General features: G+C 66.4%; 55 protein-coding genes (2 of these 55 running past the window's edge). 41 read left to right on the top strand and 14 right to left on the bottom strand.

Annotated elements, in window-relative coordinates:
* The 14 genes from ACQ4MJ_RS12585 to ACQ4MJ_RS12520 form a co-directional block, all read left to right on the top strand.
* Positions 1–111, top strand: the end of a protein-coding gene (locus tag ACQ4MJ_RS12585; RefSeq protein WP_431152456.1) for a tripartite tricarboxylate transporter permease. Its footprint begins 1395 nt before the window's first position; the window shows 111 of its 1506 coding nt (coding positions 1396–1506); its start codon lies beyond the left edge, outside the window; its stop codon occupies positions 109–111.
* A gap of 226 nt (positions 112–337) precedes the next feature.
* Positions 338–1018, top strand: a complete 681-nt coding sequence (locus tag ACQ4MJ_RS12580; protein WP_218299293.1) for a DUF2325 domain-containing protein — start codon at positions 338–340, stop codon at positions 1016–1018.
* A 129-nt stretch (positions 1019–1147) separates the two neighbouring features.
* Positions 1148–2656, top strand: coding sequence for a sigma-54 interaction domain-containing protein (locus ACQ4MJ_RS12575; protein WP_055400429.1), 1509 nt, complete (start codon positions 1148–1150; stop codon positions 2654–2656).
* A gap of 151 nt (positions 2657–2807) precedes the next feature.
* A complete protein-coding gene (locus ACQ4MJ_RS12570) occupies positions 2808–4001 on the top strand; it encodes a substrate-binding domain-containing protein (protein WP_121419552.1) in 1194 nt (397 codons plus the stop codon).
* Positions 4002–4176: 175 nt separating this feature from the next.
* A complete protein-coding gene (locus ACQ4MJ_RS12565; protein ID WP_431152457.1) occupies positions 4177–5652 on the top strand; it encodes an extracellular catalytic domain type 2 short-chain-length polyhydroxyalkanoate depolymerase in 1476 nt (491 codons plus the stop codon).
* 91 nt (positions 5653–5743) lie between these two features.
* The gene (locus ACQ4MJ_RS12560) at positions 5744–6517 is read left to right on the top strand and encodes an ABC transporter ATP-binding protein (RefSeq protein WP_306555886.1); all 774 of its coding nucleotides are present in this window, start codon (positions 5744–5746) and stop codon (positions 6515–6517) included.
* Positions 6514–7257 (top strand): ABC transporter ATP-binding protein, encoded by a 744-nt coding sequence (locus ACQ4MJ_RS12555; protein ID WP_142144819.1) that lies wholly within the window; start codon positions 6514–6516, stop codon positions 7255–7257. The genes ACQ4MJ_RS12560 and ACQ4MJ_RS12555 overlap by 4 nt, the downstream gene beginning before the upstream one ends.
* Positions 7254–7376 carry a hypothetical protein gene (locus ACQ4MJ_RS12550; RefSeq protein ID WP_431152458.1) on the top strand — a complete coding sequence of 41 codons (123 nt, stop codon included), beginning with the start codon at positions 7254–7256 and terminating at the stop codon, positions 7374–7376. Before ACQ4MJ_RS12555 ends, ACQ4MJ_RS12550 begins: the two co-directional genes overlap by 4 nt.
* Positions 7373–8362, top strand: a complete 990-nt coding sequence (locus ACQ4MJ_RS12545) for a branched-chain amino acid ABC transporter permease (protein ID WP_055400436.1) — start codon at positions 7373–7375, stop codon at positions 8360–8362. Before ACQ4MJ_RS12550 ends, ACQ4MJ_RS12545 begins: the two co-directional genes overlap by 4 nt.
* Before the next feature lie 12 nt (positions 8363–8374).
* On the top strand, positions 8375–9448 hold the full coding sequence (locus ACQ4MJ_RS12540; RefSeq protein ID WP_121419556.1) for a branched-chain amino acid ABC transporter permease: 1074 nt from the start codon (positions 8375–8377) through the stop codon (positions 9446–9448).
* A gap of 92 nt (positions 9449–9540) precedes the next feature.
* Positions 9541–11697 carry a D-(-)-3-hydroxybutyrate oligomer hydrolase gene (locus ACQ4MJ_RS12535; protein WP_431152459.1) on the top strand — a complete coding sequence of 719 codons (2157 nt, stop codon included), beginning with the start codon at positions 9541–9543 and terminating at the stop codon, positions 11695–11697.
* A gap of 112 nt (positions 11698–11809) precedes the next feature.
* Entirely contained in the window at positions 11810–12967 is a 1158-nt protein-coding gene (locus tag ACQ4MJ_RS12530; RefSeq protein ID WP_218299297.1) for an ABC transporter substrate-binding protein, read from the top strand.
* A 43-nt stretch (positions 12968–13010) separates the two neighbouring features.
* Complete coding sequence (locus tag ACQ4MJ_RS12525; RefSeq protein ID WP_121419559.1) at positions 13011–13877, top strand: alpha/beta fold hydrolase; 867 nt, start codon at positions 13011–13013, stop codon at positions 13875–13877.
* 80 nt (positions 13878–13957) lie between these two features.
* Positions 13958–14425, top strand: a complete 468-nt coding sequence (locus ACQ4MJ_RS12520; RefSeq protein ID WP_094287412.1) for a DM13 domain-containing protein — start codon at positions 13958–13960, stop codon at positions 14423–14425.
* A 24-nt stretch (positions 14426–14449) separates the two neighbouring features.
* On the opposite strand, the gene ACQ4MJ_RS12515 is transcribed toward ACQ4MJ_RS12520, so the two are convergent.
* Positions 14450–14692, bottom strand: coding sequence for a glutaredoxin domain-containing protein (locus ACQ4MJ_RS12515; RefSeq protein WP_055400446.1), 243 nt, complete (start codon positions 14690–14692; stop codon positions 14450–14452).
* Positions 14693–14803: 111 nt separating this feature from the next.
* Here ACQ4MJ_RS12515 and ACQ4MJ_RS12510 point away from each other — a divergent pair, with 111 nt between their 5' ends.
* The 7 genes from ACQ4MJ_RS12510 (at position 14804) to ACQ4MJ_RS12480 (ending at position 21451) form a co-directional block, all read left to right on the top strand.
* The gene (locus ACQ4MJ_RS12510) at positions 14804–15370 is read left to right on the top strand and encodes a lipocalin family protein (RefSeq protein WP_431152460.1); all 567 of its coding nucleotides are present in this window, start codon (positions 14804–14806) and stop codon (positions 15368–15370) included.
* On the top strand, positions 15367–16380 hold the full coding sequence (locus ACQ4MJ_RS12505; RefSeq protein ID WP_431152461.1) for an NAD(P)/FAD-dependent oxidoreductase: 1014 nt from the start codon (positions 15367–15369) through the stop codon (positions 16378–16380). Before ACQ4MJ_RS12510 ends, ACQ4MJ_RS12505 begins: the two co-directional genes overlap by 4 nt.
* An 18-nt stretch (positions 16381–16398) precedes the next feature.
* Positions 16399–16572, top strand: a complete 174-nt coding sequence (locus tag ACQ4MJ_RS12500) for a DUF2256 domain-containing protein (protein WP_409834525.1) — start codon at positions 16399–16401, stop codon at positions 16570–16572.
* On the top strand, positions 16569–17885 hold the full coding sequence (locus ACQ4MJ_RS12495) for a DASH family cryptochrome (RefSeq protein ID WP_431152462.1): 1317 nt from the start codon (positions 16569–16571) through the stop codon (positions 17883–17885). The genes ACQ4MJ_RS12500 and ACQ4MJ_RS12495 overlap by 4 nt, the downstream gene beginning before the upstream one ends.
* The gene (locus tag ACQ4MJ_RS12490; protein ID WP_431152463.1) at positions 17882–19444 is read left to right on the top strand and encodes a cryptochrome/photolyase family protein; all 1563 of its coding nucleotides are present in this window, start codon (positions 17882–17884) and stop codon (positions 19442–19444) included. Before ACQ4MJ_RS12495 ends, ACQ4MJ_RS12490 begins: the two co-directional genes overlap by 4 nt.
* 46 nt (positions 19445–19490) lie before the next feature.
* Entirely contained in the window at positions 19491–20228 is a 738-nt protein-coding gene (locus ACQ4MJ_RS12485; RefSeq protein ID WP_228894496.1) for an SDR family NAD(P)-dependent oxidoreductase, read from the top strand.
* Positions 20229–20422: 194 nt separating this feature from the next.
* Positions 20423–21451: a phosphotransferase enzyme family protein gene (locus ACQ4MJ_RS12480; RefSeq protein ID WP_431152464.1), complete on the top strand. Its 1029-nt coding sequence runs from the start codon at positions 20423–20425 to the stop codon at positions 21449–21451.
* Between the two features lie 28 nt (positions 21452–21479).
* On the opposite strand, the gene map is transcribed toward ACQ4MJ_RS12480, so the two are convergent.
* The 4 genes from map to ACQ4MJ_RS12460 all read right to left on the bottom strand — a co-directional run bounded on the left by map (position 21480) and on the right by ACQ4MJ_RS12460 (position 24377).
* The gene (map, locus tag ACQ4MJ_RS12475; RefSeq protein WP_431152465.1) at positions 21480–22277 is read right to left on the bottom strand and encodes a type I methionyl aminopeptidase; all 798 of its coding nucleotides are present in this window, start codon (positions 22275–22277) and stop codon (positions 21480–21482) included.
* Entirely contained in the window at positions 22277–22531 is a 255-nt protein-coding gene (locus tag ACQ4MJ_RS12470) for a ParD-like family protein (RefSeq protein WP_121506978.1), read from the bottom strand. Before ACQ4MJ_RS12470 ends, map begins: the two co-directional genes overlap by 1 nt.
* Positions 22532–22662: 131 nt before the next feature.
* On the bottom strand, positions 22663–23547 hold the full coding sequence (locus ACQ4MJ_RS12465) for an alpha/beta fold hydrolase (RefSeq protein WP_431152466.1): 885 nt from the start codon (positions 23545–23547) through the stop codon (positions 22663–22665).
* A gap of 29 nt (positions 23548–23576) precedes the next feature.
* On the bottom strand, positions 23577–24377 hold the full coding sequence (locus ACQ4MJ_RS12460; protein WP_431152467.1) for an SDR family NAD(P)-dependent oxidoreductase: 801 nt from the start codon (positions 24375–24377) through the stop codon (positions 23577–23579).
* A gap of 107 nt (positions 24378–24484) precedes the next feature.
* Here ACQ4MJ_RS12460 and ACQ4MJ_RS12455 point away from each other — a divergent pair, with 107 nt between their 5' ends.
* Positions 24485–25432, top strand: a complete 948-nt coding sequence (locus ACQ4MJ_RS12455; protein WP_431152468.1) for a GlxA family transcriptional regulator — start codon at positions 24485–24487, stop codon at positions 25430–25432.
* A gap of 136 nt (positions 25433–25568) precedes the next feature.
* Here the strand turns inward: ACQ4MJ_RS12455 and ACQ4MJ_RS12450 are convergent, their stop codons facing one another.
* Positions 25569–27503, bottom strand: a complete 1935-nt coding sequence (locus ACQ4MJ_RS12450; RefSeq protein WP_431152469.1) for a sigma 54-interacting transcriptional regulator — start codon at positions 27501–27503, stop codon at positions 25569–25571.
* A 280-nt stretch (positions 27504–27783) separates the two neighbouring features.
* Between ACQ4MJ_RS12450 and ACQ4MJ_RS12445 the strand changes: the two genes are divergently transcribed.
* The 9 genes from ACQ4MJ_RS12445 to ACQ4MJ_RS12405 all read left to right on the top strand — a co-directional run bounded on the left by ACQ4MJ_RS12445 (position 27784) and on the right by ACQ4MJ_RS12405 (position 37016).
* Positions 27784–29259, top strand: coding sequence for a benzaldehyde dehydrogenase (locus ACQ4MJ_RS12445; RefSeq protein ID WP_431152470.1), 1476 nt, complete (start codon positions 27784–27786; stop codon positions 29257–29259).
* A 75-nt stretch (positions 29260–29334) separates the two neighbouring features.
* Positions 29335–30102, top strand: a complete 768-nt coding sequence (locus ACQ4MJ_RS12440) for a coniferyl-alcohol dehydrogenase (protein ID WP_431152471.1) — start codon at positions 29335–29337, stop codon at positions 30100–30102.
* Positions 30103–30117: 15 nt separating this feature from the next.
* A complete protein-coding gene (locus ACQ4MJ_RS12435) occupies positions 30118–31041 on the top strand; it encodes an alpha/beta hydrolase (RefSeq protein ID WP_431152472.1) in 924 nt (307 codons plus the stop codon).
* 155 nt (positions 31042–31196) lie between these two features.
* The gene (locus ACQ4MJ_RS12430) at positions 31197–32117 is read left to right on the top strand and encodes a SphA family protein (RefSeq protein ID WP_431152473.1); all 921 of its coding nucleotides are present in this window, start codon (positions 31197–31199) and stop codon (positions 32115–32117) included.
* A gap of 31 nt (positions 32118–32148) precedes the next feature.
* Complete coding sequence (locus ACQ4MJ_RS12425; RefSeq protein WP_431152474.1) at positions 32149–33492, top strand: ABC transporter substrate-binding protein; 1344 nt, start codon at positions 32149–32151, stop codon at positions 33490–33492.
* 5 nt (positions 33493–33497) lie between these two features.
* Positions 33498–34274, top strand: a complete 777-nt coding sequence (locus ACQ4MJ_RS12420) for an ABC transporter ATP-binding protein (RefSeq protein ID WP_233573362.1) — start codon at positions 33498–33500, stop codon at positions 34272–34274.
* The gene (locus ACQ4MJ_RS12415) at positions 34271–35032 is read left to right on the top strand and encodes an ABC transporter ATP-binding protein (protein WP_431152475.1); all 762 of its coding nucleotides are present in this window, start codon (positions 34271–34273) and stop codon (positions 35030–35032) included. The genes ACQ4MJ_RS12420 and ACQ4MJ_RS12415 overlap by 4 nt, the downstream gene beginning before the upstream one ends.
* A complete protein-coding gene (locus tag ACQ4MJ_RS12410; protein WP_431152476.1) occupies positions 35029–35928 on the top strand; it encodes a branched-chain amino acid ABC transporter permease in 900 nt (299 codons plus the stop codon). The genes ACQ4MJ_RS12415 and ACQ4MJ_RS12410 overlap by 4 nt, the downstream gene beginning before the upstream one ends.
* The gene (locus tag ACQ4MJ_RS12405; RefSeq protein WP_431152477.1) at positions 35925–37016 is read left to right on the top strand and encodes a branched-chain amino acid ABC transporter permease; all 1092 of its coding nucleotides are present in this window, start codon (positions 35925–35927) and stop codon (positions 37014–37016) included. The genes ACQ4MJ_RS12410 and ACQ4MJ_RS12405 overlap by 4 nt, the downstream gene beginning before the upstream one ends.
* Positions 37017–37044: 28 nt before the next feature.
* Here ACQ4MJ_RS12405 and ACQ4MJ_RS12400 read toward each other — a convergent pair whose 3' ends face one another.
* Entirely contained in the window at positions 37045–37926 is an 882-nt protein-coding gene (locus tag ACQ4MJ_RS12400) for a LysR family transcriptional regulator (RefSeq protein WP_431152478.1), read from the bottom strand.
* 121 nt (positions 37927–38047) lie between these two features.
* Between ACQ4MJ_RS12400 and ACQ4MJ_RS12395 the strand changes: the two genes are divergently transcribed.
* From ACQ4MJ_RS12395 to ACQ4MJ_RS12375, 5 genes are all read left to right on the top strand, one after another.
* Entirely contained in the window at positions 38048–38743 is a 696-nt protein-coding gene (locus tag ACQ4MJ_RS12395; protein ID WP_055393594.1) for a class I SAM-dependent methyltransferase, read from the top strand.
* Between the two features lie 120 nt (positions 38744–38863).
* Positions 38864–39313 (top strand): hypothetical protein, encoded by a 450-nt coding sequence (locus tag ACQ4MJ_RS12390; RefSeq protein ID WP_228894509.1) that lies wholly within the window; start codon positions 38864–38866, stop codon positions 39311–39313.
* Between the two features lie 44 nt (positions 39314–39357).
* A complete protein-coding gene (locus tag ACQ4MJ_RS12385) occupies positions 39358–39774 on the top strand; it encodes a DUF2141 domain-containing protein (RefSeq protein WP_431152479.1) in 417 nt (138 codons plus the stop codon).
* A gap of 25 nt (positions 39775–39799) precedes the next feature.
* The gene (locus ACQ4MJ_RS12380; RefSeq protein WP_431153073.1) at positions 39800–41320 is read left to right on the top strand and encodes a carotenoid oxygenase family protein; all 1521 of its coding nucleotides are present in this window, start codon (positions 39800–39802) and stop codon (positions 41318–41320) included.
* A 94-nt stretch (positions 41321–41414) separates the two neighbouring features.
* Complete coding sequence (locus tag ACQ4MJ_RS12375; RefSeq protein WP_431152480.1) at positions 41415–42290, top strand: alpha/beta fold hydrolase; 876 nt, start codon at positions 41415–41417, stop codon at positions 42288–42290.
* Positions 42291–42421: 131 nt separating this feature from the next.
* Here ACQ4MJ_RS12375 and ACQ4MJ_RS12370 read toward each other — a convergent pair whose 3' ends face one another.
* Positions 42422–42811 (bottom strand): nuclear transport factor 2 family protein, encoded by a 390-nt coding sequence (locus ACQ4MJ_RS12370; RefSeq protein ID WP_431152481.1) that lies wholly within the window; start codon positions 42809–42811, stop codon positions 42422–42424.
* 144 nt (positions 42812–42955) lie between these two features.
* Here ACQ4MJ_RS12370 and ACQ4MJ_RS12365 point away from each other — a divergent pair, with 144 nt between their 5' ends.
* A complete protein-coding gene (locus ACQ4MJ_RS12365; protein WP_431152482.1) occupies positions 42956–43936 on the top strand; it encodes an AraC family transcriptional regulator in 981 nt (326 codons plus the stop codon).
* 78 nt (positions 43937–44014) lie between these two features.
* Here ACQ4MJ_RS12365 and ACQ4MJ_RS12360 read toward each other — a convergent pair whose 3' ends face one another.
* A complete protein-coding gene (locus ACQ4MJ_RS12360) occupies positions 44015–44437 on the bottom strand; it encodes a DUF1810 domain-containing protein (RefSeq protein ID WP_176885452.1) in 423 nt (140 codons plus the stop codon).
* Between the two features lie 139 nt (positions 44438–44576).
* Between ACQ4MJ_RS12360 and ACQ4MJ_RS12355 the strand changes: the two genes are divergently transcribed.
* Complete coding sequence (locus tag ACQ4MJ_RS12355) at positions 44577–45458, top strand: lysophospholipase (RefSeq protein ID WP_431152483.1); 882 nt, start codon at positions 44577–44579, stop codon at positions 45456–45458.
* Between the two features lie 47 nt (positions 45459–45505).
* Here the strand turns inward: ACQ4MJ_RS12355 and ACQ4MJ_RS12350 are convergent, their stop codons facing one another.
* Positions 45506–47200, bottom strand: coding sequence for a hypothetical protein (locus tag ACQ4MJ_RS12350; protein WP_431152484.1), 1695 nt, complete (start codon positions 47198–47200; stop codon positions 45506–45508).
* Between the two features lie 172 nt (positions 47201–47372).
* Here ACQ4MJ_RS12350 and ACQ4MJ_RS12345 point away from each other — a divergent pair, with 172 nt between their 5' ends.
* A complete protein-coding gene (locus ACQ4MJ_RS12345) occupies positions 47373–47840 on the top strand; it encodes a serine aminopeptidase domain-containing protein (protein WP_431173709.1) in 468 nt (155 codons plus the stop codon).
* Between the two features lie 196 nt (positions 47841–48036).
* Here the strand turns inward: ACQ4MJ_RS12345 and ACQ4MJ_RS12340 are convergent, their stop codons facing one another.
* The 4 genes from ACQ4MJ_RS12340 to hemH form a co-directional block, all read right to left on the bottom strand.
* Positions 48037–48588: a hypothetical protein gene (locus tag ACQ4MJ_RS12340; RefSeq protein ID WP_431152485.1), complete on the bottom strand. Its 552-nt coding sequence runs from the start codon at positions 48586–48588 to the stop codon at positions 48037–48039.
* A 317-nt stretch (positions 48589–48905) separates the two neighbouring features.
* Entirely contained in the window at positions 48906–49577 is a 672-nt protein-coding gene (locus tag ACQ4MJ_RS12335; RefSeq protein ID WP_431152486.1) for a hypothetical protein, read from the bottom strand.
* A gap of 206 nt (positions 49578–49783) precedes the next feature.
* A complete protein-coding gene (locus ACQ4MJ_RS12330) occupies positions 49784–52276 on the bottom strand; it encodes a Lon protease family protein (RefSeq protein ID WP_431152487.1) in 2493 nt (830 codons plus the stop codon).
* Between the two features lie 122 nt (positions 52277–52398).
* Positions 52399–53514 (bottom strand): ferrochelatase, encoded by a 1116-nt coding sequence (hemH, locus tag ACQ4MJ_RS12325; protein WP_121419588.1) that lies wholly within the window; start codon positions 53512–53514, stop codon positions 52399–52401.
* A gap of 59 nt (positions 53515–53573) precedes the next feature.
* On the opposite strand from hemH, the gene ACQ4MJ_RS12320 reads away from it, so the two are divergent.
* A complete protein-coding gene (locus tag ACQ4MJ_RS12320) occupies positions 53574–54317 on the top strand; it encodes an HAD-IA family hydrolase (RefSeq protein WP_431152488.1) in 744 nt (247 codons plus the stop codon).
* Between the two features lie 110 nt (positions 54318–54427).
* Positions 54428–54557 carry the 5' end (the start) of a DUF2189 domain-containing protein gene (locus ACQ4MJ_RS12315; RefSeq protein WP_431152489.1) on the top strand. Its footprint extends 725 nt past the window's final position, so the window shows 130 of its 855 coding nt (coding positions 1–130); it begins with the start codon at positions 54428–54430; its stop codon lies beyond the right edge, outside the window.

Raw genomic sequence — 54557 nt, 5'->3', positions numbered from 1 at the left:
GTGGAGCGTCCAGGCTCGCTGACCCTGATCGTCATCGTGCTGGCCGTGCTGATCGTGCCGCGCCTGCTGCGGCGCTGGGCGGCGCGCAAGCTGGCATTGGTGCAGACCTGACCGGCGCGCAGCGCGCGCCCTTCACCCCAAAAAAAACCGCGCTGCAATGGCGCGGTTTTTTGTTTCTTGGGGCACCCGTTGGCACGAATGTTTTTTCAGCATCTGCGCAAGTCAGACACCGGGGGCTGGACGCCCCCGGTGCCCTCCCCACCAAGGTGACTTGCGTGCTCACAAGCCGTGGATCGTACCATAAAATGCGAATAGTTCTTATTTGCAAAGGTGGCGCATGCATTCACTTCCGCAGGAGTTTCTGGCACTTTGCCGCCACTTGGGCGATGTGCAAAAGCGCTGCAGTGCCACGGTGGCAGCCCAGGCGGCGCAGATCGAGGCCCTCCAGGCCCAGGTGCTGCGGCTGCGTGCCGAGGTGATCGTGCGGGACACGCGCCTGGCTATGGCGCAGGATGCGCTGGCGCAGTGGAAAGCGGCCCACCCCAGCCTGCCGCGCCGCAAGGCGATGGCCCGCCACATCAGCATGCTGGCCGAGCGCATTGCCAGTCTGTCGCGCGAATGCCTGCGCTGGCGGCTGGCGGCCGAGGCGCCCGCCCAGCCCGTGCAGCCCGAACGTAGTCTGGACGTGGCAGGCCATCCTTCTGCGGCCAAGGGCAAAGGCTGCGCCGAGCCCGATGCCGCGCCGGACGGCACCCTGGACGCCAATCTGGCCGCTGCCGACCTGGTGATCTGCCAGACGGGCTGCATCAGCCATGACGAGTACTGGCGCGTGCAGGACCACTGCCGCCGCACGGGCAAGCCCTGCATCCTGGTGGACCAACCCCTGGCAGTGCGCGAGGCTGAGGCGCTGGCCGCCGTTCAGCCCATGGTGGTACTGCGCATGACGCGCGCGCAGCGCCCGGTGGGCAATGCACAGGCGACCGACGGGTACGTGGTTCTGGATAAAAATAGCCTCTAGCGCTTGATGATATTGTGCTCATAGCTATAAAAATAGTAGCATCTGGATTTGCAGGTAAATGCGCGGCAGCTGCGCGGTGACAGCGGCGTGACTGTTCTTCGGCCCACCCCGCCGCGCTACCATCCGCAGATGCCTTTGCTCACCGATGACGCCCCCGCACTGCCGCTGGATGCCCAGGGCATCCTGGAACTGGCAGCACGCTCCATGTTTCAGCTGTTCTCCAGCGTCAGCCAGGGCATGTTCCTGGTGGACCGCAGCGGGCGCATCGTGTGGGTGAACGAGGGCTACCAGCGTTTTCTGCCCGACCTTGGGTTCTCTTCGGTGGACCAGTTTGTCGGCCGCACGGTGGAGGAGGTCATCCCCAACACCCAGATGCGCCGCGTGCTGGAGACCGGCCAGCCCGTGCTGATCGACCTGCTCACCAACAAGGCTGGCACCTTCGTGGTCAGCCGCATCCCGCTGCGCGACGATGCGGACCGCGTGATCGGCGCCATCGGCATCGTGCTGTTCGACCACCCCGAGACCACGCTGCAGCCGCTGATCAGCAAGTTTGCCCTGCTGCAGCGCGACCTGGACGATGCACGGCGCGAGCTGGCCAGCCAGCGGCGGCGCAGCCTGACGGTGGCGGGTGACGGCGAGCGGCGGTCCAAATACACCTTTGCCAGCTTCATCGGGTCGAGTCCCGCAGCGGCTGAGGTCAAGCGCCAGGCACGCCGTGCAGCGCAGTCCACCAGCCCGGTGCTGCTGCTGGGCGAGACAGGCACCGGCAAAGAGCTGCTGGCCCACGCCATCCACGCTGCATCCAGCCGTGCAAGCGGCCCGTTTGTCAGCGTCAACATCGCTGCCGTGCCCGACACGCTGCTGGAGGCCGAGTTCTTTGGCGTGGCGCCCGGCGCCTACACCGGCGCGTCGGCTAAGGGGCGCGATGGCAAGTTCAAGCTGGCCGATGGCGGCACGCTGTTCCTCGACGAAATCGGCGATATGCCCCAAAGCCTGCAGGCCAAGCTGCTGCGCGCGCTACAGGAAGGGGAGATCGAGCCGCTGGGCAGCAACAAGCTCGTGCCCTTCAACGTACGCATCCTGGCCGCCACCTCGCGCGATCTGGCTGGCCTGGTGCGTGAAGGCAAGTTCCGCGAAGACCTGTTTTACCGCCTGCACGTGCTGCCGGTGCGCGTGCCACCACTGCGTGCGCGGCGCAGTGACATTCCGGCACTGGTCGAGGCTCTGGGCGATGACCTGGCGCTGCGCAACGGCACGCCACCGCCTGAGCTGATGCCCGAGGCCATGGCCTTGCTCGCTGGCCAGCCCTGGCGCGGCAACATCCGCGAGCTGCGCAACGTGCTGGAGCAGGCCGTGATGCGCAGCGAGGGCCAGTCCATCGACGCGGCGCAGCTCGAACGCATCCTGCGCGAAGCGGGCGTGGAGCCCGCCGCGCCGGTGCAGGACACCACCGCCGTGGTGGTCGAGGCCGAGGACGAGTCGCGCTACCTGCGGCCCCTGGCCGAGCAGGTGGCCGAACTGGAGCAGCGGGCCATCCATGCCGCCATGAAGGCCCATGGCGGCAACAAGCTGGCCACGGCGCGGCAGCTCGGTATCTCACGCGCCACGCTCTATGGACGTCTGGAAAACCCTGAATAACTTTCAGGCAATTGCCTGAAAGTTAGACATTTATTGTGTATTAAATTCAGGCATTGTCTCCAGTGTGTGAGGAAAAGTTTCTTTGAAATCAAGCACTTGGCTGCTGGCACAGACTGTGCAATAAAGAAGCATCACAACAGGAGACATCGCCATGCACCGTCGCACTCTGGTCGCCCTCGCTTCCGCAGCCGTTACCGCCGCCACACTTTCCGCCCCCGCATTCGCACAGACCGGCGAAATCCGCATTGCCCACGTGTACAGCAAGACCGGCCCTCTGGAGGCCTATGGCAAGCAGACCCAGACCGGCCTGATGATGGGACTGAACTACGCCACCGGCGGCAGCATGACGGTCAATGGCAAGAAGCTGGTCGTGATCGAGAAAGACGACCAGGGCAAGCCCGACCTGGGCAAGAGCCTGCTGGCCACCGCGTACTCTGACGACAAGGCTGACATCGCCGTCGGCCCCACCGCATCGGGCGTGGCCCTGGCCATGCTGCCGGTGGCCGAGGAATACAAAAAGATCCTGCTGGTCGAGCCCGCCGTGGCCGACTCGATCACCGGCGACAAGTGGAACAAGTACATCTTCCGCACGGGCCGCAACAGCAGCCAGGATGCCATCTCCAACGCCGTGGCGGTGGACAAGGAAGGCGTGACGATTGCCACCCTCGCTCAAGACAACGCGTTTGGCCGCGATGGCGTGAAAGCCTTCAAGGACTCGGTCAAGAAGGCCAAGCTTGCCCACGAGGAATACCTGCCCGCTGCCACCACCGACTTCACCGCCGGTGCCCAGCGCCTGATCGACAAGCTCAAGGACCAGCCCGGCCGCAAGATCATCTGGGTGGTCTGGGCCGGTGCAGGCAACCCCTTCAAGATCGCCGACATGGACTTGAAGCGCTATGGCATCGAGATCTCTACGGGCGGCAACATCCTGCCCGCCATGGCCGCATACAAGAACTTCCCCGGCATGGAAGGCGCCACGTACTACTACTTCGGCATCCCCAAGAACCCCGTGAACGAAGCCCTGGTGGCTGCGCACTACAAGGAGTTCAAGACTCCGCCAGACTTCTTCACCGCCGGTGGTTTCAGCTCGGCCATGGCGCTCGTCACGGCGCTCAAGGCCACGGGTGGCGACACCAACACCAACAAGCTCATCAAGACCATGGAGGGCATGAGCTTTGACACCCCCAAGGGCAAGATGACTTTCCGCAAGGAAGACCACCAGGCCATGCAGAGCATGTACCACTTCAAGATCAAGGTGGACCCGGCCTTTGCCTGGGGCGTGCCCGAACTGGTGCGCGAGATCAAGCCTGAAGAAATGAACGTGCCGATTCGCAACAAGCGATAGGCCGTCTTTTCGATGCGTTAGCGAGGCCCGACGGGTAGGACAACCATCCTGCTTCGTCGGGGTTCATCCCGCAGGGGCGGCCGCCCCTCTTTTTCCAGTGAATTGATGCATGAACTCCCGGGTTGACACGGGGGCTGGGTCAGACTTTCTCAAAATTATTTGGAGACAAGACAACATGGCTTTCAATTTCATCCGGGCGGCTGCAGCAGGTGCTGCCATCGCGCTGTGCGCTGCTGGTGGTGCCTACGCGGCGGTCAACCTCCCCGCACTCAAGATCGACAAGACGCAGACCACGGTTTCCGGCCTGTCCTCGGGCGGCTTCATGGCCGTGCAGCTGCATGTGGCGTACTCGGCCACGTTTGCCAAGGGCGTGGGGGTGGTGGCGGGCGGGCCGTTCTATTGCGCCGAGGGCTCAGTCGTCAATGCCACGGGGCGCTGCATGGCCAGCCCCACGGGTATTCCCACCAGCACGCTGGTGAACACCACCAACACCTGGGCCGGCCAGGGCGTGATCGACCCCGTGGCCAACCTGCAGAACTCCAAGGTCTACCTGTTCTCGGGCACGCTCGACAGCGTGGTCAAGACGGGGGTGATGGATGCACTGCGCACCTACTACAACAGCTTCGTGCCAGCGGCCAACGTGGTCTACAAGAAGGACATCGCATCAGAGCACGCGATGGTGACGGACGACTATGGCAACGGCTGCTCCACCAAGGGTGCTCCCTACATCAGCGACTGCAACTTCGACCTGGCAGGCGCCATGCTGCAGCACCTGTACGGCACGCTGAACGCACGCAACAACGCCACGCTGCCCAACGGCAATTTCATCGAGTTCAACCAGAGCGAATTCATCTCCAACCACGGCATGGCCACCACGGGCTGGGCCTATGTGCCCCAGGCCTGCCAGGCGGGTGGCACGGCCACCTGCAAGCTGCATGTGGTGCTGCATGGCTGCAAGCAGAACGTGAACGACGTGCAGCAGCAGTACGTGCGCAACACGGGCTACAACCGCTGGGCCGACAGTAACAACATCGTGATGCTGTACCCGCAGACCAGCCTGGCCGCCACCAACAGCTGCTGGGACTGGTGGGGCTATGACAGCGCCAACTATTCCAAGAAGTCCGGCCCGCAGATGGCTGCTATCAAGGCCATGGTGGACCGCGTGGGAAGCGGCGGAACCACCAACCCGCCGGTGGACCTGCCAGCCCCCACGGGCGTGAGCACCTCGGGCGCCACGGCCAGCAGCATGGCGATTGGCTGGAACGCCGTGAGCGGAGCGGCCAGCTACAACGTGTACCGCAATGGCAACAAGACCAATGCGCTGCCCGTGACTGCCACGAACTTCACCGACACCGGCCTGGCCGCATCCACCACCTACAGCTGGACGGTGCGTGCCGCTGATGGCAACGGCGCCGAGGGCGCCGTGTCCGCCGCTGCATCCGGCACCACGCTGGCCGCATCGGGCGGCGGCACGGGCACCTGCACCACGGCCAGCAACTACGCCCACACCATGGCGGGCCGTGCCTACGTGTATGGCGGCTACACCTTCGCGCTGGGTTCCAACCAGAGCATGGGGCTGTGGAACATCTTTGTGAACAACACGCTGAAACAGACAAGCCCCAACTATTACGTCATCGGTTCTTGCCCTTGACCATGCGCTGAACGCCACGCGCCCTGGCACCGCGAGGGCAGGGCGCCCGGCACTCCCGAAAGACGACGACCGTGAAAGTGAACCACCACCCATGAGCACCTTGGCCACCAAGGACTTGACCATCCGCTTTGGCGGCCACGTGGCGGTCAATGCTGTGACCTGCTCTTTCGAGCCCGGCACGCTGACCGCCATCGTGGGCCCCAATGGCGCGGGCAAGACCACGTACTTCAACCTCATCTCGGGGCAACTCAAGGCCACCAGCGGCAGCGTCACGCTGGGCGGGCAGGACCTGACCGGGCAGTCCGTCTCGGCACGCACGCATGCGGGCCTGGGCCGGGCGTTCCAGCTCACCAACCTGTTCCCCAACCTCAGCGTGCTGGAGAACGTGCGCCTGGCCGTGCAGGCCACGCAAGAGGGCAAGCACCGCCGGGGCCTGAACCTGTGGAGCATCTGGAGCGACCACCGTGCGCTGACCGAGCGTGCTGAATCCATCCTGCAGACGGTGGCCATGTACGAGCGTCGCGACACGCCCGTGGCCAGCCTGCCGCATGGCGACCAGCGCAAGCTCGAAGTGGCGCTGCTCATGGCGCTGGAGCCGCAGGTCTACATGTTCGACGAGCCCACGGCCGGCATGAGCCACGACGAGGCGCCCGTGATCCTGAACCTGATCCGCGCGCTGAAGAAGGACAAGACCAAGATCATCCTGCTGGTGGAGCACAAGATGGACGTGGTGCGCGAGCTGGCCGACCGCATCATCGTGCTGACCAACGGCACGCTGGTGGCCGACGGCCCACCGGCCGAGGTGATCGCGTCGCCCGTGGTGCAGGAAGCCTACCTCGGTGTGACGAAGGAGGCCGCTGCATGACCACCACCATCAACAACACGGGCAACCTGCTCGAACTCCAGGGCGTGCACACGCACATCGGCGCGTACCACATCCTGCACGGCGTGGATCTGGCCGTGCCCAAGGGCCAGCTCACCATGCTGCTGGGCCGCAACGGCGCGGGCAAGACGACCACGCTGCGCACCATCATGGGCCTGTGGCATGCGTCCAAAGGCTCGGTCCACTTTGCAGGCAAAGACATCACGGCGCTGAACACCCCGCAGATCGCGGGCATGAACATCGCCTACGTGCCCGAGAACATGGGCATCTTTGCCGACCTCACGGTGAAGGAAAACATGCTGCTGGCCGCCCGCAGCGCGCGCAATGCCGCGCAGATGGACGAGGCGCGGCTGCAGTGGATCTTCAAGCTCTTCCCCGCCGTGGAGAAGTTCTGGAACCACCCGGCCGGCAAGCTCAGCGGCGGGCAAAAGCAGATGGTGGCCGTGAGCCGCGCCATCGTCGAGCCACGCGACCTGCTCATCGTGGACGAGCCCAGCAAGGGCCTGGCGCCCGCCATCATCAACAACATGATCGAGGCGTTCGACCAGCTCAAAAAGAGCGGCGTGACCATCCTGCTGGTCGAGCAGAACATCAACTTTGCCAAGCGGCTCGGCGACACCGTGGCCGTGATGGACAACGGCCAGGTGGTGCATGCAGGCAGCATGGCTGCGCTGGCCGAAGACGAAGCACTGCAGCGCTCGCTGCTGGGGTTGGCACTATGAGTTTTGCACCAGATTTCAAGCCTTTTGGGCTTCTAGCGCTTGATGGTAAAGCGCTGGAAGCTATTAAAAATGTAGCAAATGCGCAGATGCCGCCTGCCATGCAAGGAGGCCGCGTATGAGCGCCATCACCCGTGACTTCGACTGGAAGCCCCTGGCCCTGGTGCCCGCGCTCGCGCTGCTGGTGCTGCCCTTCATCGGCTCACCCAGCACCTGGCTCACGCTCACCGTGGCGGGCCTGGCGATGGGCATGATCATCTTCATCATCGCCTCGGGCCTCACGCTGGTGTTCGGCCTGATGGACGTGCTCAACTTCGGCCACGGCGTGTTCATTGCCTTGGGCGCCTTCGTGGCCACCAGCGTGCTGGGCGCCATGGGCGACTACACCCAAAGCGCTGACCTGTGGCGCAACCTGATGGCCGTGCTGCCCGCCATGCTGGTGGCCATGGCCGTGGCGGGGGCCGTGGGCCTGGCGTTCGAGCGCTTCATCGTGCGGCCCGTGTACGGCCAGCATTTGAAGCAGATCCTCATCACCATGGGCGGCATGATCATTGGTGAAGAACTCATCAAGGTCATCTGGGGCCCCGCGCAGATTCCGCTGCCGCTGCCCGAAGCCATGCGCGGTTCGCTGCTGGTGGGCGACGCCGCCATCGAAAAATACCGCCTGATCGCCGTGGCGGTGGGCCTGGTGGTCTTCGGCGTACTGGCCTGGACGCTGTCGCGCACCAAGGTCGGCCTGCTCATCCGCGCTGGCGTGCAAGACCGCGAGATGGTGGAGAGCCTGGGCTACCGCATCCGCCGCCTGTTCGTGGGCGTGTTCGTGGTGGGCTCGGCCCTGGCGGGCCTGGGCGGCGTGATGTGGGGGCTTTACCAGCAGAACGTGATCCCGCAGATGGGCGCACAGGTCAATGTGCTGATCTTCATCGTGATCATCATCGGAGGCCTCGGCAGCACGGGTGGTGCGCTCATTGGCGCGCTGCTGGTGGGGCTGATGGCCAACTACACCGGCTTTCTGGTGCCCAAGGTGGCGCTGTTCTCCAACATCGCGTTGATGGTGGCCATCTTGCTGTGGCGACCCCAGGGCGTCTATCCGGTCGCTAACCGCTGAGGAAACAAGACCATGTTGAACCGTCTTCTTTCCAACGACTACCCGCGCAGCAAGGTGCTGGCGGTGATCCTGGTGGCCATCCTCATCGGGCTGGCGTTTGCCCCGTTCCTGTTTCCGGGCGTCAAGGCGCTGTCGGTGGCGGCCAAGGTGCTGATCTTTGTGGTGCTGGTCGCCAGTTTTGACCTGCTGCTGGGCTACACCGGCATCGTGAGCTTTGCGCACACCATGTTCTTTGGCATCGGGGCCTATGGCATCGCAGTGGCCACCACGCGCCTGGGCCCCACCTGGACGGCGCTGGGCGTGGGCATTGGTGGCGCGCTGCTGCTGTCCCTGCTGCTGTCGCTGGCGGTGGGGCTGTTCTCGCTGCGCGTGCGCGCCATCTTCTTCGCCATGATCACGCTGGCGGTGGCCGCTGCGTTCCAGACGCTGGCCTCGCAGTTGTCCGACATCACCGGCGGTGAAGACGGTCTGACCTTCAAGGTCCCCGAATTCCTGTCGCCCAGTTTCGAACCCTTCGAAGAGCCCTTTCTGGGCGTGACCATCGACGGGCGCCTGATCTGCTACTACCTGCTGTTCGTCACCGCCGTGGCGCTGGTGCTGGCCCTGCTGCGCATCGTCAACTCGCCCTTTGGCCGCGTGCTGCAGGCCATCCGCGAGAACGAATTCCGTGCAGAGGCTATTGGCTACCGCGTGGTGGTGTACCGCACCACATCGAGCGTGCTGTCTGCCCTGTTCGCCACGCTGGCGGGTTGCATGCTGGCGCTCTGGCTGCGCTACAACGGGCCGGACACTTCGCTGAGCTTCGAAATCATGATGGACTGCCTGCTCATCGTGGTGATCGGTGGCATGGGCACCATCTATGGCTCTGCCATCGGGGCGGTGCTCTTCCTGGTGGCGCAAAGCTACCTGCAAGACTTGCTGCGGCTAGGCAGCGAGGCTGCCACGGGCCTGCCCTGGCTGTCGGCACTGCTCTCGCCTGACCGCTGGCTGCTGTGGCTGGGAGTGCTCTTTGTTCTTTCGGTCTATTACTTCCCTACCGGTGTGGTGGGGCGTCTGCGCGCGGCAGCTGCGCGCAAGGCGGGGTGAGTGGCCCCGGCCGCGCCGGGTGACCGGCGTGGCCTGGGTGTGTGGATGAGCTGTGCAACCAGAAGCAAAGAAAAACTCCAGGAGACAAGCACATGAAGATGAACATCAAGAACCCGCGTTTCCGTCCCCTTTCCCGTCCGTTCCTGCCCGCAGCGCTGGCCGCTGCGGTGCTGGCTGCCTGCGGTGGCAGCAGTGGCGATAGTGCCGCCCCCAACACCAAGCCCGGCTACCTCGGCACCATCAGCGAGACCACGTACGACGGCGCCAGCAATGACCTGCTCACGGCGGGCCTGGGAGCCACGGGCCTGGCCGCTGCCGCGCCCCCTGCGTTTGCTGATCCCCTCAAGCCCACGGCGGCCGAGCTGCGCCGCACGGCCATCCACACCAACTACCGCGCCATGCTCGACATGACGGCAGCCGGTGGTTACGGCACGCTCTACGGTCCCAATGTGGATGCGCAGGGCAAGGTCACCACGGGCGAAGGCAAGGTGGCGGGCACCGAATACATCGCGTTTGCCGACGACGGCACAGGCCGCAAGAACGTCACCCTCATGGTGCAGGTGCCCGCCAGCTTCGACCCCAAGAAGCCCTGCATGATCACCGCCACCACCTCGGGCTCGCGCGGCGTGTACGGCGGCATTTCCACCGGAGAGTGGGGCCTCAAGAAGGGCTGCGCCGTGGCCTACTCGGACAAGGGCACGGGCGGCGCGCCGCACGACCTCATGAACGACACCGTGCCGCTGATCGACGGCACACGCACCACGGCCGCCGCAGCGGGCAAGGCCGCAGCCTTCAACGCAGGCCTCACGGCCACCGAGCTGGCCGCCTTCAACACCGCCACCCCCAACCGCTTTGCCTTCAAGCACGCCCACTCGGGCCAGAACTCTGAGAAGGACTGGGGCACGAGCACGCTGCAGGCCGTGGAGTTTGGCTATTACGTGCTTAACCAGCGCTACGGCGCCACCGACGCAGCGGGCCAGCGCCTCAAGACGCTGACCCCGGCCAACACCATCGTGATCGCATCGAGCATCTCCAACGGTGGCGGCGCGGCCATAGCTGCGGCCGAGCTGGACACGCAGGGCCTGATCAGCGGCGTGGCCGTGTCCGAGCCCGCCATCGAGATGCCCACCAACCCCGGCGTCACGGTGCGCCGTGGCAGCGCCGATGTGGCTGTCACCGGCAAGACGCTGGTGGACTTCACCACCTACGCCAACCTCTACCAGGCCTGCGCGTCGCTTGCGCCCTCGGTCAGCACCAGTCCGTTTGCCGCCGCGTTTGCGGCCGGGTTTGCCAGCGCTGCGTTGCCCATAGCGCCCAACCGCTGCGCGTCGCTCAAGGCGGCAGGACTGCTCACTGCCAGCACCATGCCCGCGCAGGCCGAAGAGGCATTGCAAAAGCTGCGCGCCTACGGTTGGGAGCCCGAGTCCAACGACCTGCATGCCTCCATGGCGGCGTTTGAAGTGTCCCCCGCCGTGGCCGTGACCTTTGCCAGCGGCCTCTCGCGCGCCAGTGTGCAGGACAACCTCTGCGGCTTCAGCTACGCCGCCACGGCGGCCACCGGCGGGGTTATGCCGCTGGCCGCCGCTGCATTGCCAGGCATGTTTGCCACCGGCAACGGCGTGCCTCCCTCGAGCGGCATCAACCTGGTCAACAACCTTGGCAAGTTCGGGCCCGCGCGAGACTTCCTGTCGGTGTCGGATGCCGGTGTAGCCGACTGGAACCTGAGCGGCGCGCTGTGCCTGCGCAACCTCGTCACCGGCAATGACGCCGCCGCCAAGAAGCTGCAGGCCGGTGTGGACGAAACCCGCCGCAACGGCAACCTGCGTGGCAAGCCCACCGTCATCGTGCACGGCCGCGCCGATGCGCTGCTGCCGGTGAGCCACACCTCGCGCCCATACGCCGCGCTGAACAAGAAGGTCGAAGGCGCCGCCAGCAAGCTCAGCTATGTGGAAGTGGCCAACGCCCAGCACTTCGACAGCTTTATAGGCCTGCCCACGGTGCTGCCGGGCTATGACAGCCGCTACGTGCCGCTGCATGTGTACCTGAACCACGCGCTCGACGCCGTGTACGACCACCTCGCCAGCGGCAAGGCGCTGCCCGCCAGCCAGGTGGTGCGCACCGTGCCGCGCGGCGGCACACCGGGCAGCGCCCCGGCCATCACCGCCGCCAACGTGCCGCCGCTGGCTACCACGCCTGCTGCCGCCAACGCCATCGCCATCACGGCGGGCGCCATTGCCATCCCCGACTGACCCAAGGAGCTTTGCCAGACGACACACCGTCACCGCCGCCCACCGGGCACGCGTGGGGGCCATCGGCCATTGCGCCGCCCGTGGGCGCGGCTGCAAGCAACACAAACAGGGGATGAACCGAATGGACAAGGTCAAGACATGGAGCCGCCGTGCGGCGGCAGCACTGGCGGTGCTGTGGGGCGGGGCCACGGCGCCCTTGCTGCACGCCGCCGAGATTGTGGTGGGGCAGGTGGCACCGCTCACCGGCGTGCTGGCCAGCACTGGCGCTCAGATGGTGCTGGGCGGCAAGATCTACTTTGACTGGGTGAACGCCCAGGGCGGCGTGCACGGCGCGACCATCCGCCAGGAGGTGGCCGACGACGCTTACAAGGTGGCCGACACCGTGAAGCTCACCCGCGAGATGCTGGCCAAGCCCGAGGTGGTGGCGCTGTATGGCTTTGCGGGCACGGCCAACATCACCCAACTGCTGGCAGACGGCGTGTTGCAAGAGGGCGGTGCGGCGCTGGTGGCGCCTTACACGGGGGGCGAATCGCTGCGCAACCCGTTCAACCCCTGGATCTTTCATGTGCGCGCAGGCTATGTCGATGAGACCGAGCACATGGTGCAGCAGCTCACCACCCTGGGCATGAACCGTGTGGCCGTGATGTACCAGGACGACGGTTTTGGCAAGGCGGGCCTGGCGGGGGTCGAGGCGGCCCTCGCTAAGCGCAACCTCAAGCTCGTGGTAGCAGCAGGCTACGAACGCAATACCGACAAGGTCGATGAAGCCGTCAAGGCCATCAAGGCCGCCGATGTGCACGCGGTCATCATGATTGCGGTGAACAAGCCCGCGGCGGCCTTCATCCAGCGTTACCGCGAGCAGGGCGGCGGCGCGCAGCTGTACAACATCTCGGTGGTGGACCCGACCGAGCTGGTCAAGCTGGCGGGCCTGAAAAACGCGCACGGCCTGGGCATCAGCCAGGTGGTGCCTTACCCCTACCGGCCCCAGTTGCCAGTGGTGCGCGAATACCAGTCACTGCTCAAGAAATACGCCCCCGAGGCCGAGGTCAACTACACCAGCTTCGAGCAGTTTCTGGGCGCCAAGGTGCTGGTCGAGGCCCTGCGCCGTGCCGGGCCCGCGCCCACGCGCGCCAAGGTCGTCAAGGCGCTGGAGTCGCTGCAAAGCTTTGACCTCGGCGGCATCACGCTGGGCTACTCCCCCACCAACCGCATCGGCTCACGGTATGTCGAGGTCACTGTCATTGGCAGCAATGGTCGCCTCATGAAGTGAGCCGCCGATCCTTTTTTATTCTCTGTTCCACAAGGTCGCCATCATGTCCCCCACCTCGCGCTACCTCACCTGCGCTGGCTATGAAATCCACACCACGGAGTGGGGTGCGCCCGACGCGCCGGTGGTGATTGCCTGGCACGGCCTGGCGCGCACCGGGCGCGACATGGACCCCCTGGCCGCCCACCTGGCGTCACGCTACCGCGTGATCTGCCCCGACACCCTGGGCCGAGGCCTGAGCCAGTGGGCGCGTGCACCGCAGGACGAATACCGGCTCTCGTTCTACGCGCGCATTGCGGCCGATCTGTTCGACCAACTAGGTGTCGAGAAAGCGCACTGGGTGGGCACTTCGATGGGCGGGGCCATCGGCACCGTGTGCGCCTCGGGTTTGTTCGAGCCGCAGCTCAAGGGCCGCATCCAGAGCCTGCTTCTCAACGACAACGCCCCGCGCCTGGCCGACGCCGCGCTGGAGCGCATCAAGGCCTACGCAGGCCACCCGCCCGCGTTCGACACCGTGCGGGAGCTGGAGGCGTTCTTCCGGCAGGTCTACACGCCCTACGGCTGGCTCAGCGATGCGCAGTGGCGCCTGCTGACCGAGAGCAGTACCCGCCGCCTGCCCGACGGCCGCGTGACGCCGCACTACGACCCGGCCATGGTGCAGCAGTTCACCCACCACACCAACGACTACCTGATCTGGGACCACTACGACGCGCTCGACATCCCCGTGTTGTGCCTGCGTGGCGAAGAGTCGGACCTGGTGCTGCGCGATACCACCGCCGAGATGCTGACCCGGGGGCCTGGCGCCCGTGGCTTGGCCCAGGTGGTGGAGGTGCCCGGCTGCGGCCACGCGCCCGCGCTCAATGTGCCGGAGCACTACGCACTGGTGGATGGCTTTCTGGCCCGCGCATCCTGAGCGGACAGCGGGGAGCTGCGCAGCGTTGAACGGGAGGGCGCGGCGCAGTACATTGGGCTCAGTCCACTGAACCCGTTGCCATGAAACCTCTGCTGCTCATCGCCTCGCACCTGCTCACCCTGGTCATCGGGTTTGCGCTGGGTGTGTATGTGCTGCCGATCCTGATCGCGCCCGACGCCCCCACGCTGCAGCAAATCCAGTCAAGCCAGCCCGCTGCGCAATGGACTGCCACGTTCCGCCGTGACCTGAAAGACAGCGACGCCCTGCACTGGGGCGAAGGCGCCGTGTCCATCAGCCCGCAGGCCATCAGCCTAGTGGGCAAGCTGGCCCCGGGGCCGGACTACAAGCTCTACCTGTCGCCCGAGTTTGTCGAGACCGAGGCCGACTTCAAACGCCTCAAGCCCCAGATGCTGCGCGTGGGCGATGTGAAGACGTTCAACAACTTCATCGTCCCGCTGCCGCAGGGCGTGGACCCGGCCAAGTTCAACACGGTGATTGTGTGGTGCGAAACCTTCAGCGAGTTCATCACCGCTGCGAAGTACCAATAACCAGGGGACGGACGAAAGCGGGTGTCACTGGCCGATCTGCGCCAGCGCAGCCTGCAGCCCCGCCAGCCCGCCCACGCGCTGGTTGTTGATGAAGATCTGCGGCATCTGCCGCACCGAAGGCCCGCACTTGGCATAAAACGCCAGGCGCTCGGCCTCGTCGTCGATCTTGATTTCCTCAAAAGGCAGGGAGCGCGACTGCAGCAGCTTCTTGGCCGAATCGCATTGGGGGCAGGCGGATTTGGAGTAAACGGTGATTTGAAAAGTCATGGCCGGAGTTTACGGGTGGGCCATGGCAAGCGCCCGCGCCGGGCTTTCGCCACAACAGCGTTTGTGATGGCAGAATACCAACTGGTTTGTTTTGTGACCAATTGGTAATTTATGCCCTTCTTCCTATCCTGCTTCCGCCGCTGCGCCTGGTTGGGGCTTGCTGTGGCGTTGCTTGCCTTGAGTGGCTGCTCGTCCACCCGCCCGCCCGAGGGCATCACGCCCGTCACCCCGTTTGACCTGGCCCGCTACGAGGGCCGCTGGTACGAAGTCGCGCGGCTCGACCACTCGTTCGAGCGCGGCATGACGGATGTGAGCGCCACCTACCAGCGCCAGGCGGACGGCAGTGCGCGCGTGCTCAACCGGGGTTTTGACACCGGCAAGAACGACTGGCGCCAGGCCGAGGGCAAGGCCCTGTTCACGGGCGATGCCAACACCGCCTCGCTCAAGGTGTCGTTCTTTGGCCCGTTCTACGGCGGCTACCACGTGGCCGCGCTGGATGCCAACTACCAGTGGGCGCTGGTGGTGGGGCCGGACCGCAGCTACTGCTGGATCCTGTCGCGCACCAAGCAGCTGCCCCCTGGCGTACGCGAACAACTCATCGCCCGTGCAAAGACCTTGGGCATCGACACCCAGGCGCTGATCTGGGTGACCCACGAACGAACCGACCCACAACCATGAGCCTTGCTACGCCACAAACCATCGCCGTTATTGGCGCAGGCCTGGCAGGCTTGTCGTGCGCGCAGGCGCTGCTGCAGGCGGGCCACACGGTGCATGTATTTGACAAAGCCCGTGGCCCCTCGGGCCGCATGAGCACCCGCCGCGCCGAAGATGACAACGGCCCCTGGCAGTGCGACCACGGCGCCCAATATTTCACCGCCCGCGACCCGGCCTTTCGCGCCGAGGTGGCCCGCTGGCAGCAGGCCGGTGTTGCGGCTTTGTGGGATGCCCGGCTGGCCAGCTTTGACGGTACCGCCTGGTCCAACCCAGCGACACCGCTGGAGCGGTTTGTGGGCACCCCGCGCATGACGTCGCCCGCCGCCTGGCTGGTGCAGCACCTGGGCGAGCCTGCGCTGGCGCAGTGGCAAACCACCGTGCAGCGGCTGGACCACACCGAGGGCGGGTGGGCCATCACCTCGGCAGAACATGGCCTGCACAGCCCGCGTTACAGCGCAGTGCTGCTGGCCGTGCCCGCCCCGCAGGCCGTGCCCTTGCTGGCCCCAGTGTCCCCCGCAGGCGCCGCCTTGGCCGCCAGCGCACGCATGCGTGGCAGCTGGGCGGTGATGCTGCGCTACGCCAGCCCCGTGGCCCTGCCGTGGGAAGGTGCGTTCATCAACACCGGCCCCCTGCGCTGGGTGGCGCGCGACAGCAGCAAACCCGGCCGCACGGGGCAAGAAACCTGGCTGCTGCACGCCAGCCCCGAATGGAGCGAGGCCCACATCGAAGAAAGCGCCGAGGCGGTCACCACCGCACTGCTCACTGCCTTTGCCGCCCTGGGTGGCCCCGCACCTTTGGCCGCCACCGCCCACCGCTGGCGCTATGCCGACACCGAACCCGCGCTCATGCAGGGCAGCTGGTGGGATGCGCAAATGCGCCTGGGCCTGTGTGGCGACTGGCTCCATGGCGGCAAGGTGGAAGGCGCGTGGCTCAGCGGGCGTGCGCTGGCGCAGCAGGTGTTGCTGCCTGCGTAACCCACCCGCAAGTCCGCCATGCGCATGCGCAAGAAATCAGACTTTCCGCAAAAGCAGTGCTTGCAATGCGGCCTGCCCTTCACCTGGCGCAAGAAGTGGGAGAAGGTGTGGGACGAGGTGAAGTACTGCTCGGACCGCTGCCGCAGCGAACGCAAACGCACCGGCAAGGGCGCGGGGGAGGGCGCCACATGAGCACGGTGCTGTTCTGGTTTCGTAACGACCTGCGCCTGCACGACCAGCCCGCGCTGCGCGCAGCGCTCACCAGCGGGGCCACACACCTGCTGCCCGTGGTGTGCCTGCCCGCACTTGAAGAATCCACGCCATGGGGCTTTGCCCGTGTGGGGGCACACCGCCGCGCCTTTACCGCTGCAGCACTGCGCGGGCTACATCAACAGACGAGTCCACTGGGCAACCCGCTGCTCATCTGCCAGGCGCCGCCCACTACCGCCCTGCCACAACTGGCCCAGGCCGTGGGGGCCACCACCGTGGTGTGCGAAGACATTCCCGCCCCTTACGAACAGGCGGAAGTCGCCGCCCTGCGCGCGGCAGGCCTGCAGGTGCGTAGCGTATGGCACAGCAGCCTGCTGCACCCGGCCGACATGCCCTGGCCTGCTTCTGACCTGCCCGGTGTGTTCACCAGCTTCCGCCAGAAGGTCGAGCGTGCAGGCATCACCCCCGCTGCACCACTGCCAGCACCCGCCCTGCTGCTGCCGCCTCCCCAAGTGCCTGCGCCCGTGTTGCAAGCCGTGGGGGCAGAGCAGGGCGCTGCCAGCATCCAGCAACCCACACCGCCCCAGGGCAGCGATGCGCGCTCGTCCTTCCCCTACGGCACGCCTGCTTGCGATGGCTGCGAGGCCGCCGCGCTGGCCCACCTGGCGCAGTACCTTGCCCGCAAGCTGCCCCACAGCTACAAGGCCACGCGCAACGGGCTCACGGGGCTGGACTACTCCAGCAAGTTCTCGCCCTGGCTGGCCACGGGGGCACTCTCGCCGCGCCAGATCTATGCCGATCTAAAAACCTTTGAGCGCGACCACGGTGCCAACGATGGCACCTACTGGCTGTGGTTTGAGCTGCTGTGGCGCGACTACTTTCGGCTGCTGCACCTGCAATACGGCGCAGCGCTGTACCGGGTGCGAGGCCTGTCAGAACTACCGCCCGCCCCGCACAACCCGCGCGGCTTTGACCACTGGTGCCGGGGCGAGACCGGCGAGCCGCTGGTCGATGCCGCCATGCGCGAGCTGGCCGCCACCGGGTATCTGAGCAACCGCCTGCGCCAGGTCGTAGCCAGCTATCTTCTGTACGACCTGCACAGCGACTGGCGCGCAGGCGCTGCGTGGTTTGAATCGCAACTGGTGGACTACGACGTTTACAGCAACCAGGCCAACTGGCTCTACATCGCCGGGCGCGGCACCGACCCGCGCGGGGGCCGCCGCTTCAACCCCATCAAGCAGGCGCAAGACCACGATGCCGACGGCAGCTACCGCCGCATGTGGGGCACGGCATGAGCACGCCACAACCCTCTACCCCACAGCGTGCCCACACGCTGCGCCTGCTTCTGGGCGACCAGCTCAACCCCGAGCATTCATGGTTTGCAACGCAGGACGAGGGCGTGGTCTATGTGTTGATGGAAGTGCGGCAAGAGACCGACTACGTGCTGCACCACGCGCAAAAGATCCTCGCCATCTTTGCCGCCATGCGCGACCTGGCCCGGCATCTGCGCGAGGCGGGGCACCGCGTGCGCTACGTGGCGATTGACGACGCCAGCAACCGCCAGTCGATGCCTGACAACCTGGCTGCCCTCATGGCCCACTACGGCGCGCACACGCTGCAATACCAGCACCCCGATGAATGGCGGCTGGACGAGCAACTGCGCACCTGGGGTGCAGAGCAAGCCTTTGCCGTGCAGGCCGTCAGCAGCGGGCACTTCTACACCACCCGCACCGAAATGGCCGAGGTGTTCCAAGGCCGCAAGCAGTGGCTCATGGAGCACTTCTACCGCCGCATGCGCCAGCGCCACAGCGTGTTGATCGACGAGGCTGGCGAGCCCGAAGGTGGCCAATGGAACTACGACCACGACAATCGCAAGCCCTGGCCCGGCACGCCCATATTGCCGCCCGACGCCCGCCCCACGCACGACCACAGCGCCCTGTGGGCCACCATCCAGGCCGCAGGCGTGCAGAGCTTTGGCAACCCGCAGGCCCATGCACTGCGCTGGCCGCTGAACCGGGCCGAGGCACTGGTGTGGCTCGACCACTTCATCACCACCACGCTGCCGCACTTTGGCGCGTACGAAGACGCCATGAGCACGCAGAGTGCGCGGCTGTTTCACTCCCTGCTGTCCTTCGCGCTCAACACCAAAATGCTGCGCCCGCACGAGGTGGTGCAACGCGCCCAGGCCGCCTACCACGCAGGCGCCGCGCCCCTGCCTGCCGTGGAGGGCTTTGTCCGCCAGATCCTCGGCTGGCGCGAATATGTGCGTGGCATCTACTGGGCCCACATGCCCGGCTACGACGAGCGCAACGCCCTGGGCCACAACGCACCGCTACCCGAATGGTTCTGGACGGGCAAGACCCGCATGCGCTGCATGCAGCACGCCGTGGGCCAGTCGTTGGAGCATGCGTACGCCCACCACATCCAGCGCCTCATGGTCATCGGCAACTTTGCATTGCTGGCGGGGCTTGATCCTGCCGCCGTGCACCGCTGGTACCTGGGCGTGTACATCGACGCCTTTGAGTGGGTGGAGGTTCCCAACACCGTGGGCATGAGCCAGTTTGCCGACGGCGGCCTGTTGGCCACCAAACCGTATGTGAGCAGCGCCGCCTACATCGACCGCATGAGCGACTACTGCAAAGGCTGCCACTACGACAAAAAGCAAAAAGTGGGTCAGCGGGCCTGCCCGTACAACGCGCTGTACTGGGACTTTTTTGCGCGCAATGAGGGAACGCTGGGCAACAACTTCCGCCTTGGCATGGTGTACCGCCAGTTGCAGAAGATGCAGGGCCCGCAACTCGATGCGTTGCGTGAGCATGCGGCCAGCTTGCGCACGCGGCTGGATGCGCTGTAGCCCGCCTGCCCATCACCCCACGACACCCCCACCGCAGGACCGCGCTATGTCTAACCCACAGCCACCCGCCTCGCCGTTCGCGTCCCTGCAGTCCCTGCCCGACGGTTACTGCGCCCTGGTCATCGGCTCTACCGGCGCCATCGGCAGCGCCTTCCTCGCCCACTTGCAGGCCGATCCGCGCTGCGCACTGGTCGTGGGCCTGGGCCGCCACACCGGCCCGGCGGTGGACTTGGACGACGAAGCCACCATTGCCCACGCCGCCCAGCAACTCAAGGCCCAGGGCCCCTGGCACTGCATCATCCACGCCGCTGGCCTGCTGCACGGCCCCCACGGCATGCCTGAAAAGCGCCTGGGCCAATTGAACTACGCGCAGATGGAAGCCACCTTCCGCACCAACACCTTTGGCCCCGCTCTCGTGCTGGCCCACTTTGCACCGCTGCTGCCCAAGCAGGGGCGCGGCCTGCTGGCCGTGCTCTCGGCCAAGGTGGGCAGCATTGGCGACAACCGCCTGGGCGGCTGGTACAGCTACCGCGCCAGCAAGGCCGCGCTCAACATGCTGGTCAAAACGGCGTCCATCGAAGTGGCGCGCACCCACCCGCAGGCGGTGCTGGTGGCGCTGCACCCGGGCACCGTCAACTCGGCCTTGTCGGCCCCGTTCAATGGCGCGGAGATTGGTCGCCCGGCAGCCGATGCGGCGGGCGACATGCTGCGGGTGCTGGATGGGTTGCCGGTGGAGGAAACGGGGTGCTTTTACGCCTACAGCGGCGACAAGCTGCCGTGGTGATGGCGACGTGGATTGCTATGGTTTTGATACCGATGGTGCAATACCAGCGGGCGGTAGCAGCCCTTTCAAGCAATTTCTCATGATGTAGCTGTTTTCCCGCTAGTACCAGCCTGGGGGCAGCGACAACGTCTGGGCGCAAGCCCATCGAACCACGTCGCACGGGTGCTTCATGCTGCATGCATGGAGAATGCCGCATGCTCTCACCAACCTCGCAGGACCTCAGCCCGATTGCCTCGCACACCACAGCCGCTGCCTCTGCCGTGAGTGTTTGGGTGGCGCAGCACTACGGCCTGCCAGTGCAGCAGTGCTACCTGATCCGCCGCAACCTCAATGACAACTACGCCGTGCGGGCCACGGATGGCAGCCGCTACGTGGCGCGGCTTTGCGCCAACCGGCCGCGCGGTCCGTTCAATGTGGATTTCGAGGTCGCGCTGCTGGACCACCTGCACGCACAGGGTGTGGGCGTGGCCACGCCGGTCCTGGCGGCGAATGGTGCTGCCAGCGTTACCCTGCCGTTCCCTGAGGGGCCGCGTGCGCTGGCCCTGTTTCGCCACTGCGACGGCGCCGTGCCCGATACGCCAGAAGAACTGCACTTGACTGGCGCCACGCTGGCGCAAATTCACCGCGCCGCGCAAAGCTACGCAGGCCCCGCAAGCCGCTATGTGCTGGACGGCCACCACCTTGCAGGCCGCACGCTGGACTACCTTGCCGCCCATCCCGAGATCGACCCTGCCGTGCTCGATGCCTACCGGCAACTGATTGAGCGCCTTCTGAGCGAGCTGGCGGAAGTTGAGGGCACCTTGACCCGCGTGATGTGCCACGGCGACACGCATGGCTTCAACAACCATGTGACCACCGATGCCGATGGTGTGCAGCGCGCCGCCTTCTTTGACTTTGACGACGCCGGGCCAGGGTTCCTGACCTATGACCTGTGTGTGTGGCTGTGGTCGAACCTGCCCCGCAAGGCCCCCATGGAGCCCGACGAAGCCTTGCTCAAGCGCTGGCAGCAGTACCTGGCCGGCTACCGCGCAGGCGGCGGCCATGTCACCGATGCCGACCTCGCCGCCTTGCCGCTCTTCGTGCAGTTGCGGCACCTGTGGAACATGGGGGAGGGCGTGGCGCGCATCCACCACTGGGGCGCCAACATGATGTCTGCCGACTGGATCAAGAAGCAGCCCGATGTGATGGCCGCCTGGGCCCGCCTGGAGTTGCCACCCGGCTGATGCGGCAATCTCCTCGTGCAGGCCATCCCTAAATCGCAGGGTAGCTGCCCGTGCCCCCCGGCCACGCTGTCAGCACCTCAAAGCCGCTGTCTGTCACAGCCACCATGTGCTCCCACTGAGCCGAGAGCGACCGGTCCTTGGTCACCACCGTCCAGCCATCGGCCAGCTCCTTGGTCTCGCGCTGGCCTGCGTTCAGCATGGGCTCGATGGTTAAGACCATGCCCGCCTCCAGCCGCAGCCCCTGGCCGCGCCGCCCGTAGTGCAGCACCTGCGGCTCATCGTGGTACACCGTGCCAATGCCGTGGCCGCAATACTCGCGCACCACGCTGAAGTTCTCGCGCTGCGCCACGGTGGCAATCGCGTGGCCCACGTCGCCCAGCGTCGCACCGGGCTTTACCTCGCGGATGCCCGCGCACAGCGCTTCGTACGTGGTGCGCACCAGCCGCTGGGCCAGCACGCTGGGCGTGCCCACGCAGAACATGCGGCTCGTGTCGCCGTACCAGCCGTCTTTTTCCACCGCCACATCAATGTTCACGATGTCGCCCTTCTTCAGCATCTGCTGGGGCGAGGGGATGCCGTGGCACACCACGTGGTTCACCGAGGTCAGCACCGTTTTGGGGTACCCCAGGTAGCCCACATTGGCAGGCCGCGCGCCCTGCACGTTCACGATGTGGTCGTGGCACATGCGGTCCAGTGCGTCGGTGGTTACGCCAGGCACCACATGCGGCTCGATCATCGCCAGCACCTCGGCCGCCAGTTGTGCGGCCCGCCGCGCCATCACCAATTCCTCGGCCGAGCGGATCGGCACCCCACCACCGCGCGCCATCAGTGCTTCCCGGCGGGGCGTACCCCCGCTTTGTCCAGCTGCGCTGTGGCCGCCAGCGCCACGTCCAGCCCGCCCGCCAGCTCTGCCCGCACGAGAAGCTGGCAGATTTCGCGGTGGTCCAGGTCGGGATACATCTCGGTCAGCATGCCCACCCGCATCCAGTGCTCTGCCTGGGAGTTGATGGATCGGCTGAGTGCGCCACTGGCCACGCGCAGGTTTTCGTGCATCTGGTCGGAGATTTTGACTATGCCCATGGTTGACTCTATATAAAATATATACGAATTGTATATGTTTTGTATGGTGTCGATCCAGCGGCACCCGCGTGTTGGCGGTGCCGAAGCTTGTGCGGGCAGCATCTGCCTGCGGTCTTCGAAACGCACTTGGGTCAGGCCACGTCGTTCAACACCTTCGCAGCGACGTCTGGCCGCTCAAGAACAATGAAGTGGCCCGCGCCAGGCACCTGCACAAACTCGGTCGCGGGCAGGAGCTGCTGGTTGGCTTGCCGGTCCGAGGGTCTGGACCAATCCGTCTCTCCATAGATGAGGTGGACGGGTGCCCTGACCTCGGGGTAGCGGGCGCGGGCCGCGATGAGGCTGGGCAGGTTGCCGTAAACCGCGCGGGCGACGACCGGATAGCCAGGCCGACGTCCGACCTTCAACAGTTCATCGAGGTAGTCATCGCGCAGAGCGGCTGTGTCGCCGAGTCCCCCATGGAGCACGGCGCGCACGATCGGCTTGGGTTGGACGCCCGCGATCGTCGTGCCGACAACCGGCGCCAGCGCGCCGGTCACGACGAACCGGGCCAGCAGGCTGGACCGCGCGATGCCGCCCGCATAGTCATACGCATTGATCGCCACAACCCGCCGCACTCTCTCGGGCAGATCGGCTGCGGTGGTGAGGGCGAGCGTGGCTCCCATCGACTCACCGAGCAGCGTCACGTCGCGCAGGTCAAGCCGGGTGATAAGGCTCTTGACCGCCTCGCGCATGGCCGACTCCTCGTAGGAAGCGCCCGGCACGATCTCCGAGTAACCCATTCCAGGGAGATCGAGGGCATACACGGTGTACCTGTCTTTGATGAGAGGGATGAGGTGACGGAAGTGCTCGGCCTGGGTGCGCACGGTGTGCAGCAAGACGAGGGCTGGCCCCTTTCCGCCGGAGAGATAGCGCAAGCGCCCGGGGCCTCCCTTGCCTGATTCCAGCGGATCGAGAAAGTGCGCCTCGGTTCCGGGAATCTTGATGGTGGAGCGTGAATCGTTGTTGGTGCGTTGCATAGCGGGCTTCTTTGAGTTTTCAGAGGGTCTTAACGCAAGGGCTGGTAGCGCGACGCTGCTTCGTTGCTCGACAGGTGGGGCGCCATCGCCTTGCGTGCGCCTTCGTAGGCATCCCAGAGGGCGCCGTCATGCAGCGCAGGAAGCGTCACCAACTCGCCGCGCTCGAAGCCCTGCAAGGCGGCATCCACGAGGTCTTCGGCACGCATCACGATCTGCGCCGGCAGGTGCTCCACAGGAAGGCCGCCGCGTGCCCAGAACTCGGTGGCCGTCGCACCCGGCAGCACGGCCTGCACCCGCACACCCTTGCCGACCAACTCGTGCTGCAGCGATTGACTGAAGGCCAACACGAAAGCCTTGCTGCCGCCATACACGCCATTCAAGGTTTCCGGCGAGACGGCCACGATGGAGGCGATGTTGATCAACGCACCCTTGCCGCGCGCCACGAAGCCGGGCACCGCCGCGTAGCTCAGCCGGGTCAGCGCCGTGACGTTGAGGTCGATCATGCGCGCCATCTGGTCCACGTCGCTCTCCAGAAGCGGCGTGTGCGTGCCGATGCCGGCGTTGTTGACCAGCAGGGTGATGCTGGCATCGCGCTTGAGCTTGTTCTCCACGCTGCGCAGCGCCACCGGATCGTTCAGGTCGGCGGGGAAGACCTCCACTGCGCGTCCGTGGCGGCTGGTGATCTCCGCGGCCAACGGGTTCAAGCGTTCGCGGTTGCGGGCAACGAGGATGAGGTCGTAGCCGCGCTGCGCCAGGCGGTCGGCGTAGAGAGCGCCGATGCCGGAGGAGGCTCCGGTGATGAGGGCGGTGCCCAGGTTCGTCTGCGTCATGGTGGTAATCCGTTTGTGGTTGCGATGGAGCGAATTTTGTGCTGCTTGGCATCTGGCGTAAATGACGCTTATAGTCACGTTTTATGCCATCGACTTCGGAGAAAACAATGCACAAGATCGGCTACGTCCTGCCGGCCGGCTTTCAGGTGATGGCGCTGGCCACGCAGGCGGTGTTCGAGTTCGCCAACGTTGTGGCGGGCGAACCCTTCTACGAGGTGGCTTGTCACTCGATGCCTGGCGGTAGCGTGAAGGCATCGCTGGGCATGGCCCTGCAGACGCGTCCCTTTACCGCACGCAGCACGGCCGATACCTGGATGGTGGTCGGCGTGCTCGACCCGTTGGCCACGCCCTCGCCGTCAGACCTGCTGCATGCGCTGCGAAAGTGCAGCGCTCGTGCGCGTCGGACCGTGGGGCTGTGCACCGGGGCCTTCGTGCTGGCCGAGGCCGGCTTGCTGGCGGGGCGACGCGCAACGACCCACTGGGCTTATGCAGACGCACTGCAGCAGCGGCATCCCAATATCCAGGTCGAGCCGGACCGCATCTTCATCGCCGATGACCCGATCTGGACCTCGGCCGGCATGACGGCGGAACTGGATCTGGCGCTCGGCCTCGTCGAGAAGGACCTGGGCGACGACGTGGCGCGAGCGGTGGCGCACCGGCTGGTCATGCACCAGCGCCGCTCGGGCGGCCAGTCCCAGCATTCGGAAATCCTGAACCTCGCACCGCGCTCGGACCGCATCGCGCGGGCGCTCGAGCATGCCCGCAGCCATCTGGCGCAGCCGCTGAACGTGGAAGAACTCGCTGCGGCCGCAAGCCTCAGCCCGCGCCAGTTCAGCCGTGTGTTCACGGCCGAGACCGGCCAGTCGCCAGCCAGGGCGGTAGAGCGTCTGCGCGTGGAGGCAGCGCGCTTGATGATCGAGCGCAGCCGCCATCCGCTGGAGGTGGTTGCGCGCGAAACGGGTTTTCGCGATCGCCGCCATCTTCGCGAGGCGTTCATGCGTGGCTTCGGCAAGCCGCCTCAAGCACTCCGGCGCGACGCGCGGGTGGGATCCTGAAGCGGGTCGAGAAGAAGGCGGCAGTCCGCCATGCACCGATCAAACGCCATCGCTGGCCCTGGGCAAGCACTTTGACGGCAGCGCGCCAGGTGCCCCGCGGCCCGTTACTGTTGCGCGTCCCTCGCGTCGCCCATGCTCAAATGCCAAACTTCTTCAGCCGATACGCCATCGTCGCCCGGCTGATCCCCAGCAGCCGCGCCGCCGACGCCACATTGCCCCCCGCGCTGTGCAGCGCCTGCCGCAGCAGCTGTTCCTCGGCCTGATGCAGTGGCGCGACCGTCGGTATGGTGGCGGGTGTCGGGTTCCAACTGGAGGCGGGCTGCGAGTGTGCTGAGTTCTGCGGAGCAACCGCCCCTGCAGCAACTTCGCGCTGCGCTTGCCCTGTTGGATGCAGCGTTGCCGTGCTGTTTGGATTCAGGTGCAGTGACATCACCCCCCGGCCACTTTGCTCACCCCCCGCAAACAGATGGTGCGGCTCAATCGGTTCGCCATCCGTCGCCAAAATCACCGCCCGTTCAATCAGGTTCTGCAACTCGCGGATGTTGCCGGGGAAGGGGTAGTGAAACATCGCCTTCACGGCGGCCTGGCTGAAGCCGGGCACCTGCCGCTGGTGCTTGCGCTGGTAGTGGGCCAAGAAGTGGCTCATCAGCAAGGGGATGTCGTCGCGACGGTCGCGCAGCGGGGGCAGGTGGATGGGGAAGACGTTGAGGCGGTAGAACAGGTCTTCGCGGAATGTGCCTTCGCGCACGGCCTGGCGCAGGTCCACGTTGGTGGCGGCCACCAGGCGCACGTCCACGCGCACGGTGCGGGTGCCGCCCACGCGCTCCACCTCGCCTTCTTGCAGGGCGCGCAGCAGCTTGCCCTGGGCCACCAGGCTGAGCGTGCCGATTTCGTCGAGGAAGAGGGTGCCGCCGTGCGCGCGCTCAAACCGGCCGGGGCGCGATGTGCCTGCGCCGGTGTAGGCGCCGCGCTCCACGCCAAACAGTTCGGATTCGACCAGCGTCTCAGGGATGGCCGCGCAGTTGATGGCTACAAAGGGCTGGCTGCTGCGCGGGCTGATGCGGTGGAGCATGCTGGCAAACATCTCCTTGCCCACGCCCGATTCGCCGGTGAACAGCACGGTGGCGGCGGTGGGGGCCACGCGCTGCAGCATGTGGCAGGCGGCGTTGAAGGCGGATGAGGCGCCGACCATGGTGGCGTGCGCCGTGGCCTCGGCGGCGGTGCCTGCATCGCTGGATGCCGTCGCCTTGCCCGGTGGCACGCCCAGGTAGGTTGTGCGGGCCTTGCCCTGCGCACCTGCAGGCATCGAGGTGGGCAGTGTGGCGGGCGGGGTGCCCACAAAGTCCTGGGCGTTCAGGTAGAACAGGTCTTGCTCGGGGTCATCCCACAGTTCGGCCGATTTACCCACCACGCGGCAGTGCGCGGCGCCGGAGGATCGGCAGTCCACCTCACGGAAGACGATCATGCGGCCAAACAAGGTGCTGACGTAGCCCGTGGCATAGCCCACCTGCATCCAGCACGCGGGCGAGCCGCCCACGCCGTAGGCGGCGATGTGTTCGTCGTCTTCGCTGGAGTTGTGCCAGATGAACTCGCCGTCGTATTCGCCCAGCTCGGCGTTGTAGCGGGCGTGCACCACCTCCACCTGCACCACGCCCTCCAGCGCGTGCAGGCGGGTGCCGGCCATGGCGGCTGCGGTGGGCTCGGCATCGGGCCACTGCTGGCGCACCAGGCGGGCGTCGCGCGCGCCGCTCACGTAGCCCGCGCGGGTCAGCAGGCCACGCGCCTTGTCCAGGCCAATGCTGTCGATCAGCTCGCGCCGCAGCGAGCCCAGGGCCTCGGAGTGCAGCAGGATCATGCGCTGGTCCTGTAGCCAGATACGCCCGTCGCCGGGGGAGAAGAACAGGCATTCGCTGATGTCGGCCACCGTGGGGTGGGTGTGCTGGCTGATGCCATGGGTGTCAAACCCGCCCAGGGCGCGGGGGGCTTCGGCAGGCACGGTGCCCAGTAAGGCCTGGCCTTGGCCCACGGCGGTGCGGTGCAGGTCGGCCAGAGAGACGCGGCGCTTCGGCATGGGGGCCTCCGGTTGTGGATCAGAAAGTGATCAAAAAGTGATCATTTGATCAATCTTTGCAGTGCCATTTGTTTATGAATGGTAACTATTTGGTGACAAAAAGTCGCCCATGCCAGCCGTGTTTTGGCCTAGGGAAAGTCCGTAGCGCTCCCTCTCAAAAAGCCCGTGTTCCAGGCGTTTTGGGACTTGGTGGCAGGTGGGGCTGGTACGCCCGTTGCAATTTCAGACCACGCCGCTGCAGCCATGCGGTGGGTTTTGATTTCAACCAAGGAGCAATGCAATGGGTGTTTCAGAAAAACCAGGCCTGCTGGACAACCGCCTGTGGGCGGGCAAGGCCTTTGATGGTGCGTGGTCTACCGCGCTGAGCACGGCGCGTGACGCGGTCGAGCCCGCCACGGGGCAGGTGTTGAGCCGCGTGGGCATTGCCAGTGCGGCAGACATGCAGGCCGCCATTGGCCGGGCGCAGCAAGCACAGGCCGCGTGGGCGGCCACGGGGCCGCGCGAGCGTGCGGCGGTTTTCCACCGCGCGGCCAGCATTTTTGAGCAGCACTTTGACGAGCTGGCCATGACGGTGGCCCGCGAAACCGGCGGCATCGTGCCCAAGGGCCAGCACGAGGTGCGCGAGGCCATCACGCTGTGCCACCTGGCCGCAGCCTTGCCCATGCAGGCCCAGGGCCAGGTGCTGCCCAGCACGCCGGGGCGCCTGTCGATTGCGCGGCGCGTGCCGCACGGGGTGGTGGGGGTGATCTCGCCGTTCAACTTCCCGCTTATCCTGGGCTTGCGCTCGGTGGCCCCGGCGCTGGCGCTGGGCAATGCGGTGGTGCTCAAGCCCGACACGCGCACGCCAGTGAGCGGTGGCTTCATCATGGCCCGCGTGTTTGAAGAAGCGGGCCTGCCCAAGGGCCTGCTGCAGGTGGTGCCCGGCGATGCCGAGGCGGGCGAGGCGCTGGTGGTGGACGAGCGCGTGCCCATGATCGCCTTCACCGGCTCGCCCACGGTGGGCCGCCGCATTGGCGCGTTGGCCGGGCAGCATCTCAAGAAGGTGTCGCTGGAGCTGGGCGGCGCCAACAACCTCATCATTCTGGAAGACGCTGATCTGGACGCCGCCGCTAGCGCCGCCGCGTTTGGCGCGTGGTTCCACCAGGGGCAGATCTGCATGGCCTCCAACCGCATCCTGGTGCACGAGTCGATTGCCGAAGGCATCCTGCAGCGCATGGTGGGCAAGGCCACGCACCTGCCCGTTGGCGACGGTGCCAGTGGCCAGGTCGCCATGGGGCCGATGATCGACGCCAAGCAACTGCAGCGCTTCGACCAGCTCATCAAAGACAGCGTGGCCCAGGGCGCCAAGCTCGAAGCAGGCGGCACTTACGAAGGCCTTGGCTACAAGCCCACGGTGCTCTCGGGCGTCAAGCCCGGCATTCGTTCGTTTGACGAAGAGCCCTTTGGCCCGGTGGCCAACCTCGTCACCTTTCGCACCGACGATGAGGCCGTGCAGTTGGCCAACACCAGCCAGGGCGGCCTGGCTGCTGCTGTCATCAGCCCCAGCGTGGGCCGCGCCATGGCCATCGGCCAGCGGCTGCGCGCGGGCATGGTGCACATCAACGACCAGACAGTGAACGACGAGTGCACCAACCCTTTTGGCGGCCCTGGCGTGGGCGGCAACGGGGGCAGCGTGGGTGGTCCGGCGGACATTGATGAATACACGCAGTGGCAGTGGATCACCGTGAAGGACGCGCCACCCGCATTCCCGTTCTGACATCGCAAGCCCTGGGCGCGGCTTGGTCGCGCCGAGGGCTTGTGCCCCCACCACAAAAATCAGGAGACAACTTTCATGACCCTACACAACAAAACCATCGTCGTCACCGGCTGCTGCTCCGGCATCGGCGCAGACTTTGCCAAGCTTGCCCGCCAGCAGGGCGCCCGTGTGATTGGTGTGGACCGCAATGCGCCCACGCTCACGCTCGACGGCTTTGTGCAGGTGGACCTGGGCGACCCGGCCGCCATCAACGATGCTGTGGCGCAATTGCCTGCCAAGGTGGATGCGCTGGCCAACATTGCGGGCGTGCCGGGCACATCGCCCGCCGAGCTGGTCGGCCGCGTCAACTACCTGGGCCTGCGGCACTTCACACACCGCGTGCTGGAGCGCATGGGCGAGGGCGGTTCCATCGTCAATATCTCTTCCATCCTGGGGGCCGAGTGGCCCCAGCGCCTGGAGCAGCACCGCGCCCTGGGCGCCACCACCAGCTTTGACGAAGGCGCCAAGTGGCTGGCAGCCCACCCCGTGCCGCAGGAGACCTGCTACCAGTACTTCAAGGAAGCGCTGATCGTGTGGACCTACACCCAGTCGCAAAAGATCTTCCTGGAGCGCGGTGTGCGCATGAACTGCGTGGCCCCCGGCCCGGTGTTCACGCCCATCCTGGGCGACTTTGTGCAGATGCTGGGCCAGGAGCGCGTGGAGAAGGATGCCCACCGCATGAAGCGCCCGGCTTTCAGTGACGAAGTGGCGCCGGTGATCGCCTTCCTGTGCAGCGATGCGGCACGCTGGGTGAGCGGCATCAACCTGCCGGTGGATGGCGGGCTCGCCTCCACCTACCTCTGAGCGAAGGGGCCACACATGTCCGCACAACAGCTCCAGGCCATCTTGCAGATGGCCGCGCAAAACCCGCCGCCACCACAAGCCACCCCCGCGCAGCTGCGTGCGTGGTTTGACGCCAGCAACTCGCGAATGCCCCTGGCCCAGGGGCTTCCCATCCAGACGCTGCGCATCCCCAACGGGGCGGGCGGCACCATGGCGGCGGAGCTGCTGAGCACGCCGCAGGCGGACCCCCGCAGGCTGGTCATCTACTACCACGCGGGTGGCTTTGTGTTCGGCTCGCTCACATCACACCGGGCGCTGTGCTCGTACCTCGCGCAGTTCAGCGGTGCACAGGTGCTCAACGTGGACTACCGCCTGGCGCCGGAACACCCCGCGCCCGCCGCGCACGACGATGCGCTGGCGGCCTACCAGTGGGCGCTGGCCAACGGCTATGCCGCGTCAGCCATCGCGCTGATGGGTGACTCGGCGGGCGGTAACCTGGCCTTGTCCACTGCCGTGCGCGCCCGCAACCAGGGCCTGCCCCTGCCTGCGGCCATCGTGGCCTTGTCGCCCGCGCTGGACCTGGCGTCCGAAGGTGCGTCCCACCACACGGTGGACGACCCGTTCATCACGCGCGAGCTCATGGGCTTTTTCAACGCCATGTACGTGCCCGGTGGCGATGTGCGTTCACCCACAGTCACGCCGTTCTACAGCGCCGATCTGCAAGGGTTGCCCCCTGTGCAACTGCAAGTGGGCGGCTGGGAACGCCTGCGCGACGACGCCGTGACCATGGCCGCCCGCTTGAAGGCGGCGGGCGTGCAAGCGGACTGCACCGTGTGGGACGGCATGGTGCATTGCTGGCAGCTGTTTGCGCCCGCGCTGGATGAAGCGCTGGCCTCGCTGGAGCAGGCGGGCCGGTTCATTGCCGCGCACCAGCGCACGGCGGTGGCGGCTGCTGCATAGCGCAGCGGCGTCCTCCAACCCCAACCACCCCAAGGGCCGACGCATTGGCCGCGCCCCACCGGCACAGGCCGGGGCGCGAGCCTGCGCGCCACCCAGCCATGGCCTGCGCGGAGCCACAGAAAACCGATCGACATAACAACGAGGAGACAAACGACATGAAAACACTGGAGAGACTGAAAGCATCGCCCCCCAAGACAAGCCGTCTCGCCGCGCTGGCCCTGGCCAGCACGCTGGGTGCAGCGGCGTTCGCCACCGAGGGCGGGGGCTCCACCTACCCGCTGGGCACTGAGAACTTCGTGGCAGGCGCTGCGCCGCCGCCCGGGCTGTATGTGCTGGAGTACCTCAACTACTACACCACCAGCCGCGTGAACGATGGCCAGGGCAACGCCGTGCCCATCCCCGGCTTCAAGGTGCGTGCCGCCGCCGCTGCCACACGCGTGATCTGGATCACGCCCCAGCAGGCGCTGGGTGGCCATGTGGCGGCCCACGCCATCTTCCCGCTGGTGGACCTGTCGGTGCGCGCCGGGGGCGCGAGCGATTCGCGCACCGGACTGGGCGATGTGACGGTGGGGGGCTCGGTGGCCTGGCACCACTCCCCGCAGCTTCACAGCGTGCTGGGGCTCGATGCCGTGCTGCCCACCGGGGCGTATGACCGCACGCGCCAGGCCAACATTGGGCGCAACTACCTGTCGCTGCAGCCCCTGGGCGTGCTGACCTGGATGGACCCCAGCGGCTTCAACGGCGACTTGAAGGCCACCCTCAACTTCAACCGCACCAACAGCGACACCAACTACCGCTCGGGCCGTGAACTCATCGTGGACTACGCCGCAGGCTGGGGCCTGGGCAATGGCTGGGTAGTGGGTGTGGGCGGCTATGTCTACCGGCAGTGGAGCGACGACAAGGTGGGCGGTGTGGCGCTGGCGGGATCGCGTGGCCGCAGCCAGTCCATCGGCCCCTCGGTGCGCTATGCCAATGGCAAGGGCTGGCTCATCACCGCCAAGGTGGAAAAGGAGTTCGGCGTGCGCAACCGCGCCCAGGGCTCGCAGTTCTGGCTCAAGACCACCATCCCTTTCTGAACCCCGCAACCGATCGCTGGAGAACTTCACCATGACAACCAACACCCCTGAATCCACGGTGCCCGCCGCAGACGCTGCGCAGGCCGCATCCCCCACCATCTCGCGCCGTGGGCTGATCGCTGCTGCAGGCGCTGGCAGCCTCGCACTGGGTGCCCGCCCGCTATGGGCCCAGGCCGCAGGCGCCGCGCCCGTGCTCAAGGTCGGCTTCATCAGCCCCCGCACCGGCCCGCTGGGCGCGCTGGGCGAAACCGACACCTTCATCCTGGCCCAGGTGCGCAAGACGCTGGCTGCAGGCCTGACCATTGGCGGCGTGAAGTACGCGGTGGAGATCCTGGACCGCGACACGCAGTCCGACCCGGCCCGCGCGAGCCAGCTGGCCAAGGCGCTGATCAACAGCGACAAGATCGACCTCATGCTCACCACCACCACACCCGAAACGGTGAACCCGGTGTCGGATGCGTGTGAGGCGGCGGGCGTGCCCTGCCTGTCTACGGTGATGCCGTGGGAGGCCTGGTACTTTGGCCGGGGCGCCAAGCCCGGCGCGCCATCGCCCTTCAAGTGGACGTACCACTTCTCGTTTGGCGGCGGCAGCTTCACCACGTCGTACACGTCGCAGTTCGCGGCGTTGCCCACCAACAAGAAGATCGGCGTGCTGTACCCCAACGATGCCGATGGCAACGCGATTCGCGCCACGCTGGCGCCTGAGCTGGCCAAAGCGGGCTTCACCGTGGTGGACGCAGGGCCGTATGAGAACGGCACCACCGACTACTCTGCACAGATCGCCAAGTTCAAGGCCGAGCGCTGCGAGATCTTCAACACCTTCCCCATTCCGCCGGACTTCGCCACCTTCTGGCGGCAGGCGGCGCAGCAGGGCTACACGCGCATGGTGAAGATCGCGCAGATCGCCAAGACGGGCCTGGTGCCCTCGCAGGTGGAGGCCCTGGGGCCGCTGGCGATCAACCTGGGTGCAGGGTGCTTCTGGCACAAGAGCTTTCCCTACGCGTCAGCGCTCACAGGCCTCACGGGCGTGCAGCTGGCCGATGCGTACGAGGCCAGCACCGGCAAGCAGTGGACACAGATGCTGGGCTCCACCATGTCGCTGTTCGATGCAGGCACCGAGGCGCTGAAAGCCAGCACCAACCCGCGCGACAAGGCGGCGCTGGCCAAGGCCATCAGCACGCTCAAGGCCACCACCATGCAAGGCCCGGTGGACTTTGCCAAGGGGCCTGTGCCCAACGTGTCGGTGACACCGGTGGTGGGCGCGCAGTGGGTCAAGCCCGCAGCGGGCAGCAAGTTCAAGCTCGACCTCCTCGTCACCGAGAACGCCACCGACCGCAACATCCCCGTGGCGGCGGCGCTCAAGTCCTACAGCTGATCTCCATGCGACTTCCACAACCCCTTTGGAGCCCGTCAGCGGGCGGGCCGCAGCAGCAGCCGTTGCTGCTGCAGGCGCAGGGCATCGACATGCGGTTTGGTGCGCTCAAAGTGCTGGACCGGCTCGATTTTTCAGTGGGCAGTGACGAGGCCGTGGGCATTGTCGGGCCCAACGGTGCGGGCAAGACCACGCTGCTGAACGTGTTGGCCGGAGCGTATGCGCCAAGCCAGGGCGCCGTGTGGTTCCAGGGTGTGGATGTGAGCGCCCGCAGCGCGGCAGACCGCTGCCGCGCAGGCATCGCACGAACGCACCAGGTGCCTCGGCCGTTCCTGGGCATGACGGTGTTTGAAAACGTGCTCACCGGCGCCACGCATGGCGCGGGCCTGCACGCCCGCGATGCGGGTGACCGGGCCATGGAGTGCCTGCGCCTGTGTGGCATGGAAGCGCTGGCCAATCGCCGTGCAGAGACGCTGGGCCTGCTCGGCCGCAAGCGGCTGGAGCTGGTGCGGGCGCTGGCCACCGGCCCCCAGGTGCTGCTGCTCGACGAGATCGGCGGCGGGCTGACCGATGCTGAGGCCAGTGAACTGGTGGACCTGGTGCACACCCTTCGCAGCCAGCGCATCGCCATCGTCTGGATCGAACACATGGTGCATGTGCTGCTGCAAGTGGCAACGCGCCTGGTGTGCATGGACGGCGGACGGATCATTGCCAGCGGCGACCCGCAGGCCGTGCTGAACGATGCCACCGTGGTCGAGGCCTATCTGGGCGGGGTGGTCGCATGAGCGCTTTGTTGAGCATTGAGGGCCTGAACGCCCACCACGGGCAGCTGCCTGCCGTGCGCAATGTGTCGCTGCAGGTGCACACGAGCGACGTCCTGGCCCTGGTGGGGGCCAACGGCGCGGGCAAGACCACGCTGCTGCGCACGCTGGCCGGCGCCCACCGCGCCAGCAGCGGCACGGTGCGGTGGGAGGGCGTGGACATCACGCGCCTGCCCGCCCACCAACGCGTGGCCGAGGGCCTGGCCCTGGTGCCCGAGGGGCGGCGCCTGTTTGCGGGCATGACGGTGCGCGAAAACCTGCTGGTGGCCCGCGCGGCGGGGCGGCGCGGGCAGTGGAGTTTTGACACCGTGCTGGACGCTTTCCCGCAGCTGGCCCCCAAGCTGAATGCCAAGGCGGGCGAACTGTCGGGCGGGCAGCAGCAGGCCGTGGCCATTGGCCGTGCGCTCATGACCAACCCGCGCGTGTTGCTGCTCGACGAGGTCTCGCTGGGCCTGTCGCCCCTGGCCGTGCAGGGCGTGTACGACGCGCTGCGTGGCGTGGTGGGGCAGGGCACTACGCTGGTATTGGTAGAGCAGGACCTGCAGCGCGTGCAGGCCGTGGCCAGCCGCATCGTGTGCATGCTGGAAGGCAGCGTGGTGGCCGATGCGCCCGCCGACCAGCTCACCCGCGCGCAGATCACCGCGTTTTACTTTGGCGCGCAGCGGCCCGAGGCCGCCCATGACGTCAGCAACGTCCGCCATGCCCACAAGGAGGCCGCATGAACCTTCTCAATCAGATCGTCCAGGGCCTATTGCTCGGCGGCTACTACGCCTTGCTCGCCTGCGGCCTGTCGTTCATGTTCGGGGTGATGCGCATCATCAACCTGGCCCACGGCAGCCTGACCGTGGTGGCGGCATACCTGCTGTGGGTGCTGGCCGAGCCGATGGGCTGGCACCCGTTGCTGGCCCTGCTGGCGGTGGTGCCTGCCATGGCGCTGCTGGGCTGGCTGCTGCACAAGCTGGTGCTGGAGCGCAGCGCGCGCCTGGGCGCCCTGGTGCCGCTGCTGGCCACGTTCGGCCTGGCCAGCGTGATCGACAACGTGTTGTTCCAGCACTTTGGCGCCGACACGCGTTCACTGGCCACCTCCATCGGCACGCTGGCGTACAACAGCTGGGAGCTGCCCGGCGGCCTGTATGTCGGGCAGCTGCCCACCTTGGTGCTGGTGCTGGCGGTGCTGCTGCTGGGCGGGTTGCACGCCATGCTGGCGCACACGGCGCTGGGGCGGCAGATCCGCGCAGCGTCGGAAGACGCCGACACCGCGCGCCTTGTGGGCGTGCGCACCGGTACGGTGTTTGCGGCGGCCTCGGCCATCACCATGGTCACCGTCACGCTGGCCGGGGCGTCGCTGGCCCTGCGCGCCACGTTCGATCCGTTCTCGGGCCCGCAGCAACTGATCTTCGCGTTCGAGGCCGTGATCATCGGCGGCGCCGGATCGCTGTGGGGCACCTTGCTGGGCGGCGTGGTGCTGGGAGTGGCGCAGAACCTGGGGGCGCAGGTGCATCCCCAGGGGTTTCTGATCGCCGGGCACGCCACCTTTTTGGTCATCCTGTTGGCCCGGCTCTACGCGAGCGGTGCGCTGCGCAGGTTCTTCTCCTCCCGCCGCAGGGCTGTGCCATGACTGTTCCAACGATCTCTGTTCCCTCCGCAATCACGGGCCCATCCCCATGGGTCATCCAGCGCTGGACGCGCGCTTCCAGCGCCTTCGCCAGCGCCACCGTGCTGCTGTTGGCCGTGCTTTGCCTGGGCCCACTGTGGCTGCAAGCAGGCACGGTAGACCGGCTCACTACGTTGTTCATCTACGTGATCCTGGCCGTGATGTGGAACGCTTTGGCGGGCTACGCCGGACTGGTGTCGATTGGTCACCAGGCGTTCTTTGGCCTCGGGGCCTACGCCATGGTGCGGCTGGCCGATGCGGGCCTGGGCCCGTACCCGGCGCTGCTGGTGGGCGCTGTGCTGGTGGCCTTGGTGGCGGTGCCGCTGGCGGCTTTCATGCTGCGCCTGCAGGGCGGCGAAATTGCGATCGGCATGTGGGTGGTAGCGGCGCTTGCGCACCTGTGTGTGAACCTCGACAGCCTGGTGCAGGGCGAGACGGGCACCTCGATGATCGCGCTGCAGCAGTACGCGGCCGACGACCGGCGTGCCTATACCTACTGGGCGGCTCTCGCTGCGATGGCGGGGCTGTGCTGGGTGGTCTTCCTGCTTTTGCGCAGCAAGGTGGGCACGGCCGCGCAGGCGATTCGTGACAACGAGGTGGCAGCCATCTCGCTCGGCGTGCGCGTGGTCGCCATCAAGCGGCTGGTGTTCGTGCTGTCGGCGTTTGGCTGCGCCCTGGCCGGCGGCCTGTGGCTCGCCACGTCCATCAGCTTTCAGCCCAAGACCTATTTCAGCGTGCAGTGGACGGCCTACATGATCTTCATGGTGTTGGTGGGGGGGATAGGCACCATGGAAGGCCCCATCCTCGGCGCGCTGCTTTTCTTTGCGGTAGAGACCGTGTGGGGCGGGCAGGGCGTGCTCTACCTCATCGGCCTGGGCGCCATTGCCATGCTGTTTGCGCTGTTTTTGCCCAAGGGCATATGGGGGGCGGTACAGCAGCGCTGGGATGTGCATTTGCTGTCGGCGGGGTACCGGGTGCGCTCGCGGGCGCCGCACAGGGGCGATGCAGGACAGGCCACGGCGGGGGCGGGCACGAGCGAGGGGCACCCATAGGCGCTACCAGCCCTGGCCGGTGTCGCGCTCAGTCCTCATCCAGCAACCCCTCCGCCAGCGCCTCAAACACCACCCGAATCCGCCGCGAGGTGCGCAGCTCGCGGTGGGACACCAGCCAGATGGGAAAGCGCACTGGCGGCAGGTCGTCCAGCACCCGGACCATGCCCGGCGTCTTGCGCGCGATCTCGGTCATCATGGCGCCGATGCCCATGCCCTGGCACACCAGCGCCCAGTGGGCCACGGTGTGGTCGGAATAGCAGCTGAAGTTGTCTTCGCTCAGGTTCAGCCCGTGCAGGCGCAGGTACGCCAGGTATTGGCCATTGCGGTCTGAGCCCACAAAGGGCAGGCGTGCGGCCTCCTGTGCGTTGCGTGGATGGCCGTGGGCCCGGACCCAGTCCTCTGAGGCGTAGAAGTAGGCCTGTGCCTCACGGATCAGGCGGGCTATCAGGTCGGGCTGCTCGGGCTTGACGTGGCGGATGGCAATGTCGGCCTCGCGGCGCAGCAGGTCGCTCAGCGCGTTGGACGAGATCACTTCGACGGCAATGCCTGGCTCCTGCGCGCGCAGGCGCTGCACGATGGGCGGCAGCAGGTAGGCGGCCACGGCGTCGGTGGCCGACACCGACACCACGCCCCCTACCGCTTGCGACCGCCCGCTAGCCGCCAAGCCCAGCGCCTCGGCGGCAGCGCCCATGGCGCGGGCGTGTTCCAACAGGTCCAGCCCCGTGGGCGTGAGCACCATGGCCTTGCCCACGCGCTCGAACAGCGTCACCCCCATCTGCTGCTCAATGGCGGCCACCTGCCGGCTCAGGGTGGGCTGGGTCAGGCCCAGCTTGCGCGCGGCGGCAGACAGTGAGCCGGTCTGGGCCGTTTGCAGAAAGGCTTTTAGCTGATTCCAGTCGAGGTTATCCATGCGTAAACGTATATGTTCACTGCAATTTACCGCAGTTTCCTGCGCTTCAATGCATGGATAGCATCCGGGTGTTGCTCCTTCCTGCATTCCACCGCGTCAGCACTTCCCCCGAACCGTATCCATGTCTTTGCCCGCCATTGCTCCCGCCTCCAGCGCTTCTCCCTCTGCGGTCCGTTCGGCTGCGGCATCCCAAGCGCGGTTTTGGGACCGCATCGCGCCCAAGTACGCAGCCGACCCCATTGCCGACCTGGCGGGGTATGAGGCCACACTGCAGCGCGTGCAGGGCCTGCTGTCCACCCAGCATGACGTGCTGGAGATTGGCTGCGGCACGGGCAGCACGGCGCTGCGCCTGGCGCCTTTCACCCGCAGCTTGCTGGCCACCGATGTCTCGCCCGCGATGATTGCCATTGCCCACCAGCGGCTGGCCGCGCAGCCCTCGCCACAGCTGAGTTTTGCCGTGGCCGACGCCGAGGCCGCGGCCTTTGGGCAGGCGGCGTACGACGCGGTGCTGGCCTTCAACGTGCTGCACCTGGCGAGCGACCTCGACGATGCGCTGAAGCAGGTGGTGCAGGTGCTGCGGCCGGGTGGGTTGCTGATCTCCAAGACAGCTTGCCTTGCCGAGATGAACCCGCTGATTCCCTACCTGGCCGTGCCGCTGATGCGCGCCATTGGCAAGGCCCCGCCCGTGCTGTGTTTTGGCGAACAGCGGCTGCAGTCGGCCATGGTGCAGCAGGGCCTGCAGATCGTCTGCGCCGAGCGGCATGGCACGCGCGGCAAGGACATCCGTGCCTTTGTCGTGGCCCGCAAACCGGGCTGATTTTTCCTCCTCCTTTCACCGCAACGCATGCGGCCCTTTTGGGGACGCAGGGAGTTGTTTTGCCTGCTGGTTCTTGCCGAGCCGTTTTGTTCATTCCCCATTGATCCCAAGGAGCCTGTCATGTCTGTTTCTTCCCATTCATCGCACCGCACCCGCTTTGTTCGCTGGTCTGCGGGGGCGCTGACCCTGGCGCTCTTCGCCGGTTGCGCTTCCACCCTCGACCAGTCGGGCCTGGAGCAGCGTACGGCGCAAGCCATCGGGCGGACTGCCGACCAGTTCACCATCACCGATCGCCAGGAGGAAACCGGTGGCCGGGTCAACTACACCGTCAACACCCGCGACGGCGCCACCTACCGGTGCTACGTGTACGGCGCCACAGGCTTTCAGAAGGCCATGAGCTTTGGGCAAACACCCCATTCCGACGCCATCTGCACAGCCATGGTGGGCAGCAAAAGCGGTAGCAGCAGCCCTGCAGCCGCAGCGCCGGCAGCAGCCACGGCGCCTGCCGCCCGTGGCCGCAATGCCAGCCCCGAGTGCAACGCCTTGCTGAAAGCGGCCGGGCGGTGCTGATGTTTGCGCTCCCACCTTCCACGCAGCCCCGTACGCAGAACGCCATGAAGGTGATCCACACCACCCTGTTGATGGTTGCGGCCTGGCTGCCCCTGGCGGCCAGCGCGGCGGACCTGCGGGTTGCCGTGACCGACGGCCCCGCTGCGCCAGCCACGCTCTACCTGGCCGTGTTTGACTCGGCCGATGCATTTGCCAGCAACCAGGCCGTGGTCTCGCAAAAGATCGAACTGCGCGACGGTGCCGCGCAACTGGTGTTCAGTGGCTTGCCCGCCGGGCGCTACGTGGTCAAGTCGTTTGCCGACGAAAACGGCAACGCCAAGCTGGACACCAACCTGCTGGGCCTGCCCACAGAGCGGTATGGCTTCTCCAATGACGCCCGGGGCCGCATGGGCCCGCCCGGTTTCGACGCGGCGGCCGTGCCGCTGGATGCCGACCACAGCATCACCATCCGCCTGCGCTGACCCCCCTGGAGGCGTCCTCATGTCCATCCATCGCCGTGATCTGGTGCTGCGGCTCATGGCCGCTGGCGGCGGCCCCTTGCTTGCGTCCCTGGCATCCCAGGTGCCCCGCGCGGCGCACGCGCAAGCGTCGTCCCCCAGCTGGCACGCCCAGTTCGAGGCGTCCGAGGCGCCGTGGAAGCCGGCGTTTGCCACTGCGGCGGCAGACATTCCTCTGACCGCCGCCTCGGTGCGCGGGCGCTTCCCGGATGCCGTGGCGGGCACGTTGTACCGCGTGGGCCCGGCGGGCCACGACCTGGGCGGAGAGCGTTACCAGCACTGGTTTGACGGCGACGGGATGGCCCACCGTTTTGTGATCGGCGGCAACACGGTGCACCACCAGGGCCGCTATGTGGCCACCGCCAAGCGGCTGGCTGAAGTCCAGGCGGGCCGCAGGCTGACCGAAGGCTTTGGCACCGTGTTCCCGGGCCGCGAGCCACCCAGCTCGCCCGACAGCATGAACACCGCCAACATCAGCATGCTGCCTGTGGGCGACGATGTGCTGGCGCTGTGGGAGGGCGGATCGGCCACGCGCCTGGACCCCCGCACGCTGGAGACCCGGGGCCTCAAGACCTGGCGCGCAGACCTGGCAGGCGTGCCCTTCTCGGCCCACCCTCGGGTGGAGCCCGATGGAACGATCTGGAACTTTGGCGTGGACGCCCACCACGGCCTGTTGCTGCTGTACGAAATCACGCCTGCAGGGGCGCTGCGCCGCGCCGATGCGTTCCCGCTCAGCCACATGCCCATGGTGCATGACTTTGCGGTCACGGCCGGGCACCTCGTCTTTCTGCTGCCTCCGCTGGTGTACGACGCGCAGCGCCGCGTGGCCGGGGCGAGCGTGCTGGACGCGCACCAATGGCGCCCCGAGCTGGGCATGCGTGTGCTGGTGGTCAACAAGCAGGACTGGAAGCGGCAGCAGATGTTCCACCTGCCTGCGGGCTTCCTGTTCCACCTGGGCAACGCCTGGGAGGAGCAAACCGCCAGCGGCACGGTGATTCATCTCGACTACGCGCGCGCCACCGACGCATCCGGCGTCCTCACCGACACGCGCGAGGTAATGCGCGCCCGGCTGGCGGGCTCGGCAGGCCCGGTGCTGACGGTGGCCCGCCTGGATCTGCACACCGGCCAGGCCACGCAGGCCAGCCTGGGTGTGGAGGCGGAGTTTCCGCGCATCGACCCCCGGCGGGTCGGGCAGCGGCACCGCCAGGTCGTCCATGCCACCGGCACCCAGGGCGGCCTGCCGCTGTGGGGCGCCATTGCCTCCACCAACGTAGAGAGCGGCGTGTCGCAGCGCTACCGCTACGGCCCCCACACCATCGTGGAAGAGCATGTCTGGGTGCCCGACGCGCGCGGCCCCGGCTGGGTGCTGGGCACCGCGCTGGACTACGCCCGCAAGCAAACCCTGCTGTCGTGTTTTGCCGCCGACGCGCTGGCCGAAGGCCCCGTGGCGCAGGCCACGCTGCCGTATGCGCTGCCGCTGGGGCTGCACGGCGTGTTTGTGGCGGCCTGATGTGCAGCCTTGGCGCGCCCCCGGCAGGTTTGCAAAAGCCCTGGCTTGCACCGGCAGATGGGGCGGCTTCACTCAACAAAATGGTCAAGGCGAAATGAAAAGATGGCGGTGGGTGGGCTTGTGGTTGTCCGTGTGTCTGGCGGGCTGTGCCACCGTGCCGGGCGTGGTCACCGACACGGCGGGCGGCCGCACGGTGGAACATGCCCTGGCCGGGCAGGGCGCACCGGTGGTGGTGTTCGAGAACGGGCTGGGGGCAAGCCTCGATTGGTGGGCCAAGGTCTGGCCCGACACCGTGCAGGAGACCACCGCGCTGGCCTACAACCGCGCAGGCTACGGCCACAGCGAGGCATCGCCAGGCCCCCGCGACGGCGCCCATGTGGTGGAGGAACTGAGGGCGCTGCTCCAGGCACGCAAGCTGCCGCCGCCCTACGTGCTGGTGGGCCATTCGCTGGGCGGCTTGTACATGCAGCTGTTTGCGCGCCAATACCCCGGCGAGGTGGCCGCGCTGGTGCTGGTGGACTCCACCCACCCCGACCAGATGCGAGGGGCTGGCAACCCAGACCTGTGGCCGACATGGCTGAAATTGGTCTTCCGCCTGAGCACCTCTGACGTGGTCAAGCAGGAGCTGGCAGCGCTGGATGCCACCGGGCAACTCGTTGCCAGCCTGCCGGTGGACCCCGCTGTGCCCGTGTTTGTGCTCAGCGCGTTGCGCACCCCGGGGGCTTCACCTGCGCTGGCCGACGATGTGCACCGAAAACGCGCTGACATCGCGCATCTCTATCCAGGCTCCACCCAGGTGTGGGTGGACAGCGGGCACGGCATCCCCCTGGAGAGGCCCGAGGCGGTGGTGCAGGCGATTCGCGATGCGGTGCAGGCCGCCCGCGCGCCCCGCGTTACTGCGCCGGGATGCGCGCCTGCGGCAGGCGGGTTGCCGGGTGCGTGCGCACAGGGCGTGCAATCTGGTGGGTAATTGTTTGCTATAAATTGGATAGCTAACAATGAATACAGACGGGCGGTAAGCACCTTTTTGACTCAAAAAACCCGCGTTGCCTGCCCCAAGCCGGTGGCTAGGGCGCACAGGCAAGGGCAGGCCGTGTGCCGTCACTGGCCCCAGAACGCGTCTTCCTGCGCCGGATTGCTGGAGAACAGGCGGACCTCGACGATCTTTCCATCCACGATGCGCAGCAGATCCACACCCGCCTGCTGGAGCGTGAGGCCGTCGCGCTCGCCAGCAAACTCGATGCTCACGGCCACCCAATCTCCGTTGGCCATGTAGTGGTCGGCCCGAGTGATCGCAAACGTCCCTTTCGACACGGCCATCATCTCGCCCAGCATCTGGCCCACGGCGGCCATGCCACGGTGCGTGCCCGAGAACTGGTTGTGGCCCGGCTGGTGCCAAACCACGTCGGGCGAGATGACGCGGCCGAGGGTGGCCTGGTCGCCGGTTTGTGCGGCTTGGATGTAGGTTTTGGCGATTTCAATGGCGTGCATGGGGATTCCTTGGTGGTTTTGGGGCAACGCCCCTTGTGGCGCTGTGAGGTCATTGTTGGACAATCAAAGCCCCCGCAGGCGGTGAAAATGGGGCGATTCACTGTCACTTCAGGACAAACCCCTGCGCCCCGCCGTTGCTGACCCATGACCCCACGCCACCACAAGCCCGCCGCAGCCCGCCACCCCGACATCCAGCACCTGAGCTACCAGCCCGAGGGGCTGTACCCGCTCGACCTGGAGATATTCCGGGTGTCGGACCTGCGGCAACGGGTGGGCGGCGAGGCGCTGGCGTCCACCTACCGCTACGCCTTTCCGACCCTGATCTTTGTGACGCAGGGAACCTGCCTCCACCTGGCGGACTTCGAGCACGTGCGCTGCGGCCCGGGCTCGGTGTTGGTCCTGCGGCCCGGCAAAGCCCACAGCTTTGGAGACACCCAGGACTGGGACGGGTGGATGGTGCTGTTCCGCCCCGAATTTCTGTGGGCAGCGGCCCCCGCCGCGCAGGCGCAGACCCCGATCGACGGGCTGGACGGCCTGCCGACCGCGTGGGTTCTGGGCAGCGACAGCGCGCAGGTGATTGCCCACGCCATTGCGCAGATGCAGCAGGACACGCAGACCCACGCCGCATCGCTGCATGCCCATGCCCTGTTGCGCTACCAGCTCTATGCCTTGCTGATGCGGCTGCGCATGGCGCACGAGCAGCAGTCCGCGCAGAGTGTTCCCCCGGGGCGCGCGCTGCAGAGATTCAAGGCGTTTGAGTTGCTGGTGGAGAAGCACTTTGCCACCTGGCACCAGCTGCCCCGGTATGCACAGCAGCTGGGCTGCTCCGAGAAAAGCCTGGTGCGCGCGTCGCTGGAAGCAGCCGGTGTCACACCCAAGGCCTTCATCTCCACCCGCGTCGTTCTGGAGGCCAAGCGCCTGCTGGCCCACACCACCTGGCCGGTGGCGCGCATTGCAGAGAGCCTGGGCTACAGCGACCTGGCGAACTTCGCCAAGTTCTTCAAGCGGGAGGCGGGGTGCACCCCAACCGAATTTCGCAGCAGGCAGACGGCCAATCAGCAGGGGATGGCGGGGCGCCTGCAGGCAACGGCTTCGCTCCCGATTCCCCCACGGTCCACAGCCTGAACGGCCCGGCCGACGCGCCGGGGCATGCCCTGCCCGAGACACGCGGCGCCCGCAGCTGCGCAGCCAGCAAGCAGCAAGCTACCCAAGCAGTTGGACCGTGCGCGGGTCTTTTGCCCCGCCGAAATACTTTTGCAGCACCGCCTCGAACACGCTGCCCGGCGCAGAAGCTTCGCCAAACAGCGTCATGCTGGAGCGCAGCTTGAGGTCGTCTGGCGAGCCCAACACATCCAGCGCAGAAGACGTCTCCAGGTCCAGCAGGATCTGGCAGCACTCACGCAAACGGCCTGCGAGCACCGGGTGCGCCAGGTAAGCCTGCGCCTCGGCCATCGATTGAATGGCATAGCGCTGGGCCATGTCGCTGTGCCCCAGCCCCTGTATCTGCGGAAACACAAACCACATCCAGTGCGTGCGCTTTTTGCCCGCCCGCAGCTCGGCGATCACGCGGGGCCAGACGGGCTCCTGGGCTTGGAGGAAACGGTCGAGAACTGGGGGGAGCGGCATGCTGGATTGGGTGGTGGGCTGGTTGCAGTGGATGGTGACTGCGAACCCGTGGCAGGGCAAGAATTGAATGGTGATGGCAGTGCAGGGGAGGGGGCGCGTGCGCGTGACACGCAGTCAGACCCCATGCCAGAATGAACCGATGAGCACCACCACCTCCTCCTTCCAATCCAACGCAGACGGCACCCAGGTCACCACCTACACCTGGGCCCAAACCCCGGGCCAACCTGTGGGCGTCGTTCAACTCTCCCACGGCCTTGCCGAGCATGGCGAGCGCTACGACCGCTTTGCGCGGGCACTGAACGCCGCAGGCTTCATCGTCCACGCCGTGGACCATCGCGGCCACGGGCGCACAGCCGGTGGGCGGTTGGGCGACTTTGGCAGCGCTGGCTTCAGCGGCCTCATTGCCGACGTCGCCCAGTTCGGCGCACTGCTGCGCGCGCAGCACGCCGGCCTGCCGCTCTTCCTGTTCGGCCACTCCATGGGCTCGTTCGCTGCGCAGGCGGCCATCCTGGACCACTCATCCACCTGGTCCGGCGTCATCCTGTCGGGCTCCACCGCCCTCGACCTGTTTGCCGCCGCCATGGCCAACGCCCCGGCCGACGCGCCCGCCGGGCTCGCGGCGTTCAACGCGGGGTTCGAGCACCGCACCGGCTACGAATGGCTGTCGCGCGACGCTGCAGAGGTAGAGGCCTACGTGGCCGACCCGTGGTGCGGCTGGGACATGCCGGACGACGTGATCCCCTCGCTCTTCGCCCCCGCGCCCCGGTTGGCCGACCCCGCGCAACTCGCGCGCATCCGCAGCGACTTGCCCATCCTCATCGCATCCGGCGACGCGGATCCGCTGGCTGCAGGTGGGGTCTTATTGGAGCAACTGGGGCAGCGGTATCGGGATGCAGGAGTGGCCGATGTGACGGTCAAGCTGTACCCGGCGGCGCGGCATGAGATCTTGAATGAGACCAATCGGGATGAGGTGACGGGGGATATCGTGGCGTGGCTGCGGGCGCGTTCCCGCATTGCGTAGTCACAGCTCCCGTAACAGCAGTCTGTTGAAGCGGCTCCCACGCCAGCTCATGCGAACAGCTCTGCCACCCTTTCCAGGAATGCCTGCATGTTCAGCTCGGCGTCCAGCGTTTCGCGGGTGATGACGTCGGCGTTCCCGTGGCGTACCCCGTACTCGATGCGCAGCTGCATGTGGCCGTCGTCGTCCAGTGCGTTGTCGTAGCCCATGCGGAACATGCGCCAGATGTCGCTACGGTGAGCCAGTGCCAGGAATCGATGCTCGTCGAGGCCAGTGATGGGTGGAAAGCAAAGGCACACCACTTTGATCGCGCCCTCACCAGCCCTGCCGGGCAGAGTGGCCACATGGCATCCGAGGCCGTCCGAGGGGATGCGTGAGGAGCCAGGCAAGGTGGAGGCCTTGTCTTGCCACACGCGCGTGAGCTCGGATGCGCCATCCGGACCGGCGAACCTGGCCCAGAAGCCGCCTGGGTCTTTGCGCAGGTCCTGGTGCAAGGCTTCGGTCACTTCATAGTGGTGACAGCGCCGCCCACGCGGGTCGGCGGTGTGAGTCAGCAGCGATGCAGGAATAGGGCGCAGCGCGGCCAGCCAGGCAGCTGTGTCTTGCCAGTGGGCGAGGGGTGGTGTGTGGGCCAGCGCGGCGCGCACGGCCGCCAGGGCCTCGCGCTCCTGAGGGGCGCGCCAATGGCTGCTGTGCTGCCAGTGGTTCTCCAGCTCGCGGGCGATGGCGGGTGCCAGTGGGTTGCCATTGAGGTGGGCGATGACAAGGCGCTGCGCATGCGGGAAGACCTCTTCACGCAGACTGCGCGAGCCGTCGGAGCCGTCAGGGCGGTCCGACCAGGTGTAGGCGTTGCGGTAGGGAGTACGCACCGTGTCGGCGCTGGCGTCGTTGAGCAGTTGGTCCAGCCCATGCAGGTCAGTGCACAGACCCGCCAGGGGCAGCACGCGACCACATACCAGCGCGAGGACCGCTGGCAACTGCGCCAGGCGTTCGAGTGTCCACCGGTGCAGGGAGCCCGGCCCGGGCTCGAAGAACGCCATGCCCAGCTCGAAGGCGGTGTCCTGGTGAGGCTCGGGACCCAGGGCTTGTGCCAGCACAGCGGTACAAGCGTCATGCCACACACGCAGGGTCAGGTTCAGCACCTCATAGCGCATCAGATTCACTGCCAGCACCTGGCGCACAGCACCAAACCGTCGGGCGAGGACGATGGGCGCGTCGGGCTGCTCGGGTGGTGCAGCTTCCAGCTCAAAACCGCTGCTTGCCATAGCGCGCGCCAGGGCAGGGGCCAAAACTTCTCGCACCTCGCTCTCGCCGCGCAGCGCATCTGGCGGGCGAGCCCCCCAGGGCAGCTTTTCGGCGGGCGCCACAGGCGTGGCGGCTTGCGCGAACTCGGTCGGCACTACCCGGCCGTCGGGCAGAAAACCTACGCCCAGCGTTGCGTCATACGCCACCAATCCCAGTGCACCGGCAATCTCCACAGCCGCCCGGTATGCAGGCATCTCATCCACGTTTGGGAGGTCAAACTGCCATGCCGCGCGACGGCAGGCGTTGGCCTGCTGCAAGGGCGTGGTGCGGCCCGTGTCCTTGAAGCGATCCTCGAACCGCAGCGCGAACTCGACAAAGCGCAGGTTCTTGCCATCGGCACGCGCGTGCAGCAACTCACGCATGGCCTCAAGCGCAGCAAAGTTTTCGGGCAGCGGCAGGGCATGGCGCTGGGGGTCGAAGAGGTGAAGGCTAGAGGGCATTGCGGAGCTGGTACTTAGTGATAGAGGGCTGACTCTCGCAGCTTAGCCGCGATCAGGGCCTGGCAGCTTCGCCGCACGAGAGGGACTTCACGCTCGCGTCGCGTAGCAGCATGCCGGCCTCCCGCTCTTCCTGTTCGGGCACTCCATGGGCTAGTTCGCAGCGAAGGCGGCGATTCTGGACCAAGCATCCACCTGGTCCGGCGCGGTCCTGTCAGGCTCCACCGCCCTCGACCTGTTTGCCGCAGGCATGGCCAACGCCCCCGCCGATGCGCCCGCCGGGCTCGCGGCTTTCAACGCAGGCTTCGAGCATCGCACCGGCTACGAATGGCTGTCGCGCGACGCCGCAGAGGTAGACGCCTACTTGGCCGACCCTAGGTGCGGCTGGGACGTGCCAGAAGACGTGATCCTCTCACTCTTCGCGCCAGCGCCCCGGCTGGCCGATCCCGCGCTGCTCGCGCGCATCCGCAGCGATCTGCCCATCCTCATCGCGTCAGGCTACGCGGAACCGCTAACCGCAGGCGGGGTATTGATTCAGCAACTGGGGCAGCGGTGTCGGGATGCCGGTGTGACCGATGTGATGGTCAAGCTGTACCCTGCGGCGCGGCAAGAGATCTTGAATGAGTCCAAGCGGTTGAGGTGACGGGGGATGTTGTGGCGTGGCTGCGAGCGCGTTGACTTCGCGTAGTCGATGCTCGACGCCGTGGTGGCGATCTGGTCATGCCTGTTTTCGGCCAGGAGCAGCCGGTGGCGACAAGTAAGAGCGGACACTCAACGCACCACCATGTAAGCGCGACTGGTCCTCTTGGTGGAGGCGTTAGGCGGCCGCTGGAAGATACTCATTTGGCTGCAAAGTTGCCAATAAAAAACCCAGTAAAAGAGGCCTTCCCGGAAACGAAAACTTCCTGATCCGTCCTGAGCGGGGCGCCGACGTAGTGATCGGCGAGGCAGATAGTTGCTTGAACCGATAGGAGGCTGAGGGTGGCATGCTGGTCGCACCCCTTGCGAGCTCTGAACTGTTCCACCGAAATGACCTTAGCGACGAGAGGAGCTTGCGGTGTGCCGAAGGCCCAAGTGCCTGCCGCGAGCCAGCCACGAGGCGCAACGACTATGGCTCCTGCAGTGATGACAGTGATGAGAGGGTTGATGAACAGCCAGCGCACCCAACGAGTTGGATAGCGCCATTGCATATGGGCAGTGAAACGCGGTTGGGTGAGCAACAGACCGGCGCAGGCAGGGAGGAGGAAGAGAAAGGCCACCAACGCCGCTTGCGTGTACTGAGCGCCGTAGAAAAAAACGAAGCGGCCCCCTTGAACAAGGTCCAGGAAGGCGCCCAGCGAGACAAAGAAGAATGCGGTGAGGACCGCCGCGCGAGCTAGCGGGCTGGTCATTGGCTTCGAGAGTGGCATTAATACCCAGGTGAATACCGTTATAGAGCGCGGAGGCCTTGATAGCCCCCCAACGTAAATTAGACCGAGAAACCTGCGATATAGGATCTCCAACAGCATCGCTCGAACTGTGAGCAAGCCGGATTGTGAATAGATGACTGTTTAGGGAAATGGTGCCCACCGTCTGCTCAGGGCCCAGAGCTGCCGTTAATTGCGACGATGGCGGCTTCCGACAGAGAGTAACAAGGTAGACATTAGAGTCAAATTTGACCGTGGCCGTGCCGGTGAGTGTCTATGTCGGACGAGCACGTAGCGCTCGTTCACAACACCTCAAACCTGGCGGCTGCTAGTGCGTACTCTTTCAGGTCCCTAGCGATCTCCGGCCGTTGTGCAAGGTAGGCACCGATCACAGGGCTCGTCTCTGGGTGATGCAGGTGCCCCAGTCCGTGTAGCGCTGCCATCTGACATTCTTCCGAAGGTAGCCGCAGGATTTTGCCCAACGTATCGAAAATCACGTCTTGCATCTGCTCATCCTCGCCTCCTTTGCCTCTTGCGCGAATGCCGCAGTGCCAATCGTAGGCAATTGAATCCCACCACATATCTGCAGCGGTCTCCAGAGGAACTTTGGAGAACAGCAGTTCGTACAAGTGGAACATTGACCGAACACAACTCTCACGGATATCAAACGGCAATGTTTGATCCCAAATGACCTTCGTTACCGCACATTGGAGGTTGGAACTTTGGATCGCCCAGAAACCTTGGTTTAGTTGCTCCGGGGAATAGTCCTCCAAAACCGTATCCGGCGTCGTGAACAGCGCAATGTAGAAGGAAGCAACTTTCGTGGAGTCGAAAGCGACCTCAGCACGCCAATACCACGGCTTAGGCGAGCCGTTCCCCTGCATCGGAATCGGGACTACGTCGCGGTCGAAGAGAAAGCCCACAAATTCACCAAATGTCGCGTTCCGAAGGTCGTATTGGTCGTAGTCGTCCATGAAAGCTTGAAATGGTGGTTGACGCTTTGGCTATAGCCGCTGATTCGCTCTAGGACTAGTTCGAGTTACTCATGAGGCGTTTTCGCAACGATCAAATGACCGCTGTTGGCCGATAGTACGTGTTCGATGGCAATCGTCGGATGATTGCAACCATTGCCAAGCAGCTAGAACCCGAGCATTCAATTTCGTCGGCCACTGAGCTATATCTACCGACCCCGCACCGCTCGCCCCCTCCGCGCAGCCCCCGCAATCTGACAAGCCCGCCGGTACGCCCGCAAGGTCAACTCCGCCCGCTGCATCACCGTGTCTTCCACGGCCGCAGCACGGTGGGCCAGCTCGTCGGCCTGGGCCTGCAGCAGTTCGGCCGGGCTCATGCCCGACGCCTCGCCGGTCAGCAGCGCAATCCCCTCGCTCACATGCCCCATGGTGTAGACGTGGAACAGCCCGCGCTGCACCGCGTCCAGCACGCTGCGGTCCAGCATCAGGTGGCGTTGGTTGCGGGCGGGGATCAGCACGCCGTGTGTGCCGTCCAGCCCTGCAGTCTGGCAGGCGCGGAACCAGCCTTCGATCTTTTCGTTGATGCCGCCCACGGGCAGCACCTCGCCGTGTTGGTTCAATGCGCCGGTCACGGCGATGCCCTGGCGCAGGGGCAGGCCCGACAGGCTGGACAGCAGCGCGTACAGCTCGGCGCACGAGGCCGAGTCGCCTTCCACGCCGCTGTATTCCTGCTCGAACACGATGGAGGCATTCAGCGCCAGCGGCGCCACGTGGCTGAACAGGGCAGTGAGGTAGCTGTGCAGGATGAGCACGCCCTTGTCGTGGATGGGGCCGGACATATCGACCTCGCGCTCGATGTTGAGCAGGCCCTCTTGCCCGGCAAAGGTGCGCGCGGTGATGCGCACGGGGAAGCCGAAGCGGTAGTCGCCCAGGTCGATCTGCGTCATGGCGTTGATCTGGCCGGTGATGGAGCCTGCCAGCGAGATCAGGCGCTCGCCTTCGGTGATGGAATCGTGCAGTTCTACTTCGGGCTGGTTGTGGCGCTGGGTGCGGGCGGCCAGGGCGGCCTGCACGTCGGCGGCCTGCACTAGCGTGCCGCTGCGCGCCTTGCACAGGGCGGCGCTTTCCATGGCCAGCGCTTCGGTGTGCGCAAAGCGTGCGCTTTGGCGGCGCTGGTCGTCGGCCTCGCGGTGGGTTTGCTCCAGCACCAGGGCCACGGCGTCGGGGCCGAAGTGGGGCAGGCCGCGCTTTTTGCAGACTTGGGCCACCAGGATGGCGGTGGCGTGGTGGGTGGCGGGGGTGGCGGCAAAGTGGTCTGAAAAATCCACCTTCACGCGAAAGCGGCGCGCGGCGTCGGGGTCGGCGTCTTGCAGTGCGTAGTACTCGTCCACCGATCCGATCAGCACGATCTTCACGTCCACGTCCACGGGCTCGGGCTGCAGTGCCACGGCACCGCCGGGGCCATGGCCGGGGCCGCCGCCACCTTCCTCGATCTGCAGGCGGCCGCAGCGCAAAAAGCGGCGCAGGCGCTGCCACAGGCCTTCTTCGGCGGCCAGGTCGTGCAGGTGCAGCAGGATGAAGCCGCCATGCGCCTTGAGCAGGCTGCCCGCGTGGATGCCGGTGTGGTCGGCCTGCACGGTGTCGGTGTCCGAGCCATGTTCGATGCTGCCAAACAGCGTGCGCTGGGTGGGGTTGTCTTCCACCACCACGGGCGCGGCGGTGCGGCCGTGGTTGTCTACCACCAGGTTCACCTGGCAGCGGGCCAGCAGGTCGTCGAGTGCGTCCTTGCGGTCGTCTTCGGCGTCGGTGCCCTGGTCGCTACCGCGTTCGGCGTCCAGGGGCTCGAACAGGTCGATGTCGCCCAGCACAGCCTGCTCCACCTGGTCGAGCCAGTGGGTGAGCTTGACGGTGTCCTTGATCTGCTTGCGCAGGCCCTGGCGGATGTCGTGCAGGGCGTGTTCCACCAGGGGCTTGATGGTCTGGCGGCGCAGGGCGGCCAAGGCCTCGTCGCGGGCGCGCTCCAGCGGGCGGACGGCTTCCAGAAAGCGGGCGATCTCGGTGCGCAGTTCGTGTTCAGCGGCGTCGATCTCTGCGCGACGCTCGCGCGGCAGTGCGCGGGCTTCGGCTTCGGTCAGCGCCTGGCCCTTGGGGCCGGTGAGGGTGAACACCATTTGCCCGCCCTCGCGGGTCAGGCGGAACTGGCGCGCCTCGGCAAACGCGTCGAGCACGGCAAAGGCTTCGCCTTCTTGTGCCTGCCAAGTTTTCTCGATGCGCTCCGCCTCGGCCTTGAAGTCGGCGGCGGCCAGGCGTTTGGGGATGTCGGCCTGCAGGTTCTTGGCCATGTCGGCCATGCCTTGGCGCAGCTGGCGGCCCTGGCCCGCCGGCAGGCGCAGGGCGCGGGGGCGGTCGGGCGTGTCGAAGTTGTGCAGGTAGCACAGGTCGGGCGGCACGGCGCGTTCTGCCGCAGCAGTCTGCATGGCCTGGCGCAGCAGCGATGCGCGCCCGCTGCCCACTTCGCCCAGCACGAACAGGTGGTAGTCGGGCTGGTGCAGCCCCAGGCCAAACTGCGCGGCGGCCTGCGCGCGCTCCTGGCCGATCCAGGGCAGGGGCAGGTCTTGCAGCTCGGCCGTGCTGGCAAAGCCCAGCGTGGCGGGGTTGATCGTCAGCCGCAGCTGGTGGGGGGCGAGGGCAGAAGCGGGCATCAGTACAGGTGTTGGGAGAGGGCAGGTCACCAAAGTTTGCCTGCCATCTCGGAATATGAGTCAAGGCCGCTGGCGCCTGATGGATAAGCGTAAGCAGCTATAAAAATAGTAGTAACCAGCAGTCAGTGCGCCACGGGGCACACGCCTTTGGGTGCCCCACCGGCCAACGCATGGCTGCGCGCATCGGCCAGCGCCGCAGCGGTGGGCACCTCGGTGGGCCAGCCCGCGAGGTGCTGTTGCGCCACGCGGCTCAGCGCCGTGATCCAGTGGCTGTTGTCGTTCAGGCAGGGTATGTAGTGAAACTCCTGTCCGCCCGCGTGCAGGAACGCCTCGCGCACTTCCATGTTGATTTCTTCCAGCGTCTCCAGGCAGTCGCTGGTGAAGCCGGGGCACACCACATCCACCCGGCGGGTGCCCGCCTTGCCCAGCGCCTCGATGGTGGGCTGGGTGTAGGGTTCCAGCCACTTGGCCTTGCCAAAGCGCGACTGGAAGGTGATGCGGTAACGGTCTTCGCGCAGGCCCAGGCGCTCGGCCAACAGACGGCCCGTCTTGCGCGATTCGCAGTGGTAGGGGTCGCCCAGGTGCAGCGTACGTTCGGGCACGCCGTGAAAGCTCATCACCAGCTGGTCGGGTTGGCCGTGGGTCTTCCAGTGCGATTCGATGGTGCGGGCCAGCGCGTCGATGTAGCCGGGGGCGTCGTGGTACCGGTTCACAAACCGCAGCTCGGGCACATTGCGGGTAGCGGCGGCCCAGGTGTACACGGCGTCGAACACGCTGGCCGTGGTGGTGGCTGAGTACTGCGGATACAGCGGCAGGATGAGGATGCGCGTGGCGCCCTCGGCCTTGAGCGCATCGAGCTGGCTGGCGATGGACGGGTTGCCGTAGCGCATGGCGTGGCGCACCAGCACCGCGTGGCCTGCCTCGCCCAGCCAGCCCCGCAGCAGCGTGGCCTGCTTGGCCGTCCAGTGCGCCAGGGGCGAGCCCTCGGGCGTCCAGATGCTGGCGTATTTGGCGGCCGACTTGGCCGGGCGCGTGCGCAGGATGATGCCGTGCAGGATGGGTAGCCACACGAGTTTGGGGATCTCCACCACGCGGTGGTCACCCAGGAACTGCGCCAGATAGCGGCGCACGGCGGGGGCCGTGGGTTCGTCGGGCGTGCCGAGGTTGCACAGCAGCACTCCAGTGCGTTCGGCCTGGCCGTGGGTGTAAGGGGGTTCGGTGTGGAAGGGTGAGCGCATGCCCCGATTGTGGCAAACGGACCGGCCCTTCGGTGACCGTGGAGTATTCTCTGCAGACCATGCCCGATTCCCCCGCTGAACTGCCCGCTGCCCAGCCCACCGCGCTGCAGCTGGACACCTCCCGCATCCGCGCCATCTCCATCGACCTGGATGACACGCTCTGGCCCATCTGGCCCACCATCACGCGGGCTGAACGCGTGCTGCTGGACTGGCTCACGCACCATGCGCCCGCCACGGCAACCTTGTTCTCCAGCACCGAATCGCTGCGCGCCATCCGCAACCAGATGGTGGCGCTGCGACCCGACCTGCTGCACGACCTGAGCGCGCTGCGGCGCGAGTCCATCCGCCTGGCGCTGACCCAGGCGGGCGACGAGCCCGCGCTGGCCGAACCGGCGTTTGACCTGTTCTTTGCCGAGCGCATGCGCGTGGAGCTGTTTGACGACGCACACGACACGCTGGCCTTCTTGTCGGCACGCTACCCGGTGGTGGCCGTCTCCAATGGCAATGCCGACGTGCACCGCATCGGCATCGGCCACTACTTTCGCCACAGCATCAGCGCATCGGAGTTTGGCGTGGCCAAGCCCGATGCGCGCATTTTTCACGCTGCCGCTACGGCCGTCGATGTGCTGCCCCACGAGGTGCTGCACGTGGGCGACGATGCCAGGCTGGATGCGCAGGGCGCGCTGAACGCGGGCATGCAGGCTGTGTGGATCAACAGCGCCAACCACCCCTGGCCGCACGACGACACACCGCCCCATGCCACGGTGGACAGCCTCACTGCGCTGTGCAGGCTGCTCGCCTGACCGGCTGCGCTGGCCCGGTTTCTTGCCTCAGGTCAAGGTTTGGGCGTGCGGTGGTTGAAGCCGTTGCCCGATAAGGTCACACTCACCCGTCGCTCAGCGACCCCCTCACCATGCCCCGTACTCCCCCCCCGTTGCCCACCATCCGCACCATCGGCCTCATGCAACCCATGGCCTGGCTGGTGCTGGCCTGGCGCGACATGGCGCGGGCGGGCTGGATCAGTTTTGCCCATGGGCTGGCAC

It is taken from the genome of Acidovorax facilis (genome assembly GCF_050626955.1).
Classification (GTDB): Bacteria; Pseudomonadota; Gammaproteobacteria; order Burkholderiales; family Burkholderiaceae_C; genus Acidovorax; species Acidovorax facilis.
The sequence above is the reverse complement of the archived record's forward strand: the minus strand, read 5'-3'. Positions and strand labels throughout refer to the sequence as shown.

What these genes read in the sequence shown, in the direction of transcription:
- ACQ4MJ_RS12580 (WP_218299293.1), top strand. Translation starts at nt 338, where the DNA reads ATGCATTCACTTCCGCAGGAGTTTCTGGCACTTTGCCGCCACTTGGGC.
- ACQ4MJ_RS12575 (WP_055400429.1), top strand. Translation starts at nt 1,148, where the DNA reads ATGCCTTTGCTCACCGATGACGCCCCCGCACTGCCGCTGGATGCCCAG.
- ACQ4MJ_RS12570 (WP_121419552.1), top strand. Translation starts at nt 2,808, where the DNA reads ATGCACCGTCGCACTCTGGTCGCCCTCGCTTCCGCAGCCGTTACCGCC.
- ACQ4MJ_RS12565 (WP_431152457.1), top strand. Translation starts at nt 4,177, where the DNA reads ATGGCTTTCAATTTCATCCGGGCGGCTGCAGCAGGTGCTGCCATCGCG.
- ACQ4MJ_RS12560 (WP_306555886.1), top strand. Translation starts at nt 5,744, where the DNA reads ATGAGCACCTTGGCCACCAAGGACTTGACCATCCGCTTTGGCGGCCAC.
- ACQ4MJ_RS12555 (WP_142144819.1), top strand. Translation starts at nt 6,514, where the DNA reads ATGACCACCACCATCAACAACACGGGCAACCTGCTCGAACTCCAGGGC.
- ACQ4MJ_RS12550 (WP_431152458.1), top strand. Translation starts at nt 7,254, where the DNA reads ATGAGTTTTGCACCAGATTTCAAGCCTTTTGGGCTTCTAGCGCTTGAT.
- ACQ4MJ_RS12545 (WP_055400436.1), top strand. Translation starts at nt 7,373, where the DNA reads ATGAGCGCCATCACCCGTGACTTCGACTGGAAGCCCCTGGCCCTGGTG.
- ACQ4MJ_RS12540 (WP_121419556.1), top strand. Translation starts at nt 8,375, where the DNA reads ATGTTGAACCGTCTTCTTTCCAACGACTACCCGCGCAGCAAGGTGCTG.
- ACQ4MJ_RS12535 (WP_431152459.1), top strand. Translation starts at nt 9,541, where the DNA reads ATGAAGATGAACATCAAGAACCCGCGTTTCCGTCCCCTTTCCCGTCCG.
- ACQ4MJ_RS12530 (WP_218299297.1), top strand. Translation starts at nt 11,810, where the DNA reads ATGAACCGAATGGACAAGGTCAAGACATGGAGCCGCCGTGCGGCGGCA.
- ACQ4MJ_RS12525 (WP_121419559.1), top strand. Translation starts at nt 13,011, where the DNA reads ATGTCCCCCACCTCGCGCTACCTCACCTGCGCTGGCTATGAAATCCAC.
- ACQ4MJ_RS12520 (WP_094287412.1), top strand. Translation starts at nt 13,958, where the DNA reads ATGAAACCTCTGCTGCTCATCGCCTCGCACCTGCTCACCCTGGTCATC.
- ACQ4MJ_RS12515 (WP_055400446.1), bottom strand. Translation starts at nt 14,692, where the DNA reads ATGACTTTTCAAATCACCGTTTACTCCAAATCCGCCTGCCCCCAATGC.
- ACQ4MJ_RS12510 (WP_431152460.1), top strand. Translation starts at nt 14,804, where the DNA reads ATGCCCTTCTTCCTATCCTGCTTCCGCCGCTGCGCCTGGTTGGGGCTT.
- ACQ4MJ_RS12505 (WP_431152461.1), top strand. Translation starts at nt 15,367, where the DNA reads ATGAGCCTTGCTACGCCACAAACCATCGCCGTTATTGGCGCAGGCCTG.
- ACQ4MJ_RS12500 (WP_409834525.1), top strand. Translation starts at nt 16,399, where the DNA reads ATGCGCATGCGCAAGAAATCAGACTTTCCGCAAAAGCAGTGCTTGCAA.
- ACQ4MJ_RS12495 (WP_431152462.1), top strand. Translation starts at nt 16,569, where the DNA reads ATGAGCACGGTGCTGTTCTGGTTTCGTAACGACCTGCGCCTGCACGAC.
- ACQ4MJ_RS12490 (WP_431152463.1), top strand. Translation starts at nt 17,882, where the DNA reads ATGAGCACGCCACAACCCTCTACCCCACAGCGTGCCCACACGCTGCGC.
- ACQ4MJ_RS12485 (WP_228894496.1), top strand. Translation starts at nt 19,491, where the DNA reads ATGTCTAACCCACAGCCACCCGCCTCGCCGTTCGCGTCCCTGCAGTCC.
- ACQ4MJ_RS12480 (WP_431152464.1), top strand. Translation starts at nt 20,423, where the DNA reads ATGCTCTCACCAACCTCGCAGGACCTCAGCCCGATTGCCTCGCACACC.
- map (WP_431152465.1), bottom strand. Translation starts at nt 22,277, where the DNA reads ATGGCGCGCGGTGGTGGGGTGCCGATCCGCTCGGCCGAGGAATTGGTG.
- ACQ4MJ_RS12470 (WP_121506978.1), bottom strand. Translation starts at nt 22,531, where the DNA reads ATGGGCATAGTCAAAATCTCCGACCAGATGCACGAAAACCTGCGCGTG.
- ACQ4MJ_RS12465 (WP_431152466.1), bottom strand. Translation starts at nt 23,547, where the DNA reads ATGCAACGCACCAACAACGATTCACGCTCCACCATCAAGATTCCCGGA.
- ACQ4MJ_RS12460 (WP_431152467.1), bottom strand. Translation starts at nt 24,377, where the DNA reads ATGACGCAGACGAACCTGGGCACCGCCCTCATCACCGGAGCCTCCTCC.
- ACQ4MJ_RS12455 (WP_431152468.1), top strand. Translation starts at nt 24,485, where the DNA reads ATGCACAAGATCGGCTACGTCCTGCCGGCCGGCTTTCAGGTGATGGCG.
- ACQ4MJ_RS12450 (WP_431152469.1), bottom strand. Translation starts at nt 27,503, where the DNA reads ATGCCGAAGCGCCGCGTCTCTCTGGCCGACCTGCACCGCACCGCCGTG.
- ACQ4MJ_RS12445 (WP_431152470.1), top strand. Translation starts at nt 27,784, where the DNA reads ATGGGTGTTTCAGAAAAACCAGGCCTGCTGGACAACCGCCTGTGGGCG.
- ACQ4MJ_RS12440 (WP_431152471.1), top strand. Translation starts at nt 29,335, where the DNA reads ATGACCCTACACAACAAAACCATCGTCGTCACCGGCTGCTGCTCCGGC.
- ACQ4MJ_RS12435 (WP_431152472.1), top strand. Translation starts at nt 30,118, where the DNA reads ATGTCCGCACAACAGCTCCAGGCCATCTTGCAGATGGCCGCGCAAAAC.
- ACQ4MJ_RS12430 (WP_431152473.1), top strand. Translation starts at nt 31,197, where the DNA reads ATGAAAACACTGGAGAGACTGAAAGCATCGCCCCCCAAGACAAGCCGT.
- ACQ4MJ_RS12425 (WP_431152474.1), top strand. Translation starts at nt 32,149, where the DNA reads ATGACAACCAACACCCCTGAATCCACGGTGCCCGCCGCAGACGCTGCG.
- ACQ4MJ_RS12420 (WP_233573362.1), top strand. Translation starts at nt 33,498, where the DNA reads ATGCGACTTCCACAACCCCTTTGGAGCCCGTCAGCGGGCGGGCCGCAG.
- ACQ4MJ_RS12415 (WP_431152475.1), top strand. Translation starts at nt 34,271, where the DNA reads ATGAGCGCTTTGTTGAGCATTGAGGGCCTGAACGCCCACCACGGGCAG.
- ACQ4MJ_RS12410 (WP_431152476.1), top strand. Translation starts at nt 35,029, where the DNA reads ATGAACCTTCTCAATCAGATCGTCCAGGGCCTATTGCTCGGCGGCTAC.
- ACQ4MJ_RS12405 (WP_431152477.1), top strand. Translation starts at nt 35,925, where the DNA reads ATGACTGTTCCAACGATCTCTGTTCCCTCCGCAATCACGGGCCCATCC.
- ACQ4MJ_RS12400 (WP_431152478.1), bottom strand. Translation starts at nt 37,926, where the DNA reads ATGGATAACCTCGACTGGAATCAGCTAAAAGCCTTTCTGCAAACGGCC.
- ACQ4MJ_RS12395 (WP_055393594.1), top strand. Translation starts at nt 38,048, where the DNA reads ATGTCTTTGCCCGCCATTGCTCCCGCCTCCAGCGCTTCTCCCTCTGCG.
- ACQ4MJ_RS12390 (WP_228894509.1), top strand. Translation starts at nt 38,864, where the DNA reads ATGTCTGTTTCTTCCCATTCATCGCACCGCACCCGCTTTGTTCGCTGG.
- ACQ4MJ_RS12385 (WP_431152479.1), top strand. Translation starts at nt 39,358, where the DNA reads ATGAAGGTGATCCACACCACCCTGTTGATGGTTGCGGCCTGGCTGCCC.
- ACQ4MJ_RS12375 (WP_431152480.1), top strand. Translation starts at nt 41,415, where the DNA reads ATGAAAAGATGGCGGTGGGTGGGCTTGTGGTTGTCCGTGTGTCTGGCG.
- ACQ4MJ_RS12370 (WP_431152481.1), bottom strand. Translation starts at nt 42,811, where the DNA reads ATGCACGCCATTGAAATCGCCAAAACCTACATCCAAGCCGCACAAACC.
- ACQ4MJ_RS12365 (WP_431152482.1), top strand. Translation starts at nt 42,956, where the DNA reads ATGACCCCACGCCACCACAAGCCCGCCGCAGCCCGCCACCCCGACATC.
- ACQ4MJ_RS12360 (WP_176885452.1), bottom strand. Translation starts at nt 44,437, where the DNA reads ATGCCGCTCCCCCCAGTTCTCGACCGTTTCCTCCAAGCCCAGGAGCCC.
- ACQ4MJ_RS12355 (WP_431152483.1), top strand. Translation starts at nt 44,577, where the DNA reads ATGAGCACCACCACCTCCTCCTTCCAATCCAACGCAGACGGCACCCAG.
- ACQ4MJ_RS12350 (WP_431152484.1), bottom strand. Translation starts at nt 47,200, where the DNA reads ATGCCCTCTAGCCTTCACCTCTTCGACCCCCAGCGCCATGCCCTGCCG.
- ACQ4MJ_RS12340 (WP_431152485.1), bottom strand. Translation starts at nt 48,588, where the DNA reads ATGACCAGCCCGCTAGCTCGCGCGGCGGTCCTCACCGCATTCTTCTTT.
- ACQ4MJ_RS12335 (WP_431152486.1), bottom strand. Translation starts at nt 49,577, where the DNA reads ATGGACGACTACGACCAATACGACCTTCGGAACGCGACATTTGGTGAA.
- ACQ4MJ_RS12330 (WP_431152487.1), bottom strand. Translation starts at nt 52,276, where the DNA reads ATGCCCGCTTCTGCCCTCGCCCCCCACCAGCTGCGGCTGACGATCAAC.
- hemH (WP_121419588.1), bottom strand. Translation starts at nt 53,514, where the DNA reads ATGCGCTCACCCTTCCACACCGAACCCCCTTACACCCACGGCCAGGCC.
- ACQ4MJ_RS12320 (WP_431152488.1), top strand. Translation starts at nt 53,574, where the DNA reads ATGCCCGATTCCCCCGCTGAACTGCCCGCTGCCCAGCCCACCGCGCTG.